Source organism: Pseudoalteromonas phenolica (assembly GCF_005876835.1).
Taxonomy (GTDB): Bacteria; Pseudomonadota; Gammaproteobacteria; order Enterobacterales; family Alteromonadaceae; genus Pseudoalteromonas; species Pseudoalteromonas phenolica_B.
Genome location: NZ_PPSW01000008.1, coordinates 1 through 57671, shown reverse-complemented (window position 1 = coordinate 57671; position 57671 = coordinate 1). Strand labels below are relative to the sequence as shown.

Genomic DNA, 57671 nt, shown 5'->3' with positions numbered 1-57671 from the left:
TTTGATTGCGTAAGCGCGGATCTCTTTGAACTTCTGATCGCTCAAGCTCGCGAAGAATGCCAAGCTGTTGCTACTATCATCAACAAAGTTATACAGCGGGTAACGCTGCTTTAAAAAGCGCTCTGCCGCATCTTTGTCATCATCATTACGCATGATCACTTGTACGCGTTCAGAACCCGAGACACGGCGAATTGAACGATAACGAAGTTTCTCACCACGTAAGTCACTCTTGAAATCTTGTTCCATGGTTTCTAGCGCATTGTCTAACGCTGTTACCATGTCGACTTCCATTGTGAAGTGAACACCACCACTTAAATCTAGGCCTAGCTTCATTGGGTTACCACCAATACCTTTCAACCAATCAGGTTGTGCAGGGCTCATATTAATTGCAGAAATGTAGTCGTCAGATAGGCTGTCACGCAAAATATCTTGCGCTTTTAACTGCTCTTCAACATTCGTAAAACGTACCAATACTTGATCGTTTTCTAATGCTGAAGATTTAACTGTGATGTTGTTCTCTTTTAGAGTCTCATTTACTTTGTCTAGCACGCTTAGATCAGCGCTGGCACCTTTAGTACCAGAAACCTGTATGGCCGGATCTCGGCCATACAGGTTTGGTGTGGCATATAAAATACCAATCGCTAATACAGCCAGAACAAGTAAATATTTCCACATTGGATACTTGTTTAACACAGGCTTTACCTTTTTATTTTTGTTTTTAGATTACAGCGATTTCATTGTGCCTTTAGGCAACACAGCTGATACTGCTGATTTTTGTACTGTAACTTCAGTTTGGTCATTTAAAGCAATAACAACAAAGTCTTTGTCATCAGCAACTTTAGTGATTTTACCTACTAGACCGCCTTGCGTTAGTACTTCGTCACCTTTACCTAAAGCGCCCATTAGGTCTTTGTGCTCTTTTACACGTTTAGCTTGTGGACGGTAGATTAAGAAATAAAATACCAAACCAAACACACCTAACATGATAAGCATTTCCATGCCACCGCCAGCAGGTGCAGGCGCTGCAGCACTTGCATGCGCAGTCGAGATAAATAAACTCATAACACTTCCTCTTATATTTTAAATTTATATTATTCTGTTTCAGCTAATGGCGGCACTGGTAGGCCACGTTTAGCATAAAAATCTTCTACGAATTCGTCTAGCTTGCCTTCGGCAATCGCATTTCTTAGGCCTTCCATTACACGTTGATAGAAACGTAAGTTATGGATGGTATTTAAACGTGCACCTAAGATTTCATTACACTTATCTAAATGGTGTAAATAAGCACGTGAGTAGTTCTTACAAGTATGACAATCACACTCAGGGTCTAATGGACCTGTATCTGTTTTGTGAACTGCGTTACGGATTTTAATAACACCCGTACTGATAAACAAGTGACCGTTACGCGCGTTACGCGTTGGCATTACACAGTCAAACATATCGATACCACGACGCACCGCTTCAACTAAGTCTTCAGGTTTACCAACACCCATTAAATAGCGCGGCTTGTCTTCTGGCATTTTGTAAGCACAGTGATCAAGGATGTTGATCATGTCTTCTTTTGGCTCACCCACTGATAAACCGCCGAGTGCATAACCATCGAAGCCAATTTCTTCTAGGCCTTTTTGTGATTCTGCACGAAGCTCAGGATACATACCACCTTGAATAATACCGAATAACGCTGAAGGGTTATCACCATGGCCTTCTTTTGAGCGTTTTGCCCAACGTAGTGAAAGCTCCATTGAATCACGGGCTTCTTTTTCTGTTGCAGGGTAAGGCGTACATTCGTCAAAGATCATGACGATGTCTGAACCTAAATCACGCTGTACTTGCATCGCTTTCTCTGGCGATAACATGATTTTTTCACCATTTACTGGTGACTTGAACATCACGCCCTCTTCAGAAATTTTACGCATTGCGCCTAAGCTGAATACCTGGAAACCACCTGAATCAGTCAGGATTGGCTTATCCCAGTTCATAAAATCATGCAAATCGCCATGTTGTTTGATGATTTCAGTACCAGGACGAAGCATTAGGTGAAACGTATTACCTAAGCAGATATGTGCACCTGTGTCTTTTAATTCATCAGGCGTCATGCCTTTAACAGTACCGTACGTACCTACAGGCATAAATGCAGGGGTTTCGACCACACCGCGGTCAAAAATCAAACGGCCGCGACGGGCTTTGCCATCAGTGCGATCTAATTCAAATTTCATAGCTACCTCAAAAGTCGGAAAAACAGTCCAACACTCGTTCTATAAACGCCATCGCGTTTATTTTTAGAGCTGATTTTAACCGCCCGATTCTACCTTGTTTGCAAAGTGAATTCTAATGATTGGGGCGAAAACTAAGAAATTAAAGATGACTGAGATAAGAGATAAGAATTAAGAGTTAAGAAGAAACGCTTAAAACAACAAGGCCCTGGTTTCAGGGCCTTCATAGAATGGTGCTAGCTAGAAAATTCTAGCCGCTATTTATCTTGCTTGGTGATAAACATGGCATCGCCATAGCTGAAGAAGCGATATTGCTCATTCACTGCCGTTTTATAGGCATTGATAATATGATCTTGGCCTGCAAACGCACTCACTAACATGATCAAAGTAGACTCAGGTAAGTGGAAGTTAGTGATCATGGCATCGACTACCTGGAATTCATAACCTGGGTAGATGAAAATGTCTGTATCGCCATAAAGTGACTGTAATTCACCTTCGCTCGCTTTCGCCGCAGACTCTAGTGAACGAACAGATGTCGTACCTACCGCAATCACTCGACCGCCATTGGCTTTGGTTTTCTTGATGGCATCAACTACTTCTTGAGACACTTCAATGTACTCAGAATGCATCACATGTTCATCAACTGAATCTGCACGTACAGGTTGGAAAGTGCCCGCACCTACATGCAAAGTAATGAACTGTGTTTCGATGCCTTTTTCTTTGATCTTTTCGAGCAATGTTTCATCAAAGTGTAAACCCGCTGTCGGCGCCGCCACTGCACCTGGCTTTTCGTTGTATACGGTTTGATAACGCGCTTTATCTTCTTCCGTATCTGGACGGTCAATATAAGGCGGTAAAGGCATATGGCCAATGTCATCTAAGATGTTTAACACCGTTTGCTCACCTTTAAACTCAAGCTCAAACAACTCACCATGACGTGCGACCATAGTCGCTTCTGCTTTACCTTCTAGAATCAGTGTTGCACCTTCTTTTGGTGACTTGCTTGAACGAACATGGGCAAGCACTCTATGCTCATCTACAACACGTTCAACCAACACTTCAACTTTGCCACCAGTGCTTTTTTGGCCATACATACGGGCTGGGATCACTTTGGTATTGTTGAAGATCATTAAATCGTTCGGATTTAAGAAATCAATGAGATCTTTGAAGATTTTGTGACCTAACTCGCCCGTATTCCCATCGAGAGTCAGTAGTCGGCTCGCAGTACGATCTGCCATAGGATGACGAGCGATTAACTCATCAGGAAGTTCAAAACTAAAGTCAGCAACGCGCATGACAACACCTCAAGTTATAAAACAGCGGCCAAGTTTAGTGTTCCTATAACACTTAATCAAGTGCTTGTAAGTGCACAAAAATAGCATTAACCTAGGTCTTTGAAGCAATGTTTTTAGAAACAGCTAATTACCGACATTTTTAAAAATAATAATTAAAATAAAAACATACTCGGTAAAGCAAAGGTATCGTAGACGATGACAACAAATCGATTGAGGTTAATATAAGTATGGCAAGGCAACTTTCATTGCTCATAGTCAATGCCAGCGAGTCCGAACGCGCAACCATTTCACTTACCCTCAATAAACTAGAAGTGTTTGAAATCATCGAATGTGAAGATAGCCAAGCTGCGTTGCATCTATTAAAACAACGAGCCGTTGATCTCATTATCACAGGGCTCGATGTTGGAAAAATTGATGGCTGGCGCTTTGCACGTATGGTGCGCTCAGGATTATTAGAAACCCCCAAACACTCGCCCATCGTGCTCACTCCGCCTATTTATTGCGAACGCATTGCTGAAACTACCGCCAGAAGTTATAGCATTGATGCCGTTTTACCTTTTGAGAAACACGAGCAACTTCCAGAATTATTAGCCAATGTGTTATCAACACAATTGGAAAAAAGCAGTCGCCTTGATTTGTTATTATTCGAGCCTGATCATACTCAAGCAGAAGAAATCTGCGAGCAACTAGAGTTCAGTTTTGCATGTACAGTTGTTAACACTCTACAAGATGCACAAGCGCTATTCTTACAAAACCAATACGCAATTGTGTTGATTAACACCTCTGGTACAACCTACTCTGAAAGTAAGCAATTAATCGCGGCAATTTTAGAGCATAAGCCAAATCAGTCTGTTGTGACTATCATCGACAGTAAAGACGTTAATGATGCCGAACAGCTACTCCTTATGGGTGTGACTGACTTTGTCAGAGCGCCGTACAACTTGCCAATTTTAAACAAAGTCTGTGATCATGCTGCGCGCCGTGAAGATTTTATGGTGAGTTATGCAGAGTTTGCAGACAAAGTATCACAACTCAGTCAAAGCGAACGTCGCTACAAAGATTTATTCTCTGCACACCAGCGTATTCTATTGCATTTAAATACCGTGGTCATGGAGTTAGACACCGAAGCTAAAATTCGCTTTATTAACCCAGCTTGGGAAGCTCTCTCAGGATTCGGTATTAAAGCCAGTTTAGGGGTCTCGTTAAAAGCGTTCATCCATGAAGATGATCAGCACACCCTGAATAAACAGCTCGCCAAAGTCAAAACTGGTGCGCAACGTTACGCTCAGCTTGAATTACAGCTCACTCAAAAAAATGGCGCGTCTATTTGGGTTGAATGTCGCTTTCAGCTCATTAAAAACACCACTTCTGATGTTACGATTACGGCAACGATAGATAACATTCACGAACGTAAACAGGCTGAATTGCAATTACGTCATTTAGCCCTGCATGACACATTAACCGGACTGCACAACCGCTACTATTTCGACCAGCAGTTGCAAAGTCTCTGTAAAACAATGAGTGAAGACTCACTCTCTGAACATGCACTTCTATATATTGACCTCGATCACTTTAAAATTATTAATGACTCTAAAGGGCACCAGCAAGGTGACATCATTCTTAAAGAGGTTGCTCAGCTATTTGGCCACAACATTGGCGATGAACACCTGATCTTCCGTATTGGTGGTGATGAGTTCGCCGTGATTTTAAAAGAAGTCAGTTTACTTGATGCACATATTATTGCCGAAAGTATCTGTATGGCCATAGATAAGCATGAGTTTCATTCTGAAGAAAATAGCTATTCCATTAGCTGCTCAATCGGTTTAACTCAGATCACGGCTTCAAACCATGATGCCAATGAGTCATTAAAACAGGCAGATATTGCACTCTATATTGCTAAGAGCTTAGGTCGTAATTTAGTGCATTGTTATAACAAAGATGATGCCGAAAATAATACCTTGCAAGGCGGATTAGAATGGGGTCATGCTGTACGCCAAGCACTACAAAACGAACAAGTCGAACTGCACTATCAACCGATTTGGTCTTTTAAACATGCGCATATAGCGTACTTTGAAACCTTGCTGCGTTTAAAAATAAACGATGAACTAATTTACCCAAATCAGTTTATTCCTGCTTTAGAGTTACTTAACGATACCTTCCTAATGGATCAATGTGTGGTAAAACATGCAATTAAGGCACTCTCTGAGCATACTGAGTTAAGCCAGGTTGCAATTAACCTATCTGCCCACTCATTTTTAGATGAAAGGTTATTACCCCATATTCAAGATTGCTTAGTGCAATATCAAGTCAATCCAAGTCGAGTGATATTTGAAATCACAGAATCGGCGAGTATCAATAACTTGTCAGCGACTCAGGCGATGATCAAGAAACTGAATCAACTGGGCTGCCATTTCTCGATTGATGACTTTGGCACAGGCTTTAGCACCTTTAGTTATTTAAAGCAGCTCCCAGCCCAACATGTAAAAATTGATGGATCGTTTGTTCGTGACATGCTCAATGATCCCATTGATCTTGCTTTGGTGAAGGCGGTGAACGATATTAGTCATTCATTAGACAAGCACTCTGTTGCTGAATATGTTGAAAGCAAAGACATTTTTGATGCTTTAAAAGAGATTGGCATAGATTACGGGCAGGGATATTTTATTGCTAAGCCCATGCCGATCAATCTACTCAAAAAAGAAATTACAACTATTTTCCCAGAGAAAACAGTTGCGTAACAATTTAATACAGAACTGAACTTTTACTTAACGATTTCTCATCTATAATAAAACCTATGTGAAAAACGATGTCAGCTAATTATTAAGATTTCAACTTTTTAGCACGACATCACAAGGATTGATAAATATCACAATAGGAAAGTTAAGGAGGTCGTTATGCTGCTATTAGTATCTTTTTTGCTGATCTTACACTGCATCATTGCATATCAATGTTACTTAAGTACACAGAAGAAAGGGTATCCTACCTTTGTGTTCACTCTACTTAGTTTGATCCCTTATTTTAATCTGGTTGTTTGGGTGTATTTACTGTTTTTGCCAAACCTCAACGAGCAAACACACATGCACCAATCAAGTAATTAACTTATGATATATAAGAAAAAGAGGGCTAACCGCCCTCTTTTAGTATATCTTTTTGACGCCACTAGAATTGATATTGTGTTGCGCTTTTCGCCAATTTATCTGCGTTAATATCCCCTTTAACACATGACTCTATATCCGATTTTTTAAATACCAAAATATGCTTTTCTTGCTGGTATGAAGGGGTAAACTTGAAGCTCACATGCTCACTGCCTTTAACACTGCGTAAGCCATTACCATAATCACATAAGCTATTTGCCAAACTCACCGTCACAGTCGTTTTAAGCAACGCTTGTTGCGCCTGCTGCTGAGCTTGACGCTGTGCTCTATCTTGCTTCAGTTTTTCTTTAAGTTGTACTTTACTCTCAGTCAATTTAACTTTTTCAGCTTCTAATTTTGCGATTTCTTTAGCAACTTCTTTATGATGCTCAAGTAGTTCTTGGTTTTTCTCTTCTTGACGTCTTAACATGTAATCCAGTTCATGCTTTTCTCGCTCTAATTCATGTAACTCGCGTCGCGTTTCGCGCTCTTGCTCTGCCACTTCACGTATTTGCTCCGCGCCTTGACGCACCGCTTCTAAGGCTACTTGATACGCCTCTTTGGAAACATCTGCAATATTGTCACCGAGCACTGACATTTGCATTTCTAACGCTGAAAAATCTGGTGACTGGATCTCTGTAAGGCCATGTATATCTTGCATATCCCCAATATGCTTACGCCAATCAAACAGACTTTTACTTCGTAAACTCACATCAAAAATAAGCCCTTGATCTGCCAAGTAGTAGCCTTCGACATTCTGCACTTGCCCCTTGGTATCATGCCTTAATGCCGTGCTTACAACTCGCTGAAAAATGGTTACTTCTCGCTGTAATTTAGCAATATCTTGATCTGTTTTCGCTGCTGTTGAAAATGTTGCACTTAGCACTGCAACTGATAATAAAGAGAGTAAAGTTTTCATTATTGACCTCCATTATGCGCAACCGTTTGCAATGGCGCATGTTCCACTTGCTCTGCAAGTTCATTGAGTTGTAAACGTAGAATCGCTTGATCTTGGGCTCTTTGTGTTTGCAAAAATGCCAGTAAGTCATCGAGTGCCACTTGACGTTCTGCACGATTTGTCAGTAATACTTGATTGGTTAGATCAGCTTGTAAATTCTGACTTGTTTGCATCTGGGCTAAAATTTTTTGCATGGTATCTTGTTGTTTTGCTATTTGAGTTTGTTGTGCCACAAGACCTTGCTCTAGTGTTTGGTTTTGTTGCCACAGTTGCACAGATAGAAGGCTCAAAAAGCCAACACAAGCCGCCATGCCCCACTGCATCCAATGTCCTTGAAAACGACTGACTTGTTTAAGCTGTGGCATCACTATGTTCGTATCAGACGGAACCTCTTGCTCTTCATAGTTACTGACCATGCTCTGCCAAGACTGAGCGTTTTCAAACAACGGCTTAGTTTCTGGATCTGCTAATAATTGAGCTTGCTGTACTTCTGTAAGCTGCTCACCATCAAGCCACTTTTCAAGTAGTTCATGGGGGGTCGTTTCATGATTCGACACGGATCACCTCCAATGGCGCTTTCATTTTTCCAAGCGCACTATATAAACGGGATTTAACGGTATTTGGCGAAATAGCCAGCTGCTCAGCGATTTCTTCAAAGGTGAAATGCTGAAAAAACTTCAGTTCAACAATTTGTCGCTGCTCGAACGGCAAAGCCTGTAGCGCAGCATGAATATGTTGATTATCACTTTGTAATTGAATTGGGCAACTGGGTGTATGAGCAGCTTCAGAGACTTCTTCAAGTGGGCTGGACTGCCTTTGCTTACGAAAGAAGTCCATACAACGCGCTTGGGTCACCGAAAATAACCAAGTCTTAAATTGACTCTGGCCATGAAAGTTATGCAAAGAGCGATAGACACTCATAAAGGCTTCTTGCATTAAATCAAGTGCATCATGGCTATTACCAGTCAGGCGAAGGCAGTGGTTATACACCTGCTGTTCATGCTGCTTGATAAGCTTCAGCCAAGCAGCCTGGTCGCCTTGTTTGGCTTTTTTTATGAGTTTGTCTTGGCTTTGAAAAAACACCTTTAAACCCTAATTAATAATCTCTGTTTAGTTAGTCGAAAGGTGTTTTAAAAAAGTTTGCCAAAAATGAGATTTATTTTTCGCAATCACATTGCTCAGTGATGAATGGCAATAACCCCTCACTGAATAAGCGAAAATCGCGAATACGACCCGTAGTTTTACGCCAAATCAAACCAATCTCACGATACGCATCAGTACCCGACTTTCTCACTGCTAAATCTTTACCTGACAATATGCCTGCGTTGAGTGCCATTTGCGGTAAGAATGTCACACCGTGCTGATATTCCACCATGCTTAATAAGGTGTGCAAATTACTTGCTTCAAACGGATTGATACACTCATGTTTGTTAAGGTGACAAGCACTTAGGGCATGACCTGTCAGACAGTGCTCTCTTTCAAGTAAAAACACACTCTGATCTGGTAGCAAGTTGTAATCATCGATATCTTTTAGTGGGTAGCTTTTATGATAAACCAAGGAGAAACTATCTTTTGTCAGTACCTTGGTATGAAACTTTTCAGTTTGGTAAGGCAGTGCTAGCATGGCCATGTCTATCTGCCCTTGCTCAAGACGAGCCAATAATTTATCACTGGTGTCTTCAATCAAAATCAGTTCTAAATTTGGGAAGGCTTCACGACAGAATTGATATAGCGGTGCGGCAATAAAGCTAGCAATGGTAGGAATTAAGCCCAAAACTAACTTGCCTGAAAGCGGATTTTTAAAGCTCTCAGTGAACTCTTTAATGCTCATAGTATCGGCGACAATCTTCTTTGCACGCGCAACCACTTCTTCACCTAACTCGGTAAACATTAAGCTGCGGTTCTCTCGCTCAATTAATTGACTGCCTAGGGTTTCTTCAAGGGTTTGAATTGCAGTACTCAAAGTCGATTGGCCGATAAAACACGCCTGCGCGGCACGACCAAAATGTTGATGCTGATGCACTGCAATTAAATACTGGAGTTGTTTAATACTAGGTAGGTTTGTCACGGTTATCTCTAAGCAAACTCAAATTGCACTCAGTATAACGATGAAGGACTCAGAGTAAAACGGATAAGATCAATTGCTTAGATATTTAAAGTGTAGAGGATATAAAAAGACCCCAGCACCGTGATGCTGAGGTCTTTTCAAGCTAAAAGTCTGTAAGTCTAATTACACGCCGAAAGCGGTTCTTAGAATGTAGAATATAACAATAGCAAGTGCAGCACCGACTGGCAATGTAATTACCCAAGAAACCACAATATTTCTAATTACACCCATGTTCAGTGCAGCGATACCACGCGCCATACCTACACCTAATACAGCACCTACTAGCGTTTGTGTTGTAGAGATAGGTAGACCTGTACCTGATGCAATAACTACCGTTGATGCAGCTGCAAGTTCAGCAGCAAAACCTCGGCTTGGTGTTAAGTGCGTGATGCCTTCACCAATTGTTTTAATTACTTTCTTACCAAGGACTGCAAGACCCACTACGATACCGATACCACCTAGTGGTAAGATCCACCAAGCAAGTGCTGCTTTCTTAGCGATTTCACCGTTATGCTCAACAATGTTCACAACTGCCGCTAATGGACCAATCGCGTTTGCTACGTCATTTGAACCGTGTGCGAATGCCATACAACATGCCGTTAGTACCATTAGAATAGCGAATACTTTTTCAACGTTGTTGAACTGCATTTGCTTGTCTGCTTTAGGGTCCATTTTCAGACGGTTAATTGCTATCTTACCAATGAAGCCAATTACCACTGCGATACCAATTGCAAGTGCGTAACCTTCAACTGCACCTAGGTTAATACCAATGTGCTTTAGACCTTTCTTGATGGTGACAAGTGACATAACAAAGCCAGCTAAACCCATATAAATAGGCACATAACGCTTGGCATTTTGTAATGGCGAGTCTGTGTCGAAGATTAGCTTTTGCGCACTCATAAAAATTAGATATGCAATGAAGCCTGAAATGGCAGGGGTAACAATCCAGCTACCTACGATACCGGCAACTTTGCCCCATTGAATTGCTTCACTGCCCACTGCAACCAAGGCGAAACCTATAATCGCACCGATGATAGAGTGAGTCGTTGAAACCGGCCAACCCAGTAAAGACGCAAGTAGTAACCATGAACCTGCAGCAAATAGTGCAGAGATCATACCTAATACCATCAACTCAGGAATGTCAGCAAAAGGCGCTGCGTCGATGATACCTTTACGGATTGTTGATGTTACTTCACCACCTGCAAGGTATGCACCGGCGAATTCGAAGATCATCGCGATGATAATCGCTTGTTTGATGGTAAGTGCTTTCGAGCCTACTGAAGTACCCATGGCGTTTGCAACGTCATTTGCACCAATACCATATGCCATGAAGAAGCCTACTGCCGCAGCAATTAGGATCAACAGGGAACCATAGTTAGCAATGATATCCATTGATAAACCTTAAATTTTAAATACGAATAAAACGATTAACGAGCTAACATTAGCTCAAGTCGAGAACCAACACGCTCTGCAATATCTGCAAGCTCACCTACCCACTCGATGATCTTGTATAAGAACATTACATCAACAGGGTTAAGCTCACCTTCGATACTACGAAGCTCTTGGCGGATCTTGATTTGCATTTCATCCGTGTCTTGCTCAATTGAGTCTAACTTTTCAAGCATGCTTTCAACCAGAGTTACTTCACGACCACGGAATCCAGTTTCCAGTAGTTCGTCAAACTCATTGATGGCTTTAGAGGCTTGTTTAGTTGCATCGACACAACGCTCAAGATAAGCAATGAAGTCATTTTGAATAGACTGAGGGATCACCATTTCACGACCAACAACGCGACCTGCGATGTCTTTCGCTTTATTCGCAATTTTATCTTGCTGAGTGATCAACTCTAATAAATCGGTGCGCTCTACAGGCATAAATAAACCGCGAGGTAAGTGCAATCTTACTTCACGCTTTAAAACGTCTGCTTCACGTTCAAGGTTACGGATGTCAACACGAAGTGCTTCGGCTTCTTTCCATTCTGATTTGAATACATGATTAAAAAACGGTACTAAAGAACTGCTCGCTTTATGTACGATTTTAATGTGTTCTTCTATTGGCTTAATAGGAGACTTAGCAAATACTCCTAAAAACGCATTAGTAGGCATAACTGACCCTTAAATCATATTAATATGCTTTGCGGGGTGAATTTTACAGCATTAGCCGACGTTGTGAATGGATTTTTGCCCAAAAAACGGATTAAGCTGCGCTGAATCATAAAAATTCAACGCAGTCAGGTTGTTATCAACTACAGAGTTTTCGCGATATCTTCTTGAGATGTATGGCGAATATCTTTACCGTTCACAAAATAAATAACATATTCAGCGATGTTCTGACAACGGTCACCAATGCGCTCTAATGAACGTACTGACCAGATTAAATCCATAATTTTAGGAATAGAACGCGGGTCTTCCATCATGTACGTCATAATTTGACGTGTCAGCGCCTCATACTCGCGGTCAACTTTTGCGTCTTCTTTATGCACTTCAAAAGCACTTTGCGCATCCATACGGGCGAACGCATCTAGCACATCGTGCAACATCTTCGACACTTGGCGACCCATATTCTCTAAGTTCACCAATAAATCTTGCTGATCTTTAGTAAATGAATCTAGTGCAACACGTGCGATACGCTCAGCTTCATCACCAATACGCTCAAGGTCAGCAATGGTTTTAGCTATTGCAACCACTAAACGTAAGTCACTTGCAGCTGGCTGACGCTTAGCAATGATACGGGTACATTCTTCGTCAATGTTTACTTCCATGGCATTAACTTTGTAGTCGTTCTCGCTGACTTTACGTGCTTTTTCAGCATCGTTGTCGTTGATCGCATCAAGTGCTAGGTTAAGTTGCTGCTCAACTAATCCACCCATACTTAATACATGATTACGAACATTTTCTAGCTCTTCGTTAAAGCGGCCAGAGATGTGCTTATTTAAATTGTTTTCCATGATTTATTCCTCTCGCTCGCTATTAACCGTAACGACCCGTGATGTAATCTTCCGTCTTCTTCTTAGAAGGCGTTGTGAATAGCGTGTTTGTGTCAGCGTATTCGATCAGTTCACCCATATACATGAATGCAGTTTGGTCAGAAACACGTGCAGCCTGTTGCATGTTGTGCGTTACAATCACAACCGTATACTTTTCTTTCAGATCGTTGATCAGCTCTTCGATTACCAAAGTTGAAATCGGGTCAAGTGCCGATGTTGGTTCGTCTAGCAGTAATACTTCAGGTTCGATTGCAATTGAGCGGGCAATCACTAGACGCTGCTGCTGACCACCTGATAAACCAAACGCACTGTCATGAAGACGGTCTTTAACTTCGTCCCACAACGCTGCACCGCGTAATGAGCGTTCTACCACTTCGTCTAGTTTGCGCTTGTCTTTAATACCTTGTAGACGTAGGCCGTATACCACATTCTCATAAATTGATTTAGGGAATGGATTTGGTCTTTGGAATACCATACCTACGTTACGGCGAAGTGCCGCAACGTCTACGCTCTTGTCATAGATATTCTGCCCATGAAGGTTAATCTCACCTTCGATACGACAAATATCTACTAAGTCATTCATACGGTTAATACAACGTAATAATGTTGATTTACCACAACCCGATGGACCGATAAACGCTGTTACCTGACCCTTAGGGATTTTCATATTGATTTTGCTAAGCGCTTGCTTGTCACCATAGTAAAGATCTAGGTCTTTGATCTCTAGTGCGGTTTGCTCTTCGCTCAAATTAGCTAAATCTAATTTAACTTGATTTGTGTTATTCACTTCAGGAGCTACTGTAATCATTTCTAAAATACCTAGTTATATACTTTACTATTAATGTTCAAGAGAACGGAACTTTTCACGTAAATGGTTACGAATACCAATCGCGGTAATATTCAGTGCGATGATAACGCTGACCAGTAAGAATGCTGTCGCGTAAACCAGTGGACGCGCCGCTTCAACGTTCGGGCTTTGGAAACCTACATCATAGATGTGGAAACCTAAGTGCATGAACTTACGATCTAAGTGAACAAACGGGAAGTTACCATCAATCGGTAACGTCGGTGCCATTTTCACAACACCTACTAGCATAAGTGGCGCAACCTCACCCGCAGCACGTGCTACCGCTAAGATTAAACCTGTCATAATTGCCGGGCTTGCCATTGGTACAATGATGCGCCATAGCGTTTCAGCTTTTGTAGCACCCAGTGCCAATGAACCATGGCGTACTGAACTTGGAATACGTGATAAACCTTCTTCAGTCGAAACGATAACCACAGGTAGCGTTAAGATTGCTAAGGTCAATGCCGACCAAATTACACCTGGCGTACCAAATACAGGGCTTGGTGCAGCTTCTGGATAGAACAATTGGTCAATTGAACCACCTAACATATAAACGAAGAAACCAAGACCAAATACACCGTAAACAATCGAAGGTACACCTGCTAAGTTGATTACCGCGATGCGGATCATCTTAGTCACAGCGTTCTTAGCTGCATATTCGTGTAAGTAGATTGCTGCGACTACACCAAATGGCGTCACAATGACGGCCATTAACATAACCATGAAAACAGTACCGAAGATTGCAGGGAATACCCCACCTTCAGTATTCGCTTCACGCGGATCGTCTGAGATAAATTTACCTGACTGAACAAAGAAGTGACCTAGTTTTGCAAAAAAGCCCATGTCATTTGGGAACCACAAGTCTAATACCTGATAGATTGGTAAAGTTACTAGCTCACCACGCATGTCACGTACAACCACTTGGTCACGCTTCGCTTTCTTACGAAGCTCAAATAAGCGCGCTTCTAATACTTTGTATTCAGCACGAAGCTCAGCACGCTGAGACTCTAAATCTGCCAACACTTCATCCGTTAAGGCATTATCAAGTGCGTATTTCTTTTCTTTTAAACGAAGACGCTCAAGCTCATAGTTAATGTGGCCAATATCACCGTTTTGTAGATCAAGTGCTTCTTCATTTAAATCTACTGCACGCTCAACCAATTCAACTAAACGTTCTTTAGGCGCATTCGTAACTTCTTTACCGTCTTCGATTACACGCTCTACGTAGCCATAAAAATTACCGTTTTTACTACGCTCAAATACCGCCATCGCTTCAGGTTTAGTTTGAGACTGGATATCAGTTGTTAATATCCAACGGAAATCTAGGTCTACATATTCACGGTTACCTGTTTTTACCAAGATACGTTCAATATATTCATCTTGGTATGCCGATAAATCATAGCCTGCCGCTTCTAGGCGAGATTTAGGCACCATTTCACGGTCATAAATCTCACCAATCACTGTTTGCTTAGGCACTGAGCCTTCAAGCTTTAACTCAACCACTTCTGATGGCCAGAAGAAGCTTAGACCTTTCCACGCGATCATCGCTAATAAACCGATAACCGAGATTAAACTGATGCTAACTGCACCACCTGTCATCCAGATCCAAGGAGATCCTGACTTAAACCATTGCTTTACCATGTCATGAAACTCCGATAATTACATTGAGCTGTATTTTTCACGTAGACGCTGACGAACAAATTCAGCGAGCGTGTTAAATACAAAGGTAAAAATAAACAACACAAATGCAGCAAGGAATAGAATACGATAGTGCGAACTACCCACTTCTGATTCAGGCATTTCAACTGCGATGTTTGCCGCTAAAGTACGCATACCTTGGAAGATACTCCAGTCCATGATTGGCGTATTACCCGTTGCCATCAGTACAATCATGGTTTCACCTACCGCGCGGCCTAAGCCCATCATGACCGCAGAGAAGATACCCGGACTAGCCGTTAGAAGCACAACATAAACAAGGGTTTGCCACTGCGTCGCACCGAGCGCTAATGAACCATTTGATAAGTGCTTAGGCACACTGAATACCGCATCTTCTGCGATTGAGAAAATAGTCGGAATAACCGCAAAGCCCATCGCAATACCAACAACCAGTGAGTTACGTTGGTCAAACGTTAAACCTAGCTCATTCGTTAAATATTGACGTACATTGCCATCAAATACCCACAGTTCGATTTGACCGCTGATTGCGAATGACAACCAACCGATAAATAACACTACAGGAATGAGTAAAATTGAATGCCAACCGTCTGGAATTAAATGACGAATACTCGCTGGCAGTTTAGTCCAACCAAATGCGGTCGCGATCACCGCCACTGGCAGTAAAGTCACAAGTGCAATCACTGCTGGAAGATGCGTTTCGATTAAAGGCGCTAACCAAAGACCCGCTAAGAAACCAAGGATAACTGTTGGTAATGCTTCCATAATTTCAACGGTTGGCTTAACTACGCGACGCAATTCACTCGACATGAAGTAAGCTGTATAAATCGCAGCTGAAATGGCAATCGGTACAGCAAATAGCATGGCATACATCGCCGCTTTAATCGTACCAAATGAAATTGGCACTAAAGAGAACTTAGATTCAAAGTCATCAGACGCTGACGTTGACTGCCAAGTATATGCAGGCTCAGGATAGCCTTCGTACCATACTTCATTCCAAAGTGCTGACCAAGTTACCTCAGGATGCTCGTTGTGCACTTCAAATACAGAAAGCGTGTTGTTCGATAAAGACAAAACCGCATTTGATCGAGGTGATACTGCAAAGGTATCAATTGCTTGCTCACTGATTTTGCCACGCCATAATTCAGCTTCACTCGTTGTGTAGTAAACGCCTAAGTCACCTGATGATGTCGTCGTGAAGAAAGTACGACGGTAGTACTCTGTGTAAATGTCTAACTTATTTGTCTTTTCAGTTTCAAATGCGCGGATTTTGGCAAATTGACGGCCATTATCTTCCGTGTTTACTTCAAACCACTGAGACACTTCACCATTGTCGTTTGCCAGCATCAAAGAGTTTGCACCAGCGAGTAATGTCGCGCTCACTAGGTTTGCATTTTCTTCATTGGCTGCTAGCACTTGGAACTGCTCAACTTCAGCAGGATCACGCGTGTCAAAGATATAAACTTTGTTCGCACTTCGAACAAATACACGACTCGTATCAGGTGAAATCAGTAACTCATTTACTCGGCCATCAATGTCTAGCTCAGTGCGCTCAATTAGCCACTCAACTTCACCAGTAAACATGTTTTCTTCAGGTGTGAATGCTGCAAATACCACACGTTTGTCTTCAGTAACGGCAACTGCTGCTGCTTTATCTTCATAATAACTAAAGGCAAACTTAGCAATCGCCTGCTCTTGCTCATCTACCAATAATTGCTCACCATCTAATGGATAACCAATACGCGGGGTGATTAAGCGTTCATTACCTGGGAAGGTCACTAAGAAGCTCGGTTTAACTAGCTTAATTGCACCGTTATCTAAACCGTATGCATATAAGCCCAAAAACGGCGCGCTTTTCGCGAATGTCGTGATATTTCCATCAAGTTCAACATCTAGGCTTTTCATTAATTGCCCTGAGCTGTCGCCTTTTATACGGTAAAAATCGACACTCCCAGAATCTTCTAATAGATAAGCAATCTCTGTTTGCTCTTCAACACCAATACCAACATAGTTTTTCTCTGAAGATAAACTCACATCTGTGCGTTTCTCTACTTTTGCTGACTCTAAGATTGGCTCTACGACATATAGTAGATAGAAGAAGATCAACAGCAATGCCACAAGTACCATTACCCCGCCTGCGGTAATACTGTATTGTGCAAAGCGATCTTTAAATAAACGGCGCTTGTCCGTTTTAAAAGATTTTTGCTGTGCTGAGATAGACATTAAAACACCTTATTATCTTTGAATTGTGCGCATTATATTTCATCAAGATGACAGTATTGTTACATAAAAAGGACTTTAAGCGCTGTAAGTATGAACTTTTTTTAACACTTAAAAGTCATAAAAAAGTAGCGATAATCATGTTTTACCTCAAGGATATAAACCGATTTTCTGGACAAGCCTTAAAACTTAACTAATCTTAAACTGCGTAGCATTTAACACTGTAAGGATACGTTTAGAAAATGCTCGCTCGTTTCCACTTCACCACACGGTGATTAAAATAATAAGAGACATTGATATGAAGCAGTTAGTTTTAACAATAATAGGTAAGGACCGGCCGGGTCTCGTTGATGAAATCTCAGCAACCATCCTAGAACACCATGGTAACTGGATGACCAGTAACCTTAGCCATTTAGCTGGCCAATTTGCAGGTATTATTCAAGTTGGCATAGCAGAGGAGCATCTACAAGAAATACAATCAGCATTAAATGCATTACCTGGCTTAGAAGTACACATTGAGTCTGGTGATACTGACGTTGCAGATCAGGCACCTGAAACACTTAATCTAGTGATTACAGGCAATGACAGACCGGGGATTGTCAAAGAGCTTTCAAGTGTTATCCGCCATAAGGGCGCAAACATTACCCACTTAAATTCTCGCCAACGCAGCGCACCAAATTGGGGGGTGCCAATTTTCAGTGCATTTGCCACGGTCACTTTACCTGCGGGCATGCACAAAGATAATGTGATTGAGGCACTTGAATCGATCACCAGCGATCTAGTCGTTGATATCGAAAGTGAATAAAAATTAAATTTTATGACAGGCTGAGGAATAAGCCTGTCATATAAGTGTCACAAAAACCCCATATATTTTGTTGTTGTACCTTTGATTACCCATGGATAGATCATGCATTCTGTACCACACACCTCTACGACTATTAGTTACTTTGCCAAAGAATTAAGCTGGCTTTCGTTCAATGAACGCGTACTTCAAGAAGCCAAAGATCAAAATAACCCACTTATCGAGCGACTGCGTTTTTTAGGTATTTTCTCAAATAATCTAGATGAATTTTTTAGGGTGAGAGTAGCTGATTTAAAAAGAAAAATCTTATTAAACAGTCTATCCGACGCCCACTTTGACGCAGACGAAGAACTATTAAACCAAGTTAACAAAAAGGTCTTGTCACTCGGTAAGAAATTCAATCAGATCCACCACCAACTGTTAGCGGATCTAGACAAACAAAACATCCATATCCAACAGCCTGCCGATTTGTCTGGCTTTCACAAAGACTGGTTAGAAGACTTTTTCAAAGACCAAGTTTTGCAGCATATGTCGCCTATGCTACTCACTGAATCTAATGATTACTCAAGCAACATCAATGATGCGATGACTTATCTTTTTATCCATATGCAAGGCGAAAAGTCACAATACGCATTATTAGAAATCCCTACTGACAGGCTAGACCGTTTTGTCATTTTGCCTTCTGAAAAAAGCCGTCGTCATAAAACCATTGTCATGCTTGATGATGTAGTCGAATTTTATTTGGCAGAGGTTTTTAAAAGCTTTGTGAAATTTGACAGTATTGAAGGCTATTCAATCAAAATGACCCGTGATGCTGAGTACAATTTAGATAATGAGATTGAAGAAGGCTTACTCGATAAAATGTCGAAAGGCCTGAAGCAGCGCCTTTATGCTGAGCCGGTACGTATGGTCTATGACCAAGCGATGCCTGACGAGATGCTAAAGGTACTAAAAAAGCGTCTTGGCGCAAGCCAACAAGATGCACTCATCCCAGGTGGTCGTTATCGTAATTTTAGAGATTTTATTTCTTTTCCTAATGTTGGCCGTAAGCACTTAGAAAATAAGCCGTTGAAACCGCTCACTAGTAGCGCTTTTGCAAAACATGACAGTGTCTTTAAGGCCATCTCAGAGCAGGATATTTTACTTTATTACCCTTACCATACGTTCAACCATATGCTCGAGTATGTAAGACAAGCTGCCTATGACCCTAAGGTCACTCAAATTAAAATTAATATTTACCGTGTCGCCTCCCGCTCAAGACTAGTTTCGTCGTTAATTAATGCAGCCAAAAACGGTAAGAAAGTCACCGTCATGGTCGAACTAAAAGCGCGCTTTGATGAACAAAACAATATTGAATGGGCTAAGTTGCTCAGCGAAGCGGGTATTAAGGTACTGGTTGGTTTGCCAGCACTAAAAGTGCACAGTAAGCTCTGCGTAATTCACCGAAAAGAAAAGGGGAAGATTGTAAAATATGCCCACATCGGTACGGGTAACTTCCACGAAAAGACAGCGCGAATTTACACTGACTTCAGCCTATTCACCAAGCACAACGAAATCTGTGATGAATGTGATGAAGTCTTCAGATTCATCGAAACCAGTTATCGCCCATTTACTTTTAAGCACCTACAAATTTCACCATTAAATGCCCGAGAGCGTATTTGTGAGGGCATAGAGAATGAAATTTTAGCCGCTCAGAATGGTAAATTTGCACAAATCACCATAAAAGTGAATAATCTAGTCGACAAACAGCTCATTGATTTGCTCTACAGTGCTGCTCGACAGGGTGTAAAAATTCGTATCATTGTTCGTGGCATGTGTGCACTAGTCCCCGGATTACCGAAATTTAGCGATAACATCTCAGTTATCAGTATCGTTGATCGTTTTTTAGAACACCCTCGGGTAATGGTGTTCGAAAACCAAGGCGATCAGCAGGTTTATATTTCTTCAGCTGACTGGATGACGAGAAATTTAGATCACCGTGTTGAGGCCGGTGTGCCTATTTACGATCAGCACTTAAAGCAACTAATAATCAATATTTTAGAGCTACAATTTAAAGATTGCTGTAAAGCAAGAGTCATAGATGTCGAACAACAAAATAAGTACGTTGCCCGCGGTAACCGTAAGAAAGTACGTTCACAAATTGCCATCTATGATCTCTTGAGTAAATGGGAACACAATTATGCACAACACACCTGAGCCTGCGAATTTTGCAGCGCTCGATTTAGGCTCTAATAGCTTTCATTTAGTCATCGCCCGTAAAGTTGAGGGCAGACTACAAATTCTTCATAAAGAAAAGCATCGCGTGCATTTAGCTGCTGGTCTTAATGAAGAATTTGAACTCTCAGAAGAGGCCATTGAACGTGCTATGTTGGCTTTTAAGCAACTGGCACAAACTCTACAGGGGTTTGACCCTGCCAATGTCGAAGTTGTCGCGACTTACACGCTTAGAAACATTAAAAATCTAAAGCACTTTTTGCAACAAGCTCAAGTTCACTTCCCTTTTAATATCAATGTGATATCCGGGCAGGAAGAAGCGCGTTTAATTTACCAAGGCGTTGCAAACTATGTGCATGGGAAAGATAACCGCTTAGTCATTGATATTGGTGGCGGTAGTACTGAACTCGTCATAGGTCAACACTTTGAAGCCTTACAACTAACAAGTCGTGACATTGGCTGTGCCAATATAACCAAAGCCTGTTTTAGCTCAGGCAAGCTCAGTAAAGGCACGTTTAAAAAAGCCGAAATAGCCGCACGACAAGCTCTTGAGCCCATCTCTCCCCGCTATCGAAAAACCGGTTGGAAACAAAGTTACGGTACATCAGGTACAATCAAAGCCTTAATCGGTATTGCACAAGCTCAGTTCGACTGTGAATACTTAACACTGCCTATTTTAGAAGACATCAAAGCACTGTTCATTGCCCAAGGCAGTATTGAGCAGCTTGATATTAAGGGGTTAAACCCTGAACGCCATACCAATATCGCTGGCGGTTTAAGCATAGTCATTGCCGCCTTTAAAGAGTTGAAACTAGAGCGCTTAGAATATTGTGATTACGCGCTACGAGAAGGCGTTTTACATGAAATGCTGAACTATGATGAGTTTGACTTAAGGGTGCGCACTATCATCGCGCTCGGTCAGCACTACAACATAGACACCGCCCATGCAGATAACGTATTTGATACCGTTAAACATTTATTTTCACAGTGCAAAAAAGCCTGGGGGTTGAAGCAAAAAGACCTTCTACAGCTCCAGTGGGCAGCACAATTACATGAAGTAGGTTTATCAATTAACTCATCTGGCATTCAAAAACACAGTGCGTATATAGTGATGAACTCGGCCCTACCTGGGTTCACGCAGCAACAACAGAGTGTATTAAGTGCTTTGATCCGTTTTCATCGTAAAAAGATCAAACTTCCAGAGCTCGAACACTTTAATATTCTATGTTCAGATACTTTTGCTAAACTTTTAACGCTATTCAGGCTGGCCGTATTAGTTAATAGGACTCGGCAATTAACCGATTTGTCTCGCCCTACTTTGTCTGTAGAAGACAATAAATGCACAGTGCTTTTTGATGCACAATTACCTGAAGAACAAGCTTTGCTTTGCGCAGATCTCGAGCAAGAACAACTTTATCTTGACTCGATTGAGATTGAGCTTGCATTTGTCGTCGGTGAGCCAGCATAAAGCTGTAGCTTAAACATTAAAAAGGCTGCATATGCAGCCTTTTTAATAAGAATTTGATTAGGAAATCATACTTTTTGAACTGACACCACAGCGAAAATATCATCAGCATATTCGCGGCTTTGTGCAACTAAATCATAAATATTGCTAATGGGTGTTGCTGGTCTTACGGCTGCTAATACAGCTTCAGCTTCTTGCCAGTTATTTTGCTCTACGGCAATCGCTACTTTTAATGCCCCACCAAGTAAACCCTTGTAATTAAGCAGTGCACCACTTAAATTACTATCGAGTGAGAATTCAGAAATGATGGTGCTTAGCTCCATATCAAGCACAGCGCCTAAAATCGACATAAGTCCGATCAGATACCCCTGCTCTGCCATTTCTTCACCGCCGGGCGCTAGAAACAATGCCATAAAGCGAGCACGCATTAAACCATATTTGGTCAATTCAGCTGGCTTATCAACCCCCAGCTCACTGAGTGCTAAAACCCGAACAAATTGCCTTAGGGCATCTTCACCCAGGTAAACAACCGCCTGAGAAATCGTCTTCATCTCTAACTTTTCTATACCTGAGCGAGCATTCACCAACTTCAACACCCTAGCCGTTAGGCTCAAGTCTTTAGAGATTTTCTTCTCAATATCTTTAAAACATAGATTCGGCTGTGCCGTTGATTTTAATAAATCAAACACCACCAGCTTAGAAGGCTCAACATTACCGTGCGTCAACATTTCTGGCTTAGCAAAAAAGTAGCCCTGAAAATAATCGACACCGGTACTTTTCAAATATTCAAATTCTTCGTAGGTTTCAATTCGCTCAACCACAATTTTCATTTTTGGATATAAACGCTTTAACTTCTTAACCATCATAGTGGTTTTAAGAATTGGCTGTTCAAGCTCCAATTTAATGTAAGACATATGAGGCAAAAGCGGCTCCCATCGAGCGTCGGCATCATAATCGTCCAGCGCAAAGCGGTAATGCTGTTTTCGCAGCAGTTTCACTGTTTCAAGCAACTGCTGAATATTCTGCGAACGCTCAACAATTTCAAGCACTAAGTTGTCAGGTTTTAATAGCCGTGGGATCTCTTGCAATAACGAGGTATCAGAAAGGTTAATAAACGCACAATGATTGGCAACCAGTTTTTCTTTGCCAACCAAAATAAGTGAATTAAAAAACATTCGCCCAGTAGCCTGCTCGTCACTTACCCCGACAGGGAAAGCATTATTTTGCGAATCTCGATAAAGCAATTCATAAGCAAATATTTGCTTTGTCGAATCTAAAATGGCCTGCCTAGCAATGTACTGAGTCGCGGGTTTTGTCATAGATAGTGTAAACCTGATAATTTAATTCTAGCTCTAAAACTCTGAGAATTAATTAGAAATTCTGTCGCATTTTTTAAGGTTACGCCAGCACCAGAAGATGAGCAAACAAAAATACCTTTATTAGGATCATAATAATTTATTCCAATCCCTTTTACCTAATAAATTTTGACCGTTTTAAAAACGGATTTCATGTCTTAATGCCAAAAGGCGACCTGTACTAACTCTAAAACAGCAACTTACGTAAATATGTTTTAAGTTGATCAATTTATTCTTTTTCTTAGGCTTCATACACAGAGCAAAAAGCCCTCATAAGAGGGCGTGTTTTAGTTTACTCTGCTGCAATAAAGTTCATAACCTAATTAGTCGTTATAACGAAATATACAAATTTACCAGCGAATTGTGCCAAAGCAATCAGGCAAGCCTAGCTGTCAGCTATTTTAAACTTAAATCGAATATTCAACGCCAGGCCCGGCGACATACGCTCTACACTCACTTCACCTTGCTGGGCATTGATCAGTTCTTTAACCAAAGCCAAACCAATTCCCGTGCCTTGGGTAGCCCGTGTTAATTCATTGCCGCCACGATAAAACAACTCAAACAGCTTTTCTTGCTGCTCTTCACTAATACCAAAACCATAATCACGTATTTGCAACTGAATAGACTCTGGTTGCTGCTTAGAATAATGAAAATTGAAATCGATTTTTTGTCTCTCAACATCATTGATCTTGGCTTGATCAAAAAACTTCACTGCGTTATCGGTGATGTTGATCACCACCTGTGCAAAGGCATCCATGTCAACCCATAGCAATGCACTGTCTGGATGCTCAAAAGGCTGGTTAATATTGAGAGCAAAGTCGTTTTTCACCAATAACGACGAGACTTTTGATTGGATAACGTCATTCAATATGCTCAATTTTACCCAGTTCGGCTCAACATTATGTGCAGGCTGACTAAGCTTTGAGAGCTGCAAAATATTATCAATGAGGCGAGACAACCGCTCACTCTCGCTAAATATGAACTCATAGTAATCGCTGCGATGTTGCTCAGATAGAATTTGCCCAGACTTTAGCATTTCTGAATACATGCGAATGGATGTGAGTGGGGTTTTTAATTCATGACTCACCGACGAGACAAAATTCAAACGTTGCTCGGCTAACTTTAACTGACGTTTGCCCAAAGCATAAAAACCATAGCAACCAAGTGCAATAGTTAGCAATAAGACCCCCATTAACCCTAAGCCATACAAAGCAAGGCTACTGGTACCAAATGCTTTCGTTGAAAATGAAATACAATAAGATGGAAACGGCCAGTGCAATTTGCTTTCTTTCAGGTGAACTTGCATCAACTTTGCCGGTAACGACGCTTGTAGCTGTACGTCCATATCCCCATTTTTTAGCATCTTAGAAACAATAAACGCATCCTCGGCATGACCTTTCTTGTCACTAATAGTCAATCCGAGAAATGCATTGGGACGCTTATTGGTCATGACTTCCATGATAAGCCCGAGTAAATAGCGCTGCTTATCTAAAACATAGCCCTGCATTTTTACTTCATCGCTGACTGTCACCACGCGATAAAAAATAAAGTAATCTGCGACATCTTCAATCACTTCATATTTTTCGGGTTGTACGATAAAGCCATTATTAATCAAAGTTTTTATCTGCCCTGAACGCATCACCACATCATATAAACCGCGCGCCATTTTGAGGCTGTCTTTCTGCGCTTCTTTTTCCGAGAAAACATCATCCGCTTCAATCACATCTGGCCACATAGGGCTATTAAAACGCCCTTGTGCATCTATCTGAAAGAACCCCACTAAACCTTCATAACGCTGAAAACTTTCTGGATCAGCAAGCGGAGATACTTGTCGTGTGACCTTTTTGGTTTCTGGATTGTAAGCATATTGGTAGTAATCGAACTCTGTGGGAGAAACCGAGTTAGTGATAATCGCCTGTTTAAATAGACGTTTATTAATGATGTCGCTGAGCTTGGTCGCATGTTTCTGATATTTAGCAATTTGCTCTTGCTCGAACTGCTGAAACACAAACACACACACTAAAGACACAGGAATAAACAGCAGCAAGAAAAAGCTCAGCGTGAAAATTCTTAGCCTTTTTAAACGCTGTTGATAATTGAGCAAAGGTGAAGGTTTTAAGAATGCTTTCATCAAGAAGCCTGCCCGAATAATTGATACCCTTCGCCACGCAGGGTCACTAGGTATTTTGGCGCTTTAGGATCAGGTTCAATTTTCTTGCGTAACTTGGCAATATGAATATCAACCGTTCGGGTATCTATGTGGTCGGTTGACTTATACCCCCACACTTCTCTTAACAGCTCACAGCGAGAAACTGGTGCTTTTTGCTGGCTCAGATAGTTTAAGATCTCCACTTCCCGGCGGGTATAGCGCACCGTTTGATTAAATGACTGGCCTGTTAAACTCTGGGTGCAGATCTCCACTTGATCGCAAATGGTTAGTTTACTGTCTTCGGGGCTCCACCCTGAACGACGTACCAAGGCTTTAACCCTTAATACCAGCTCAGACGTCGAAAATGGTTTAGCCAAATAATCATCAGCCCCCAAAGTCAGACCATTGATGATATCTTCTTCACTGTTTTTAGCAGTCAGCATCAAAATCGCTTGGCTTTGCGAGTGTTGGCGTAGCGCATTACAGATCTCAAAACCATTCATACTCGGCAGCATCACATCTAAAATCACACAGTGATAATGGCCTTGCAACGCAGCTTCTAACCCTTGCTTGCCATCCATTTCACTGTCGACCTCAAAACCATGGAAAATAAATAAGTCAGTCAAGCCGCGTAAAATACTGGCTTCGTCTTCCACGATTAACAATTTAGGTTTGATGCTCATAGTTTGATACTCCTTTTTACACACGCGTTACCCTACCCCAGACCTTACATTTTCTTAAGTAAACTTTTGTAAAAAAATCCTACTCAGAGTTTTACTTTTTGTGCCTATTTTACCTTTTCCCGCTTTCTTAATATGAGCTCAAACGCCATTGAGGGAAATATCATGAAACGCCTTTTCACATCTCGTCTTTTAAAATTAAGTGCGGTTGCAACTGCATTGACTTTGTTTTTTAACAGCCAAGCAAGCTGTGCCAATGATGATGTAAGCAACAATACAGCCGCTAACATTGATACTTACGACGAGAGTTTCTTCACGCCATTTTCACCACAAAACCTGCGCGATATCTTAGAAAAAATTCCAGGAGCCAATAACCTGCTGTTGGCCATGAATAATAACAATGAAACCCGAGGCTTTGGCTCGTCAGGCGAGCAAATCTTAATTAATCGACAACGCGTATCGGGTAAAGGTAACAGCATTAAAAGTGAATTAGACAATATTCAGGCTAAAGATGTTGACTATATTGAGCTGATCAGAGGGTCGGTATCGGGTCTTGATGTGCAAAGTAATGGTTTAATCATCAATGTCATGCTTAAAGATGACATCAGCACCGCGGTACTATGGAATATAGGGGTTACGAAAACAGACTCTATGCAAGGTAAAACATTAGGCTCTTTAGTACTAAGTGGGGGTGAAGGCGATTTAACCTATCGCTTTGGTTTTGAAAGAAAGCTCTACCCTACAAAAATAAAAATCAATGAGCTGTTTAGCTCTGCTGACAATGAGCCGACAAAACACTACAAGCGCGTGCGTAAAAATTGGTTCCGCGAAGACATATTCAGCAATAAGCTAAGTTACAAGCACTCCAACAACACCTCTATGACGCTGAACAGCATGTATAAAAAAATCTATCTGGATAGCGACTTTGGCTCGACCTACATTCAACTTGCAGATAACACCACAACGGCGGATAACCTGACATTTGATTGGGGCCTAAGAGAATGGGAAATTGGCGGAGATATCAGTCATAAAATTAACGACAAAAACAGCTTAAAGCTACTATTTATCGAAAACCGCAGTAAAGCCAACGATCAACTTTGGCAAACCATTATCAATGACGATGACAGCACTACGGCGGGATATCAACTCCCTCGACTTTACAGAGAATCAGAAAGCGTCGTTAGAGGCAGTTGGAAATACACACTCAACCAGCAGCATAGCTTCGATTCTGGCGTTGAGTTAGCTATTAATAAACTCGATGAGAACCTTCAATTTATTGACAACCAAGATGATGTTTATCATTCGACTGAACTTAATGACATCAAAGAAACCCGCTATGAAGGCTTTAGTCACTATAACTATTCAATATCACAAGCAACGAACTTACAGGCCTCTTTGGTTTACGAGTATTCAAAACTGGATGTCGCTACTGATTTTAGCTTGCAAACCGATACCTTTGAGCAAGCAAATAGTGGCTCAACCCGTTCATTTAATTACTTAAAACCACGTATTAACTTGCGCCATGATTTAAGTGACGCCATTCAATTACGTACCAATTTAGAGCGAACGGTGAGCCAATTAAGATTAAATGATTTTGTGCCTCGCTTTAACCGAGAAGAACAGCGATTAGAAGAAACCAACCCTAACTTACGCCCAGAAGTCAGAGACGAGCTCTCTGTAAGTTTTGAGCGACAATGGCAAGCAACCTCAGGTAGTCTGACTCTGACGCCGTATTACCATAAGATCACCGATCTCATTGTTGAGATCCCACTAGTGAGCTATTCAGGTGAAGGTAATGTTGATAACGCGAAAGAATATGGTGTGAAACTTGAAACTGATTTTGGCCTCGACCCTATTGGCCTAAAAAATACTATGGTCAGTGCCAGCTACACTTGGCGAGACAGTAATATGCGTGACCCATTTACAGGTCAAGACAACAAAATAGCGAGACTTAGCGATAACGAATGGCAAGTTAAAATCAACCAAACCAATCTATTTAACAAAGTAGATTGGAGCATGACACTCTTTGATAAAAGCGCTTCACCATTTACACGATACGACTACACCAGCACACTGGATGATAAACTCAAAGTCAGAATGGAGTTAGATTATAAGTTATCATCTGACTTGAAGTTAACGCTTAAAGGTGACCGTTTGCTAAGCCGTAAAACCAGAAACCTCAGAACTCGACACACCGGCTTATTTACTGAAAATGGCATTTCACAGTACGAAGATCGTCGTTTTGAACGATCACCACGTTTTACATTACTACTAAGCGGTCAGTTCTAACGGTCCCTTTCGTCTCAAAGAAGGCACGCTGTTAACTTCGTGCCTTTTGAAACCTACTAGGTATCTTTTATCTTTTATCTTTTATCTTTTATCTTTAAAAAAAGAAGAGAGTAAAGTTATTCTAAAATCCACTTTGAGTGCTGTTTATCTGCACTGCCTGTCGAAGTTAATTGTGGACGATGCTTATCTTGGTTATACCAAAAATACTGCTGCCAATAGGTATTTTTAATATTCCATACGCCCCCTTGATAAACAAACTCGTACTCCGCTTGTTTTGGCGAGTTCCATAATTTGCCATACCCTGATGAAGACCCACTATAACTAAAAAACAATGCAGGTGCTTGGCGACTTCGTAAATAGTAACGCCCCTCACTTGCTGGTACTTTTAACCACTCTACAGGGTTATTCAGTGCTGTGGTTAAGCGCTCATTATTATTTAAAGCAGATACCGACAGCGCCTTACCATCTACAGCAGACTTGATCACAACCGCTTCGCCACTGTCAGCTTGCTGCTTAGTAGGTTGCCAGTCGTTTGGTGGTGTTTGCCAAGTAAGTGACTTCCAGCGCCAGTTATATGGCATTCCCATATAATCATCGTACAGATCTGCGTATCCGGGTTCTGCTTCAATGTTATATAAGCACTGACGACGTTCAGCATCTAATTGCGCAACACGCTCAGTTTGATTGGTTGTGCCTACATTTAATTCACCCATACAGGCCTCAAGTGTTTTGCCTGTTCCAGTTTCACCCGGAGCGAGTACATAGGTATGGTCTCTATGCTGTTGATTGTCATACCATGCAAGCATAGCTTGTTCATCAAACGACAACCAATTGTCTACCAAGGTTTGCGCTTCTTGCCTTGCATAGGCTTCACGTGCACTTTTGTCTACAGCCATTGTACGAATAAATGCCGCCCATAAGTCTTTACTTGCCTCTAATGCCACCAGCGCAACGGGCTTCATATTACTTGCAGAATAAGAATCCCAACCAGAGTCAAGGCGGGTATTTTCTTGCCAGATCACGTCGCCACTGCTGAAGTCGAGTACATCTTTGGTGTCATGTGTGTGCTGCTCAGCACCTTCTGAGCATAAATAGGCTTTTACTTGCCATACTTTTTCGTAGTTATCCGCTGGTAAACGTACTGTATGCTCAGGGCTAAATGAGTCTTGGAATAAATGTACAGCTCGACCAAACAAGAAATAGTTATGATCCACTTCGGTTTTAGCTGAATAGCCTCCGCCATCCCATACTTGAATACGTTTTTGCTCAGCCATTGCGGCATTAACAAAGTGTTCAATAAAGCGCTTTTGACCGCGGTAAGCGGCATCTACACCACCTTGACCACCTATGTCATCATAACGGCGCATAAAGTGATCTTGTTGAAGATCGGCAGGCTCTTGCGAAATCGCACTAAAGCAGTTTGGTCCAGTCGGATCCGTACTGGCATTCGCCACATTAAACCCAGCAATGTCCACCCAACGCTCGCCCACAATGGCTGCATAGATATCGTCATACTTAGGCTGGTAACTCGAATTGTTATTACTTTTGGCTTGTATGCGCTGTACTTCATCATACGCCGCAGTTAAGTCAGTGCGCTTCGCCAACCCTTGCTGCCAGTGATATCGAGGATCGTTAGGATCAGTTTGAATGATGTGCTCTTGGTCTAGTAACTCCAGTGCCGCGGTACGTGTGAGCCATTCGTGACCCATTGGCATGATGCCACCGCCACCTAATTGCGTAAATGCACTTGCTGACGTCGCACCTAGCAGTGCAAGACCAATACTCAGTTTTTTGATATTCATAATTTTCCTTATAAAACAGGCTTAATAAGCTTTTTATACCAACCCTCTTAATTAAGCGTTCTATTTTGAGGCAAGAAAAACTTGTCGGTAACGAGGCGAAAATTTTGCTATTTAGTTGTTCTAAATAAGAAATTTTCAACGAAGTTAGCGTCAGTTTTAGTCCCTAAAAATGATTGAGTATTCTTGAGGATTGGTATTACAGCTCATTTCCTTAAGCCAATAAAAAATCACGCGCATAGTAGAGCTAAAACTTTAAAGTTACAACCATGTTAATAAAAGTTTAAAGGGAATAAGTGGAGTTTTTGATAACAGCCCTAAGCGATTGGGGAGCTCAGGGCTAGGAAAAAGTAACTTGGTTACTGGCAATTCGCGTTCGGGAAGTTACTGACGTGAGTCGCAATATGATCGGCGTAACTGTTATTTAAAATCGGCGTTGTGCCGTAATGACCCGCATCTTTACCTATGGTAAAGCTTTGAGAGGCACTCAACCCAGATTTGATAAATGCTTCGGCATCCGTTTTTGCATTGCCATAAGCACGCACAATTTTAATGCCGTTCGCTTCCAACTGATTAATCTGCTCTGTTTTGTACTCTGCTGTACGGAACAAGCTGGTTTCATTGCTCAGCGATGTGCGCAGATAACCTTGAGGCAAACCCATCCAAGATAACCATTTGCGCGTACCTTTGGCATACCAATAAACTCGCGCTGTCAGATAAATAGGCTGATAACCTAAATCCAAATAGCTACGTGCTAAGGTGTAAGCCTCGTCCTTTGCGTCGGCAAAATCTATCCCTGTGTAATCACCAATTTGCTCGGCGTCAGACTCTGTTAATGTGCCGTCAATATCGAATAATACCGCTTCTGTATTTGGCTCTACGACCATTAAGAAACCTTCTGTGCCTGTGCCATCAGCTGGAACGCCCGCGTAAATACGGTATTGGCCTGCAGACATGCCTGGTAAAGATAAAGTCGCTTTGCCATCGCTGTTTGTGGTCGCTGTCGATACATATTGCCACTGTGCATCATTCTGACCACGAATATAAAACTTCACTGTTTCAAACTCTAAGTCTTTATGCGCCACACTGCCGTAATCAAACTTAGCTGTTACTGTAGCAGGCTTGCCCACAGCAACAATTTCATCGTGGATCATATGAAAGCTTGGTAACCAAGTAATAAAACGATTTGACCAGTTTTTATATTTGCCGGTTTCAAAGCTGGGCGCTTCAAAGCGCTGCTCCATCAAATGTGGTTGCGGGCACTGTGGTAGTGCAAAAGCCGAGGTTGCGCTCAGCAGTAGCGGGGCAAAAAGCCATTTATTATTGTTCATATTCTTTCCTTAAGTAAAAACATCAATTACTTAGAATAGAATAAAAACTCAAGGTTACAAAAATGTTAAATATAAAATAAAAACTTAATCCATATAAACAAGGCCGCGTACTTTTCAAGTACACGGCCTTTTATGTGTGCGTATGAAAATGAATTAGGTGTTGCGCGATTTAGCCACTATTTCGACTTCTTCAGGCACTAAGAACACCCCTGAAATCGCTTTAAGATTGGCTTGCTTCCCTTCAGGTAGACTAAATTCAAACTTATGCGCTAACTGAGCAAACAAGGTATGAATGATGTACTTACCAAAATGTTCACCCAAACAGCGGCGCTGACCTAAACCAAATGGGAAAGCTTTACCCAGTTGTTTTTTGCTCAACTCGCCATCTTCATCTAAAAAGCGCTCAGGCATAAATTCATGCGGGTTTTCCCACAACGTTTCATCACGGGTAATACTGTAATTGTTGATCACCAATGGCGTGCCTTCGGTAAGAAAATAACCGTCTAATAGCGTATCTTTGCTGGTTGCATAGTTGGCCGCTGGCATAGATGTAATTGAACAATGACGTAATACCTCACTGATAAACGCCTGTGTATAAGGCAGATCCGCTTTGTGCTTATTCAATGGCACCGCGTTTTTACCCACCACTTCATCGAGTTCTTTTTGTACACGCTGCTGCTGTTTTGGAAAAGCGGCCAAGTATAACAACGCCCAGCGCATCGCAAATGCACCAACACCGCCACCAGCTCCCGCGACTTGAGTCAGTGAACCGATGACAATTTCTTTTTCATCAATGTTTAAGGCAGCTTTCGTTTGCTCATCAACACTGTCATTTGCAGCAAACAAATAATCACATAAATCACGATACTCGCCCGGTTTATAATCGGCTTTACGACGCTCAACATTGAATGATACGTATTGATCAAGGGCGTTCAAGTTACCGCTAAACTTTTCAATCGCATCACCATACTGAGCGTAATATTTCTCTTGCAGCTCAGTAGGCATCAACTCGTAACGCGTGCTGTTAATAAAGCCATTTGGTAACCAACTTAAGCTTTTCTCGTCAAACAGGCCTTTTTCAAACTCACCAAAGCGATCATCAAACATGACCTTATGTAAAAAGCTAGCAAGCTTAATTGACACTTCGCGATTCGGGTCAAATGGCTTGCCCTCATCGGCTTGCCATACCGCTGCGATATCCTCAATTTCAGTGGTCATCCATTGCTCAATGTTATCCCAGCGCGTAGCAAAATATTCGCGCATGGCATAGGCAAATACTTTACGGTGCACCTGCCAAGGCTCGCCAGCTTCTAACTCTAAAAAGTGCTTTTGTGGTGCCACTTGCAGAATTTTATAGTCGGCTCGTACATTAAACACATCATTCTGTGTGACCAATGCTTCTTTGATGTATTGATAGCCGTTTAATACCACCAAATTGCCCTTGGCTGTTTCAACCGAGTAGATATCTCCGTACTTCTTTGATAGGGACTCGATAATTAGGTGGTATTCCTCACCCCAAAAAAACAGCTGCCCGTCTTCGCTGTAAAATGGGATGTGAGGAATACTCGGAGTCAGTTTATTAATGTCTAAATTGATTTGTGGTTGCGCCACGACGCTGTCTGTATTTTTCATTGCTCAAATTCCGCTGACTAAAGTTGGCGTTGCAGTGGTCGCTGCACTCGCTGTGAATTGCTCTGATTGCAGATACCAAACGAAAGGAAACTTTTCGGTGATCCGGAAGATCTTTTTGCCCTGAGAGAACACCAAATAGGTGCGATACAACACCAGATCATGGCTTGAAATCGCAAAGTGAGGTGCTAGCTCATTGGCATATTCAAATCCCCATGACAGCAAGGTTTTATAGGTTTCAACCTGAAACTTTTCCCAAGCTTTGCCGATGGGGATCTGAGAATGAGTCAGGGCACGAGAAAAATTCACGTTCATGTTACCGTGATAAACCAAGGAGTCGGCGTATAGGTAAGGCAAGCCTGAGGTCTCGCCTTGCAATAAAATAACCCGCCTTTGGCAATGTGTTTCAGCTTGTTGTTCACTCGAAGTTGTGGCGATCGTGTCGCTATCAACATCGGCTTCAAACAGTTTATTCACCACCAACTTTTCATCGACAATACTTTCGATTAATTGGGTTACTGTGCCATCTGTGCCTAAGATAATTTTTTGCAAATGGCTTAAACGACTTAAGTTAAAGCGATGTGGCTGCAACGTATCATCTAAATTACACAAGCACTCATCGGTTAGTCGGATCATAACGTTTTCCCGTCCCTGAGCAGCTATTTACTAAGCTCACGTAAGCCATCAAGGCGCAGACGTGAGAGTAGTTTTTGGGTGATCAAAGCCAATTCAAAATGAATGATGCGTGGCCAAGAACTGATATTTGGAAAGCCTAATAAAAACGAGCGCGCTGTATGCGTCATTTTATTTGGACCATCTAAACGGTATTGCGCTGCAAACTGTGGGTTATGTAATAGCTTTACGCGCAACAATGGATCTTTAAACAAGCTTGGGATCTCTGGCATGCAGCCTACTAGCTTTGCCATAGAATCCATGTAATGGCAGTAGTTCACCAAAGACGCCACATGTGGGGTGATCTTGTACTCGGTCTGCCAGTGCTCGGTATCGTATTTAATGATGTCGACCATTTCTGATAACGGCGGTAATAATTTCTCGCCACTGGCCAGTTGTGATAAGTAACGACATTGCATTTCAGCAATAACTGGAATGCCCCCTTGTTGCGGACGAACAAAACCGATAAACGACAGTGAGTCACCCATTTCAGGAATAAACATTTGTTTATACAAGTCACGCATATTGCTGATGCTGACATCTAAAAATGGGAAGCTCAGTTGATAGCCTGTGCAAAATACTACGGCATCAATTTCTTCACGCGTGCCATCTTGAAACACCACGGCGTTTTTCTCAAAACGTACAATACCACCAATATTAGGCACTACTTTGCCATCGGCGATTGGCCTGAATAGTCGCTCATTTTTAGTGACGGCCTGATGGTGAGAAGGGCCAGATTTTTTCAGCCACTCACCTCTGATCCGCACATGATCGTTACGGCTATTCACATACTTATTGAAAATGCCTTTCGTGATCCCACCATGATAACGATGTGGTAATTTGTTCACGATGCGTGATGTTAACCAGCTGGTATCTATTGTGAAGTAAGGATCTTCTTGGAACGCCATATAGCGCGGTGCCACCGCTGGGTAACGGCGCAGCGATAAGATACATTTGCTCGCAATTTCTGAAATCTCAGAAGTAATGTCGGCACTACTTTCACCCAAACCGACACATAACACGCGTTTACCCGCATATTTGTGCTTATCGCGGTAATCATTCGAGTGCTCAATTTCGCCCTCGAACATGTCTAAACCAGCAAGCTCAGGCAGTTTTGGCTTTTGGAAATGACCCGAGCAAACGGCAATCATGTCAAAGGTGTCAGTTTGTTCAGCCATGCCATGTTTTGTGGTGACCTGCCATTTACCCGCTTGCTTTTCTACCTTTCGTACTTCGTGATCGTAATGAATGTATTGACCTAATTCGAAGCGGGCAAGATATTCGCCTAAGTAGTTAACGTATTCTTTTTTAGACCAGAACTTCAGCTTTTGCTGACTCGGCACATAATCTGAATACGCCATAAAATAATTAGAAATGGTTAGGTGCAAATCTTCATAGATTTTTTTATCGGCAAATACACCACCAAAGCTTTCTGCTTTTTCAAAACAGACGACCTCATGGCCCCCGTCTGTAAGCTGTTTGATGGCGGCAATGCCTGATAAACCAGCACCGATGACTGCGATTTTTTTTCTCATTTTTCATTCCTTGTTTAACTAGGAGGTGTTTACAGGAGTAAACGTGTTACGCCTCGCTCATCGTGATCTGGGTGTTATTTTCAGATCCCGATTGAGCAGACAACCCAGATAAGCATTGACGCGATAATTTTCCGTTGCGATTACGAGGCAGTGCATCGTGCACTATCACCTGCTCTGGCAACATGTATTTAGGTAAACGTTTGGCACAGTGAATTTTTAGGGTTAATAAAGAAGGCGCATCACCCTCTACGGCAATATGCGCATGGAGTGTTTTTTGGCTGCTGAGCTCAACTAAACACTCTTTCACTGCTGGGTGCTGGTAAATAGCGCGTTCAACTTCACCAAGATGAACTCGATAACCATTCACTTTCATCATATGATCTTGGCGACCGACATACATCAACTCTCCCAGCTCATTGAAATAGCCGATATCACCTGTGTTATAAGCTTCTGATTGCAGATCTGCACGCCCCCAATAACCGCTGAAAACAGTCGGGCCAATTACAGTAACAAACCCTTGCTCGCCCACAGGCAGTGCTTTGCCTTGTTCATCACAAATTGATAGCAAAGCATTGCTGGCTGGGTAACCTATAGGCAGCTTGTCTGGTACTACCCTAGGAACTTTGTAGTAACTACAGACATTGGTTTCGGTCGGGCCATAAAAGTTGTAAAGCTCGGCATCGGGAAACGCTTCACGAAGTTGTTTAAGCGGTTTAATCGCAAAAGCTTCACCGGCAAAAATAATGGCTCTAAGTTGCTGGCAACGCTCTGCAAAGTCCGCCTCAGCTTCTAGCATCATCACCAATGCGGTCGGCACTGAATACCAAATACTGATCTGCTTTTGGGCGACAAATGACACTAATTTTTGTGCCACATAGCTGTCGATTTCAGATACCAAATGAACACTTGCGCCTGATAACAAAGCCACATAAATATCCAGCACTGATAAATCAAAATGCCAAGGGGCATGATTGGCAAAGCGATCTTGCACTGTTGCATTGAGTTTATTCGCGGACCATTCAATAAAGGCAAGGGCATTTTCATGACTGATTTTGACGCCTTTTGGAACGCCAGTTGAGCCAGATGTGTACAGCATATACGCCAAATCTGTGCCTTTACCCTGTTTTGGTAAGTTGAGCTGACTTGGTTGCTGAGCAGAAATATGCTGCCACGTGTGTACATGTAATACAGAGCTAATTAGCGCATCTTCGTCTAATACCACAAAGTCGCATAAAGCATTATCACCGCGCTGATATTGACTAAACTTAGCTTTATTGGTGATCAATACCTTCATGTCGCAGTCTTGACGAATAATATCCACACGCACTTTCGGATTCATTGGATCGATTGGTACATAAACGGCATTGAGTTTACTCACCGCCAACATGCCAGCCAAAGCTCGACATGACTTATCACACCAAAGCCCAACTCTATCCCCCGCTTTAACACCGATTTTTTGCAACAGCACTGCAATTTGAGTCGCCCTGAGTTGTAGTTCACCATAACTATACGACTCTGTGCTATCGCTCACTGCCAGAGCTTGTTCACCTGCGCGCACTAAGCCTTGGGTTAATACTTGATTGAGCAATTTCATAGTAGGCCCAACCTATTGCAGATGAGTTCTCGTTGAATATCAGATGTACCTGAGAACAACACCGAACCAAGGGCATCACGAATGCTGCTATCTACGCCGCTTTCTTGTAAGTAACCGGCCGCGCCATGAATACGAATGGCGTCAATACCTGATTGCACAAACGCTTCGCTGATAGCTAATTTACTTGATGCCACTGCTTTGGTGTTATCAACATCTTGCGACTTTTGCCAAGCCGCGAAATACAGTAGTAAGCGCGCACTTTGTAAACGTACTTCCATATCGGCAATACGATGTGACACAGCCTGAAATTTACTGATGGTTTTATCGCCCTGCTTACGGGTATTAGCAAACTCAATGCAGCGCTTTAAATCGTTCTGCATCACACCTACGAACAAGGCAAATAGACAACAGCGTTCCCAATCCATGGAAGCAGCAAAAATACGCGCCCCCTGCCCTTCACTGCCCAGTACATAGTCCTTATGCACTTTTACCTCATCAAAAAAAACTTGGTTTAGCTGCGCCGAATCAAGCCCTAACTTTTTGTAGCTTTTTCCTACTTCAATGCCAGGTAAATCAGCAGGCACAACAAAGGCTGTTTGTCCTAAGTAGCCAAACTTTGGGTTAGTGGTCGCATAGAGAACAAAGTAGTCGGCCACACTGCCATTAGTCACATAAGACTTGGCACCATTGATGATGTAGTAATCACCCTCTCTGGTTGCCTTGGTCGTTAATTTGCCAATATCTGACCCTGCTTCAGCTTCAGAAATGGCATTCGCCGCAATTTTCTCACCACTGGTCAGTGCTGGTAATAATTCATGTTTAAGTGTTTCACTGCCATGTTCATAAATCGGCATAACGCAAGCAAAGGTGTGTGCAGCACCGGCAAATAAAATGCCGGTATCTGCACAACCTTGACCAAGACCCTCTAAAATTTTAACTGTGGTTAAAATGTCAAAACCACTGCCACAAGGCGAGTAGCGGCTATCTACGGGTAAACCGTAGTAGCCAAACTCACCCAGTGATTGCCAAGCTTCCATTGGAAACTCGCCTGCAGAGATCTTCGAAAAGTCGAGATCTCGTGCAAAGCTCAAGGCGTGCTCATGTAATGCGAGCTGATCCTCATTCCACGCAAAGTTCATGCTCTATCCTCAACCAGCCATTTGTTTGCGGTCGTATTCTTCAATGGCATTTCTAAAGATGGTCGGGGCTTTCCATCCTTCACAATCGAAGCAACAGCCACCTAATAGACGGATGACTTCATCGCGTAAATCAGGGTTTTGCATTTGATAACCAAAGAAAATTGGGTAGATCCAGAAGTAACGAATAAGATCTGCAGCAATTTGCTGACCGCCATTACTCCAATCGCGGTATTCATAGAAAGGCGTTTTCCAATCGTTACCATCGATAGCACGTTTAATAGCATCGGCAGCTTTAATGCCCTCTTTCATGGCGAATGACACACCATAAGAGAAAATTGGATCTAAGAATCGATGCGCGTCACCGATACACAACCAACCATCACCTACAAACGGCTCAATACGGTAAGAGAAGTCTGCCATAGATTGCGATTCACCTACGCGCTCTGCGTTTTTGAAACGGCGTCTGATCTCAGGGCTGATATGCTCCATACCCCATTCGATGGCATCATCTGGGTTTTTACATTCTTTGTAGTACAAGTCTTTCGGGATGACTATTCCTAGACTGTCTGTATCAGGTGAGATTGGAATGATCCACGACCAGTGATACTGCTTTGAATATAAAATGGTGGTATTCGTTGAGAAAGGCGGCAAGTCACGCTCAACATTTTTATAATGTGCAAAAGAAGCGATCTGCTGTGAAAAGAACTCAATTTCACGTTTACCGGCAATGCCCTTGCGCGATAAAAAGGTATTTTGACCACTGGCATCTACCAGTACCTTTGAGCGTACTTGATGCTCAACGCCATCGGCTTTATAAATCGCACCAACCACTTTTTCTTCATGCTTGATCACGTCTTTAACTAAGCCTTGCTGATATTCAACGCCATGTTCTAGGGCTCTTCGCTTTAGCATGTTGTCAAAGTCGCTACGACGTACCTGCCAAGTCGGCGCTAAGATAGGAATAAAGAACTCATTCTTTGATAGCGAACCTATCACGTTCACACCGGGTTTATCTGGGAAACCTGCCGCATTCATTTCATCCGCCAAACCGAGATCGCGAATGATCTGCCCTGCGTTACCAGTCAGTGATTCGCCAATGTGAAAGCGCGGAAACTCATCTTTTTCAATACATAAAACCGATAAGCCTTTTTTGCGACACTCTATGCCGCATAAGCTGCCTGCAGGGCCACTGCCAATAATAACAACGTCGTAACTTTTAAACTGATCCATTACATTGCTTCCCTATTTAAGAAATCTTCCACTACCCAAACAAACTCTTCTGGGCGTTCAGAAGCCGAGAAGTGACCACAGCGAGAAAGGCGAGTAACACTGGCGTTATCAAGTAGCTCAGCGGCTTTTTCACTCCATTCTGGTGGAATAATTTGATCGTGATTACCTGCCACAAATAAAGTGGGCACCATTACCCCATCAAAGGTTTTCGCAATAGATTGACGCGCATAATCATCTAAGAAGCTGTGATAGGCAGGACGAGACAGAACATCATCAAGTAATGACTCTAAGGCTGGCGTCATCTTTGGTGGGTGGTAATAAGCGGCTGCCAAGAATTGCTCTGGGTTTGACGACATTTTCTTTAAATCACCCCACCAGTTTTCGACGTCTTCAACTAAACCAAAGCCACTACAAACCAGGGCTTTTACTTTCTCAGGGAAACGACGTGCAATCTCGGTTGCGATCATGCTGCCTGCTGAGTTCGCCACCAGCACCCACTCTTGCTCTTCAAGCGTTGCAAGGTATTGCAGTGTAAACTCAACATGATCAACATAAGATGGCGCTTCATTGGCACTTTGGCTCAAACCAAAACCCGCTAAATCAAGCGCCACGGCATTGTGACGACCTTGTACTGAACGCAGTGTTGAAGACCAAGATGTTGAAGGGTTGCCAAGTGCAGGGAGTAAAATCCATAAAGGACCATCGCCTTTAACTCGTAATACATGCTGCTTAAAGCCTTCACCTGCATCCACCAGCTCACTTTGAATGCCATAGCTTTCCTGTAGCTTAACTAGTCGCTCTAGCTCAGATACCGATTGCTCAGTCTGCATTTCATCTTTTGCGCTTAAGGTGTTAATAAGCGCTGCAAGTGTTTCTATATTCTCAAAATACACAGGGGTAATATCGTGCTCAGGGATCTTCGCACCGTAACGCTGATCTACATGCGCAAGTAATCTCACCATCGATAGTGAGTTTAAAATACCTAGCTCTAAAAGCGGTGTGTGCTGATCTAAATCAGGTGCCGCACCTTCAAGTAATTCATTGTTTATAAAGTCGATTAGTTCTTCAATCATGCTAGTTTCCTGTCTAGTCTTTGCAAATCCTTCAACCACGACCTATTTGCTTTGAATAGTAAGCGATGCCGCGAATGTTCGGGTTCAGTTTGAATCTATTAAAAACCTTACAGGGAATGTTGATATAGCCATATAGCCCCTGTGGACTATGGCCTTGGTCCGTTGGGACTATAGGAATGTTCTACGCTTAGCTATACCTTGATGGCTCGCTATCACAGTTAGGAAGACTGCAATGCAGCAAACTAAAAACCACTTAGTCAGCCCGGTTAGTCGCGCTGATATTCCTGAGTTAGAGCCCATTTTGCAGGGCATTGAGAACAATCTGGGGTTTATTCCAAACGGCATTTTGACCATGGCTAAAAACCCTATGCTAGCTAAAGCATTTGGGCAGTTGTTTGGATGCTTAAGCCAATTTGAACACATCAGCACAGAACTAAAATGGGCGATTGCCACCATTAGCTCTAATGCTGCGGGGTGCCAATATTGTCAGGGGCATTTCTCGCATATCGCTAGTCGCGTGAATGTGAATCGTGCCAAGGTGTTGGCCGCATTTGAATTTGAAACCAGCATTTTATATGACGATGCTGAACGCGCAGCACTTCGCTTTGCATTTGCAGCCAGCACCTCGCCTGCTCACCTAGAAAAACACCATTATGACGACTTAGGTAAGCACTTTAGTGAAGCAGCGGTCATTGAGATCTCTGCTGTTATCGCCATTTGTGGCTTTTTAAATCGCTGGAATACCACTATGGACAGTCAACTAGAGGCCGATCCAGCGGCTATCTTGGCTGAAATTAATCAACTTAGTCGTTTTTCGATGTAGGAGCTGTTATGCCTGATATTACTTTTATTGATTTTAGCGGCAATGAAACCACCATAGATGTGCCAGCAGGGACTTCTTTAATGCAAGCCGCGATGGAAAACATGATCGATGGCATTGAAGCTGAGTGTGGAGGTTCAGGCAGTTGCGCAACCTGTCATTGTTATTTAACAGACGACTGGCAAGGCAAAGTAAGCGAACCAAATAATAGTGAAGCAGATATGCTAGAAATGGTCTCTGAGCCGACGGAGTTAAGTCGTCTAAGTTGCCAGGTTTTAGTGTCTGATGAACACCATGGCTTGCAAGTGAGATTACCAGAATCTCAATACTAGCCCTGGATAATCTGAGCTTTAGCCACAAAATTAAGGGATAACATCATGGCAAGATGCATCATCATTGGCGGTGGACATGCTGGCGCGCAAGCGTGTATTAGCTTAAGGAAAGAAGGCTGGACTGACGAAATTGTTTTGATCAGTGATGAACACAGCTTGCCCTATCATCGCCCTCCGCTTTCTAAAAATTATTTATTAGGTCAGGTAGATGAAAAAGGCCTATTAATAAGACCTGAGCAAGCCTACCAAAAAGATAACATCACCCTAAAATTACGCACTCGAGTGGCAAGAATAGAGCCCGCTTTACAAAGTGTGGTACTGCAAAATGGTGAGCGCCTAAGCTATGAACACTTGCTACTGTGCACGGGCAGTCGGGCGCGTAAAATCACTTGTTCAGGCAGTAAATTAAATAATGTTTTTTATATAAAAACCCTGAAAGACATTGAACAATTAGCTGCACAATTAAACACAGATAAACAGCGTATTGTGATGGTTGGAGGCGGCTACATTGGTTTAGAAACCGCTGCTGTACTCAATAAAATGGGCCATCAAATAACACTACTAGAGCAAGCGCCGAGATTGCTTGCTCGCGTTACCGCCCCGTTTATTTCTGAGTTTTATCAGCAGCTTCACCAACAACATGGCGTAGAAATACATACCAACACACAAGTTTTAGCATTCACCGGTGAGCAAACCGTGACTGGGGTGCGTTGTAAAACACTTACCCAATTAGACGCTCCTGAGCAGTATTTTAATGCCGATTTAGTCATTGTTGGTATTGGCGCCGAAATTAACACTGAGCTTGCTGAACAAGCTGGATTACTGGTGGAGCAAAATGGCATTGTGGTCAATGAACTATGCCAAACCACAGATAAAAATATTTATGCTGCAGGCGATTGCACCATAGGTATTGAGCATCACAGTGGTATCGCAACACGTATTGAATCTGTGCCAAATGCGTTAGCACAAGCAAAAACCGCAGCCGCGACGATTTGTGGTAAACATCAAGCGGTGACGTCAGTGCCTTGGTTTTGGTCTGATCAATACGACTGTAAAATTCAGATCGCAGGCTTAAATCATGGCTATGACAACACTGTATTACGTCAACATTCATCAAACAGTTTTTCATTGTGGTATTTAAAGCAAGGCCGAATCATCGCAGCAGATTGCATTAACACGGCTAAAGATTTTATGGCCGCAAAAAAGATCATAGATAAAAAAATCTCTCTGCCTATCGACATGATAGGCAATACCGATATTGATTTGATAAAACAGCTATCAGGTCGCTCCCAAGCTACTTAATTTTTCACAGCTTTTAAAGCAACATTTTACCCAGCTAATTAAGCCTAGTGTTTGAGCCCGTCAGGGCTCTTTTTTTCTCAGCTAAAAAAGCCACAGCGGTTTGCCTCGCTGTGGCCTTTAAATTTTGTGACTCGGTTTAAATTGATTTTACAACTGTGTTAACTTTTACTTTACCACCTAACTCGCGCTCGTTAACCGCATCGCCTGAGTCTATACCATGATGACTGTGATAAGGTTTTGCCACTCCAAAGTCTTCTAAAATGCTGTACAAGCAAGGTAACACCAGCAGTACCAAACAGGTTGAGGCCAAAATACCAAACACAATACTGGTCGCCAGCGGAATTAAGATCTGCGCCTGCAAACTAGTTTCGAACAATAATGGCGTCATACCCGCTATTGTGGTCACTGATGTTAACACCACCGCACGAAAACGGTCGTGACTTGCTTGAGCGGCAGCATCATGTACTGACAAACCCTCTTTGACACTACGCTTCACAAATTGCACTAACAAAATTGAATCATTAACAACAATACCTGCCAACGAAATAAAGCCCATTAGCGAGGGCATCGAGAAGTTAATACCCATAATAAAGTGACCTAAAATAACGCCTATCATGGCAAACGGAATAGACACCATGACAATTAAAGGCTCGATATAACTTTGGAATTGCAAAGCCAACAGCAAGAAAATACCTATCATGCCGAGTAACATAGCGCGGCGCATAGACGACTGGGTGATCCCCGCATTTTTGACTTCACCTTCAATACTGTAAGTCATGTCGGGAAAGCGTGAATTGAGCTCAGACAACCAGCGTTTTTCGACATCTTTGACCACCGCAGAGGCGGTATTAAGCTCACTGTCGATATCAGCGAATACAGAAACCGTCGGCATATTATTCACGCGGTTGATCACCGCAAGCCCTCGGGTTTGCTCGATATTAACTAACGCAGCTAATGGAATGGCAACTTGGCTTTTTGGATGAATAATCAGAAAGTTATCAAAATCACTGTATTCGTCCATACTTTGCTCTGCCAGTTTTACCGTCACTTCGTAGTTTTCGAGCCCAACATGCATGTCAGATAATTTGCTGCCTTGAAATGCGGGCCTAAGTTGCTGGGCAATGTCAGCAGAGGTAATGCCCGTCACTAATGCATCCGGTTTAAGCGTCAAGGTAAACTCAGGTTTGCCCGGCCTCAAATCGTCGGTAATATTTTGCACTCCAGGATAACCCTTTAACCAGTTTTTTAGCTCATAGGCTGCCCGACTCAACTGCTCTATGTCGTCAGACTGCAAACGAATATCGACGGCTCTGCCCTGCGGTCCCAATTTAGGCTCTTTGAACGATAAGCTCAGCGCCTCTGGTACATCACCTAATTCTTTGCGCCACAGATCCGAAAAAGCCTGCAAATGGGTATTGCGCTGCTCGGCACTGAGTAAATCCACAGAAATATAGGCCAAGTTGGCTCCTTGATCTTGGTAGTCTGGGTTTTGCCCATACACCACCGTGCTGGCAATCACCAACTCGCCATCTTCTTGTTCACTGAGTTTTGCATTGGTCCGCGCCAAAGCTTGCTCAATCTTTTGCATGCTTTGCTGAGTTTTAACCAACGGCGTGCCGTTTGGCATTAACAGGCGTGCTTGCAATACATCGCCATCAATATCAGGGAACGCGGTAAATTTCAGCACGCCAGAAATCAACATACTCAGAGACAATAAAAAGGTGGCGATCACCGCTCCAAATACCAAGTATCGATAGCGGATCAACACATGGTTCAAATGCAATATCTGCTGATTCCAATGGGTAAACTTAGTTTCAAACCGAGCGCGAATTACACCAACACATTGTGCCCATTTTCCGTCTTTGCTTTTACTTTGTAGGGCGTGACTTAAGTGGTTCGGCAAAATAAAGAAGGCTTCAATCAAAGAAACAGTGATAACAGAAATAAGCACAATGGGGATCACTTTTAAGATCTGCCCTAAATTACCCTCAATAAAGATCAAGCCAACAAAAATACATAACGTCGTGACAAAAGAAGAACACACCCCGGGCAAGACGACTTTAGTGCCTTGAAGTACGGCATCTTGTACTTTTAAGCCTTTTTCAATATGCGATCCAATAGACTCGGCGATCACGATGGCATCGTCCATTAAGATCCCAAGCGCCAATAACAGCGCCACCATAGAGAGCATATTGATTGAGATCCCTAAGTGCATCATTAGAAAGAAACTCGCTAAAAATGACACAGGTAGACCCATCACCACCCAAAACGCATATTTAAAAGAGAAAAACAGCCACATTACAAAAAATACCAACAACAAACCTTGCCACGCATTGGCGAGCAACAGGTTGATCCTGTCTTTAACCAAACTGGTGTTGTCGTTGGTCAAGGTTAAATGCACCCCACTTGGCAAACTGGTTTGTAACTTTTCCAGCACCGCTTCGGTGGCATGTAACACTCGCAAGCTATCTTCATTGGTGTTCTTTTTAATGGTGATAATGGCCGCTGGTACACCGTTAAAAAAGATCTGCTTTTCATCGCGTTCAAACGTATCGCTCACTTGCCCTAAATCGGCGATGCGCACGTGATTACCTTGTGTGCCTGTGCTCACTACTACATCTGCCAACTGCTCCGCAGAGCGACGTTCGTCTTTAATACGAATTTGCGTGTCGGCTTCTGAAGTTTCGAGCACACCGAGTGGTAACTCGACATTCTGCGCAGTTAAACGCTGACTCAAGGTTTGTAAACTCATGCCGTATTGTTGCAGCGCATCTTGTGATGCTGTCACACGCAGTTGATGTTTCGAAAAGTCGTTGATTTCAACAATCGGAATGTCAGGATGGCGCAGTAAAGTCACTTTAACTTGCTCAGCTAAGGCTTTTAACTCAACGCGCGATAAACCGTTATCTGCTACATTTTGTGCCGCATGGGTGGTGACTGCGACACTCACCACATCTTGTGTACGTCCTCGTTCATTTATGGTCCATTGCTCAACCTGAGCAGGAAAATCATCTATGGTGTCGATGGCATTTCTAACGTCAGTTCTGAACTGTTCAAAGTCACCTTGTTCAAACATTTTAACCGTCATCTGGCCAACATTTTGTCTTGCCACACAATGTTTTTCTTCTAAAAAGCTGATCCCATCTAAGGCACTTTCTAGACTTAAACAGATCTTTTGTTCAACGTTTTCAGCACTGGCTCCGGGGTAAGGCACTACGATATCGAGCTGGTACTGGTTGATTTTAGGTAAAGTTTCACGGTGAATTTGCGGTAAGCTGACTAAGCCAATCACGATGAACAGTAACATCAAGATATTGGCTGCTGTGGGGTGTGAAGCAAAAAAGCGGATCATTATTACAGCTCCTTCACTGATGTCACCGCCAATACGGCATTTTCTGGCACTAACTGTAATTTACTGCCTGCGATCACAGGAAACAGATCTGTGGTGATCAGTTTCGCACCGACTAACTTTTCATCTTGAAATAAGAAATAATTTTGCTGCTTCAGCGCACCACGCGTATCAAGCTTTTGTAATGTGTTTTGTGCATCGGCTAGAAGCGCGTAGCGACCTTTTACTACCGCTCTCGGCACTGCAATGAAGTTTTGTTCTGTGGCTACTAATGTTACTTTTGCGCGCATACCAGCCAATAGGGGTGGCTTGTTTGCCAGCTCGATATTTTTATAACTATCGTCAATGGTGACAACCACCCCAACAGTTTGGCTTTGCGGGTCTATTTCATCACTCATGCGAGCAATTTTAGCCTGCCAGCGCATATCTTCATGGCCCAATAACTCTACCTGAGCTTGCAAACCTTGTTCGTCAAAATAGGCGGCCATACCTTGGGCTGATACCGTTGTAATATTAGGCGGACGTTGAAAGAACCCCGTAAATTGATGAAAACTGTTAAAGGTGAATTGGGCATTTATTTGTACTTGCGCCACATCGCTGGCGCTGAATAATGACATGCCCATGGTGACCCATTGCGATTGCTCAATATTCACTTTATGAATACGCCCCGTAAATGGCAGGCGAACTTGTGTACGCTCAATCGCAAGCTGTGCTTGATTCACATCGGCTTGGGCTTTATTAACTCCCGCCTGTAGAGCTTTGATCTCTAACGGCAACAAGCTTTTGGTATTTTCATTACGTTGCAAGTCTTGCTGTTGCAATAACACTTGTTGCTGGGCTCTATCTAGCTCATTTTGAGACACACTTTTTTGCTGTAGTAAACGTGCTAAACGCTCATATTCACTTTGCGCTATTTTGAGCTTGTTGTGGCTAAGTTTAATGTCGAGCGCATTATTTAATTGTGCGGTCTTCTTGGCTGCAAGTTCGACCTCTGCTGCCGCTAAGTTGGCATTGGCTTTCGCCAGTTGGAGTTGGTAATCACTGTCATCTATCGATAGTAATAAAGAGTCTTGCTCAAATAGCTCGCCTTTTTTTAATGCTGGATGTACATAGGTAATTTTACCCGACACCTCAGCAATACTATTAAATTGAATATTGGGCTCTACGCGTCCAAAGCCCACTATTTCTGGCTTTATTGCTCGCTGATTGAGCAACTGATAATGCGCTAATTGACCGTCATCTGTCGCTGGCTGATGCTGCATTGACGCATTTAATTTAACTATGATGACAACTAATAGAACGCCAATCGCCACTGCGATAGGCAAGTTCCTTCTTGCACTAAAATTCCACCTCATGAGTTTGTTGCTCCTTTAAGCCAAAAATAAACTGTAGATATAATTCCTTTACACGCTGTTCGCTTTGTATATCGGCGTCTTCGATTTGCCAAGCTTGCTGACGTAGTGTTTTAAAAATGTAAGGTGATACCAATTGTGTCATCAGTGAAAAAGCCGCCAACTTGGCTTTTTTATGATCATCAATGCCAACTTCTTGTTTGATTAACTCAGGTAAAAATTGCGACACACGCTCTGGAAACGCACTCATAAAAGCCTGCGCTAATGGTGTGGTTTTATTTAGAATTTCTTCCGCTAATAAATGCACAAATCCAGGGTTCGTTTGCAAGATTTGATTGAACTGACGCATAAAGTGATAAACAGGGCGTGTCTGTGCATGCAAATCACCAAATTGAGAAAACTGTTCATCGGCCAAGGCTTGGATAAGCTCTACGAATAAACCTTCTTTGCTATCGAAGTAATATTTGATCATCGCTGAGTTTACTTTTGCCTCGGCAGCTATCTCTCGAATAGTGATCTGACTATACGACTTTACGTTGAGTAAATGCTGTGCAGCGATAACCAGCTTAGCCTTTTGCTCCGCTTTTTTGGTTTCGCAAACAGGCCTTCCTCGAGTAACTTTTGTTGTCATTTTATTCTCTTTATATTTAATTAACCAACTGGTTAATTAAATATAAAGTTCATTATTTAGTCAACTAAAGTTTATTTTTTTATTTATAGAATAGATACTTATGCTAACTCTCTTGATTGCGAGTGCCAGTTGAAGATTGCTTTTACTGCTGCCATAGTTCATAGCCTGTAAAGAAGACTTCTAGGCTGATTAACAACAGTAAAAAACTGACTAATTGGCCAACTTTCACTTTTGAACACACATAAGCCCCGAGTGGTGCGCCAACAACAACAATAGGAATTGCGGCCAATAGATATTGTTCTATGTCAGGCGTAATTGCATTGAGATGCCAAGCATTTACGGCGCTGCCCACTAATGAAGTAAATGCCATCACCACCACGGAGGTTGCGGTGGCTTTTTTAATGTCGGCTTGGTAGGCAATGATCAGCAAAGCAAATAATGCAATATCAGAACCTGACCCCACTAAACCGCTAGCAATACCGCCAACAAATCCAACTAATAAAAATCGTCCTAGGCTAGGCTTTATATGCTCAGCACTGGGCTGATGATGTGCTTTTCGCCACCAGCGCAGTACCATGGTAATAGCGAAACACAAGAGTAGAAAACTGAATATCGATTTAACCAATAATCTCGGCGCGAAAGGGGCCACATACAACAAACTGATTGCCACGCCTAAAGCTGACATAGGCAATGCCATGAAAACGATGTTGGTATAAATAGGAATGCGACGACAAAAAATGGTGATTGCTGCTGCAGTCATACCAAAGCTCTGTATAGCCAGAGAAAACACTTTAGCAGTAGCGGGATCTATAGCTAAAACCTTGGTCATCACAGGAAATGCAACCGCTCCCCCACCTAAAGCTGTGCCACCAGCCACAAAAGAGCCTAATGCCATCGTTAATGCGACCTCAAATTCATGAGCTATTTGCAACAATGAGTTCGAGAGGCCTTGTAACCAAATCAATGCAGCATAAATTAGCACAGTAAAATAAAATGGCCATGACGATGGTCGCCGTAATCTTTCAATCATATTACACCTTGATCCCTTTCAATCTCCTGTTAAGTCTAACAATGCCTGTTTACACTTCGTATAGTCTGATAGGACCATCTATCACTCATGTTGAAAAATCAGAGATCTTGAGTCACCTGTCATTACCTCGCTCAGATTCATTATTAGATTACATAAACATTACTTACATCCGTCCATACGGCCCTATTTTGCTCGTTTCCCAGCCAGTTTTATGACAATTACTCGATATCAGCGATTTATTTTTTTTCATTCACAATTTCTTCACTTTTAATTGCTATCAATTCCGCATCCATGCTTTAATTAATCGCGCGATTAATTAAATATGAATTTAGTTACTGCACTGTCTGCAGAATTAATATGAATAAATTCATTACCTTGACATCGTATTTTAAGGAGAATGCACATGTTTTTGGGTTGTACTGAAGAGCTATCTAGTATTTTAAAGGCCATAGAGCTGTTAAAAACATCTATAAAGGACCGTTCTTTTGATCTCACTATTTTTGAAGAGGTTATGTTTTTTGCTGAAAAAGAAGCGCTATACATCGCATTAATTGATAAGTCGAACCTATCAGTTAAAACTGATTATTCAATCGAGTACTCACCTAACCAACAACAACAACTGCTAAAAACCATTAATTGCACTAAATTAAACAATATTAATTTATTAAAAAGCTATGCAAAAGCAAGAAACCCATTATCTGATATCGCGACCTATGATTTAGATAACCAAGACTCTGGATTTGTGACCTTGGTGGCCTTTAATAACAAACGCTCAAACACATCGGCCCCAGCCTCTTATTTAATTGAACTCGTTTTACCTTATCTACATAAAGCACAGCTCTTTAGGTATGAGTCTATGAGAGCTTATAACTCACCTATCCACTTACTTACAGGGCGTGAGAAAGAAGTGTTAGATTGGATATCATCAGGCAAAACCAATGGAGAGATTGGTATGATCTTAGGGATCAGCCAATATACGGTTAAGAACCATGTCGCGAAGATTTTAGAAAAATTAAATGCGCCTAATCGTTCTGCAGCCATGGCATTGAATAATGAGATAAATATTACTTAATCACTTTTTACCTATTGCAGGTAAATACTAAAGTGTTCATTATGTAGACGCTTTAAGCAAAATTTTTACAATTAGCATTTCAACAAATGCTATTACATAAGGAAATTGTTATGAAACTTAATTTACATAAAAAACATTTAAAACAGCTAAGTGCAGAGGCTCAAATCAGTCTTGAGAATACCCCTCATATTGCAGGCGGTTGGGGTGAAACACGTCGTAATTGTTTAGTAACCGTCAATGAGTGCAGAATAACAGACTTGATGTGCCCTACTTTTCTTAAAGAATGTTTAACAGAAGTAGAATGCCGCTAAGTTAAAGTAACTCAATTTAGAGGGGGATTCCCCTCTAAATTAGACTGTTTAGCAAGCTTGCCCGCATGCCCAACCACAGCTCCACGCATACTGGAAGTTGTAGCCCCCTAGCCAACCAGTCACATCGGTGACTTCACCAATAAAATACAAGCCTTTTTGCTTTTTCGATTCAAATGTCTTTGAGCTTAACTCATCGGTGTCTACACCACCCAAGGTCACCTCTGCTGTTCTGTAGCCTTCTGTGCCGTTAGGTTTGATCTGCCACTGGTGAATGTATTTTGCAATTTCATCAATTTCAGTGTGTGTTAATTGATTCAATGCTTTATCTGGAATAGCTTGTTCGTTGATCAGCACTTCAATGAAGCGCTTTGGCAAAATGTTAGACAAAGTATTCTTTAAAGACTTATTGCCTTGCTCTTTACGCCATTGATGAATAGCTTCATCTAATTGAAGGTCAGGCAATAAGTTAATCGTCACCGCTTGCCCTGCTCGCCAAAACGATGAGATTTGTAAAATAGCTGGCCCTGATAAACCGCGGTGCGTAAATAAAATATTTTCCCTAAATTCAGTGCCGCATTCACTCGAGACCAAACATGGAATACTCACCCCTGATAAACCATCAAAACGTGTTTTATCATGATCATGTAAAGTGAAAGGCACCAGTGCCGCCACTGTCGGCAACACCTTTAAATTAAATTGCTCTGCGATTTTATAGCCAATCGGCGTAGCGCCCAATTTCGGCATAGTTAAGCCACCAGCGGCTACAACCAGCGACTCACAGGTAAAGACACTCTCAGAGGTAGCTACCTGATAACCGCCTTCTGCTAACTCAGAGACGCTTAATACTTCATTTCTGAGGTGTAATTCAACGCCCGCCCATTCACATTCTGTCATGAGAATATCAACGATATCTTGTGCGCTATTGTCGCAAAATAACTGGCCTAGCGTTTTATGATGGTAAGCAAGCCCATGACGGTCAACAAGTTCTATAAAATCATGTTGTGTATAGCGGCTTAAACAAGACTTAACGAAATGCGGATTACCACACAAATAATTTACAGGGCTTGCACCCTCGTTGGTAAAGTTGCAACGTCCACCGCCGCTGATCAATATTTTACGGCCCGGTTTTTTGCCCATATCAACAACTGCAACACGTCTGCCTCGATAGCCAGCCTGAGCTGCACACATTAAACCTGCAGCACCTGCACCAATAATCACCACGTCGTATTGCAACATATTTTTCTCTGTTTAGCCGAAATCGGGGAGGATTATACCTTGATGGTGGGTCTTTTGTGCAAACAAGCATAAAATTAACATAAAATCACCAACCATTTACATATGTTTACATTGCTAGTTAAAACTCTAAAATTTCATTTAACCTTAAAAAAACCTTAATAATCAACGCTTTTTAAATTTAAAAGACGTTTATCCATCTGTATATAACCATTGCACATACATTAATAACCAAACTTACACTTCCAAAAAATTAACTTTTATTTTACTTTTCTTTCTCGCCGCAGTTTGGCGAACAAAAACAACAAGTGACTATTGGGAAACTATTATGACAATAAAAACACCATTTAAATTAGGCGCACTTAGCCTAGCAATGGCCTCTGCGATGGTAGCAGGCTCAGTTTCAGCTTTACCTTTTCAAGACCAAGTAATTACACCTTCTGTTAACCAAACAGCGGCAAAACTAAAAAGCCAGTCAACGCTTGGCACTCAGTTCATCATCAAATATAAAGACAACATGCAACAGCAAATGATGATGTCAGCAGAGTTTGGAGATCTTTCTCCAGCAATGATGAATCAGCGCGCTCAGTCTTTTGTTAAGAACTTTAAAAGTAAAAAAGCAAAAGTAACACCTCAGTACGTTCGTGCAATGGCGTTAAGCAACCACCACGTAATGCGTGTTAACAAAAAACTATCAGCGCTTGAAGCAAACGAATTAATGCAAGAAATTGCAGCATCTGGCAATGTTGAGTACATCGAAATTGACCAAATGTTAAAACCAACTGCGACTCCAAATGATCCTCAGTACTCTGATCAGTGGCACTATTTTGAAAATACAGCGGGCATTAACGCACCTGCGGCATGGGATAGCGCAACCGGTGCTGGCGTTGTAGTTGCTGTACTTGATACAGGTTACCGCCCTCACGCAGATCTAAACGCTAACCTACTACCTGGTTATGACATGATCTCAAACACACTCGTTGCTAATGATGGTGGTGGTCGTGATTCAGACGCGAGCGATCCAGGTGATGCGATTTCTGCAAACGAGTGTGGATACACTCACGGTGCACAAGGTTCAAGCTGGCACGGTACACACGTTGCGGGTACGGTTGCGGCTGTAGCAAACAACGGCGAAGGGGTTGTTGGTGTTGCTTATGACTCAAAAGTTGTGCCTGTACGTGTACTTGGTAAATGTGGTGGTTTAACGTCTGATATCGCTGACGGTATTATCTGGGCTGCAGGTGGTTCAGTGTCTGGCGTTCCTGCAAACCCTAACCCTGCTGACGTAATCAACATGAGTTTAGGTGGCAGTGGTGCGTGTAGTTCAACAACGCAAAACGCAATTAACCAAGCACGTGCAAATGGTGCGGTAGTTGTTATTGCTGCAGGTAACGACAACGATAACTCAGCAAACTACAACCCAGGTAACTGTTCTGGCGTAGTGAACGTTGCTGCGGTAGGCCGTAACGGTGGTCGTGCTTACTACTCAAACTATGGTTCAAACATTGACGTAGCAGCACCTGGTGGCGCACAAAGCTTTGCAAATGACCCTGAAGGTGTTTTATCTACTTACAACTCAGGTTCAACAACACCAAGCTCTGACAGCTATGCATATTCTCAAGGTACATCAATGGCAGCGCCTCATGTTGCAGGTGTAGCAGCACTAATCAAGCAAGCTAAGCCTTCAGCGACGCCTGATGAGATTGAAACAATACTTAAAAATACGACTAAGAGCTTCGGTGCGACTTGTAACAACTGTGGTACAGGTATTATCGATGCAGCTGCAGCAGTTGCTGAAGCTTCAGGCGGTGTAGTTGAGCCTCCTGTAGGTGACAATGTTCTAGCTGATGGCGTTGCTAAAACTGGCCTTAGCGGTTCGCAAGGCGGCCAAGACTTCTACACAATGGAAGTACCAGCAAACACAAGCAAAGTAACATTCACTATGAGCAGTGGCACAGGTGATGCTGACCTTTATGTTAAAGCAGGTAGCAAGCCGACTACATCGTCATACGACTGTCGCCCTTATAAAGGCGGTAACAACGAAGTATGTACCATCGATAACCCAGCAGCAGGGACTTACCACGTAATGCTTCAAGGTTACTCTGCGTACACAGGCGTAAGCTTACAAGGTGATTTAACTGCTGGTTCTGTAGGTCCTCAACCAGGTGGTATCACTGAAACGAACCTTTCAGCAAGTCGCAGCAACTGGGTACGCAAAACTGTTGAAATCCCTGCGGGCATGACAAGCTTCACAGTGACTGTGTCTGGTGGTTCGGGTGATGCTGACCTATATGTTAGACAAGGCAGCCTACCAACGACTTCAACTTACGATTGTCGCCCGTACAAAAACGGCAATGCTGAAACTTGTACGTTCACAAACCCACAGGCTGGTACTTGGCACATTGGTTTACGTGCTTACAGCACTTTCTCTGGTGTGACACTAGACGCACAATATAAGTAATTTCTACCCTACTTATTAGGTCTCTTATAACAAAGCCGAGCTCAGCTCGGCTTTTTTGTCGCCATTAACGATGACAAAACTACAGATTGAGTACTCCATTGCAGCTGATAAAATTGCTCATTTCACCTTGCGCAAAAATAACCTTGCTTCGCAACGTGTATTTTGCACGAAAATGACGACCTACATAAGATTAAAATACTTCGGTAGCAGCGATTTTATATCGCGTTCTGTTTTGGAAAAGGTTGTGCTTTAGCGCAACAAGGTTTTTAATTTGTCGCCATTAACGATGACAAAACTACAGATTGAGTACTCCGTAGTTGCTGATAAGATTACTCATTTCACCTTGCGCAAAAATAACCTTGCTTCGCAACGTGTATTTTGCACGAAAATGACGGCCTACATATGATTAAAACACTTCGGTAGCAGCGATTTTATATCGCGTTATGTTTTGGAAAAGATTGTGCTTTAGTGCAAGATTAAGCCCTACCGCCTATAGGTTGTGCTTTAGCGCAACAAGGTTTTTAATTTGTCGCCATGAACGATGATAAAACTACAGATTGAGTACTCCATTGCAGCTGTTAAAATTGCTCATTTCACCTTACTTCGCGCACTGTAAATGAAAAGCTCTGGTTGCTGTGTTGTTTTACATCCATGTAGCTACGCCCACCGGGTATCCATACCTTCACCTCCTCGTGCTGCGAAACTTCGTTTCGGTCTTTATAAGAGTTGAGTTGTAATACTTCCATGTAGCTTGAGAATATCTTGGCACTTTTTAAAACGGCTTAATTCACCTTGCGCAAAAATAACCTTGCTTCGCAACGTGTATTTTGCACGATAAATCGGTTTACCGAATTAAAGACTCTTCACAAATTTTGTGAAATCAGGACCTAAAGTTTCATCACGCATTGCATATTCAACAATGGCTTTTAGGTATCCCATTTTATCACCACAATCGTGTACTCGACCGCTCATATGGAATGCTTCTACGGTCTCTTGTTCCATTAGCATATCGATTGCATCAGTTAGTTGAATTTCACCGCCTGCGCCAATTGGGGTTTTCTTCAGTAATGGCCAAATGTTTTTAGACAACACATAACGGCCCACAACAGCTAGGTTTGATGGTGCATCTTCAAGCGCAGGCTTTTCTACCATAGTTTTAATTGGCGCACTTTCACCAGCACTAAGCTCAGCACCATTAATATCAGCAATGCCGTACTTGCTCACATCTACTTGAGCTACTGGCTCAAGCATGATCTGGCTAGCACTTGACGCTTTAAAGCGAGCTATCATCGCTGCCAAGTTTTCTGAACTTTGATCTGCAGTGTACTCATCTAAAATTACATCAGGTAATACCACAACAAAATCGTCTTCACCTACGATTGGACGCGCGCACATAATCGCATGACCTAATCCTCTAGCTTCACCCTGACGTACATGCATAATGGTTACGTCTTCTGGGCAAATACCACGAACTTCATCTAAAAGCTTACGCTTTACACGCTTTTCTAATGTAGCTTCAAGTTCAAAACTTGTATCAAAGTGGTTTTCGATGGCATTTTTAGAAGAGTGTGTGACTAACACTATCTCTTTGATACCCGCAGCAACACACTCTTTCACAATGTATTGAATAAGAGGCTTATCAACTAAAGGTAGCATTTCTTTAGGAATGGCTTTCGTCATAGGGAGCATGCGAGTACCAAGGCCCGCTACTGGGATAACTGCTTTCATAATTCGTCCAATTTATTATTTATCGCCATATTCTTTGGCATTTTCGTTATTTTAACGGCCTTTCGAGTCGAATAACAACCCGTAAAGTACTATTAAAAGCTTTACTCTGGGATCTGTATTTCTGTTTTTAGTAATAAAAGAGCTAACTTATTTCTAAGTGCTTGTTTTGCTGATTTATCACCATGTACAAGCTTGATCACACAAGGAGAGCTTTTCATTTTTGTTGCAAACCTAACTAAGCCAGCCTGATCTGCGTGTGCCGAATAACCGCTTATAGTATGAATAGTCGCATTGATATCGATACGCTGGTTATTAATAAACACATAACCGCCTCGTGGGCCATAGTGTTGAATGTCTCGACCTAACGTACCTGTTGCTTGATAACCCACAAATAACACATCGGCGCTTGAGTCAGGCAGAAATGCCTCAAGGTAATTCACTATGCGCCCGCCATTACACATACCGCCAGCAGCGATCACAATCGCAGGTTTGTTTCGTGTTTTTAGATAATTCACCACTGCAACATGCTCTTTATGATCGCCGATTGTGACGACACTAGAAAAGTCTAAAGGGTGTCGGCCTTGTTTTACACGGCGTTTTGCCTCGGCATCCCACAGGTCTTTAAATTCAAGATAAAATTCAGTGAAATTGGCCGCCATAGGTGAATCGATAATGACCTCAATACTCTGCCAGACTGACTTTTTAGGTGAGTTATGAATAATTTGTTCTAACTCATAGAGTAGCTCTTGAGTTCGACCAATACTGAATGCAGGTATAAGTACAACACCATTATCACTGACCGCCTTTTCAATCACTTGTTTTAGCTTTTTAGTACGCTGCTTACGGCCATCATGGTTTTTATCACCATAAGTCGATTCAAGCACTAGCACATCGGCTTTATAAGGAGGTTTTGGCGTAGGTAAAAGAGGCGTATAAGGCGCACCTAAGTCACCTGAAAAAACGACTCGCTTAGCGCCTTGATTTTGATTCTTGTATTGACTCTGACTTTGCACTATATCGATTTCAACATATGCAGAACCCAATATATGACCTGCACGCTGAAATCGTAATTTTGTAGATGTTTGACAGGGTAGCTTAAGTTCATGCCATTGATTAAAAGCCACTGGTATAACTAGACGAGCAAGTAATTTAAGGCAGGCATCAATCAGCTTTTGATCTCGCGTTACACCAACCTTAAGCGCATCTTCAATCACAAGAGGCAATAGCTTCGCAGAAGCAGGTGAACAATAAATCGGCTTTTTAAAACCCGCTGCTAACAAGTAAGGAATACGTCCAACATGATCAATATGACAATGCGTGACAATAAGTGCTGATACGGTATTTACATCGAACTCAATATTGAGAGAGTCGCGTGTATCTTCACCTTGAAATAAACCGCAGTCTATTAAAACACTCGATTGCTCGCTTATCACAAGTTCATGACAAGACCCCGTTACACCCTGTGTTGCACCATGATGTTTAATGATGATATCGCCACTTCCGTTTGGCATATATTGTTCCTTTATCGTTTTGATGAAGTTTATTGATAAAACAATAACTAAACTATCTGGCTAGGTAAACTAATACCTAAAAAACAACAGATTGTGTACTCCATTGCAATTGCTAAAATTGCTCATTCCACCTTGCGCAAAAGTAACCT

General features: G+C 42.2%; 45 protein-coding genes (1 of these 45 running past the window's edge). 12 read left to right on the top strand and 33 right to left on the bottom strand.

Annotation, left to right across the window (positions count from 1 at the left end):
* The 4 genes from secD to queA all read right to left on the bottom strand — a co-directional run.
* A protein-coding gene (gene secD / locus C1E24_RS06100; protein WP_138479730.1) for a protein translocase subunit SecD crosses the window boundary here: on the bottom strand, nucleotides 1-693 show its 5' end (the start). It extends 1167 nt beyond the left edge of the window; only the first 693 of its 1860 coding nucleotides appear in the window; the start codon lies at nucleotides 691-693; the stop codon falls past the left edge of the window.
* A gap of 30 nt (nucleotides 694-723) precedes the next feature.
* Complete coding sequence (gene yajC / locus C1E24_RS06095) at nucleotides 724-1062, bottom strand: preprotein translocase subunit YajC (protein WP_058028783.1); 339 nt, start codon at nucleotides 1060-1062, stop codon at nucleotides 724-726.
* 29 nt (nucleotides 1063-1091) lie between these two features.
* Nucleotides 1092-2216 carry a tRNA guanosine(34) transglycosylase Tgt gene (gene tgt, locus C1E24_RS06090; RefSeq protein WP_058028782.1) on the bottom strand — a complete coding sequence of 375 codons (1125 nt, stop codon included), beginning with the start codon at nucleotides 2214-2216 and terminating at the stop codon, nucleotides 1092-1094.
* A gap of 254 nt (nucleotides 2217-2470) precedes the next feature.
* Nucleotides 2471-3508, bottom strand: coding sequence for a tRNA preQ1(34) S-adenosylmethionine ribosyltransferase-isomerase QueA (queA, locus tag C1E24_RS06085; protein ID WP_138479728.1), 1038 nt, complete (start codon nucleotides 3506-3508; stop codon nucleotides 2471-2473).
* A gap of 227 nt (nucleotides 3509-3735) precedes the next feature.
* On the opposite strand from queA, the gene C1E24_RS06080 reads away from it, so the two are divergent.
* On the top strand, nucleotides 3736-6246 hold the full coding sequence (locus C1E24_RS06080) for an EAL domain-containing protein (RefSeq protein WP_138479726.1): 2511 nt from the start codon (nucleotides 3736-3738) through the stop codon (nucleotides 6244-6246).
* 156 nt (nucleotides 6247-6402) lie between these two features.
* Nucleotides 6403-6606, top strand: coding sequence for a hypothetical protein (locus C1E24_RS06075; RefSeq protein ID WP_138479724.1), 204 nt, complete (start codon nucleotides 6403-6405; stop codon nucleotides 6604-6606).
* Between the two features lie 61 nt (nucleotides 6607-6667).
* Here C1E24_RS06075 and C1E24_RS06070 read toward each other — a convergent pair whose 3' ends face one another.
* From C1E24_RS06070 to C1E24_RS06025, 10 genes are all read right to left on the bottom strand, one after another.
* Complete coding sequence (locus tag C1E24_RS06070) at nucleotides 6668-7561, bottom strand: hypothetical protein (RefSeq protein WP_138479722.1); 894 nt, start codon at nucleotides 7559-7561, stop codon at nucleotides 6668-6670.
* Nucleotides 7561-8157 (bottom strand): hypothetical protein, encoded by a 597-nt coding sequence (locus tag C1E24_RS06065; protein WP_138479720.1) that lies wholly within the window; start codon nucleotides 8155-8157, stop codon nucleotides 7561-7563. Before C1E24_RS06065 ends, C1E24_RS06070 begins: the two co-directional genes overlap by 1 nt.
* Nucleotides 8144-8683 carry an RNA polymerase sigma factor gene (locus C1E24_RS06060; protein WP_138479718.1) on the bottom strand — a complete coding sequence of 180 codons (540 nt, stop codon included), beginning with the start codon at nucleotides 8681-8683 and terminating at the stop codon, nucleotides 8144-8146. Before C1E24_RS06060 ends, C1E24_RS06065 begins: the two co-directional genes overlap by 14 nt.
* A 73-nt stretch (nucleotides 8684-8756) precedes the next feature.
* Nucleotides 8757-9668: a hydrogen peroxide-inducible genes activator gene (locus C1E24_RS06055; RefSeq protein ID WP_138479716.1), complete on the bottom strand. Its 912-nt coding sequence runs from the start codon at nucleotides 9666-9668 to the stop codon at nucleotides 8757-8759.
* A 162-nt stretch (nucleotides 9669-9830) separates the two neighbouring features.
* Nucleotides 9831-11099, bottom strand: coding sequence for an inorganic phosphate transporter (locus C1E24_RS06050; RefSeq protein WP_138479714.1), 1269 nt, complete (start codon nucleotides 11097-11099; stop codon nucleotides 9831-9833).
* Between the two features lie 35 nt (nucleotides 11100-11134).
* On the bottom strand, nucleotides 11135-11812 hold the full coding sequence (locus C1E24_RS06045) for a TIGR00153 family protein (RefSeq protein WP_138479712.1): 678 nt from the start codon (nucleotides 11810-11812) through the stop codon (nucleotides 11135-11137).
* A gap of 140 nt (nucleotides 11813-11952) precedes the next feature.
* Complete coding sequence (gene phoU / locus C1E24_RS06040) at nucleotides 11953-12654, bottom strand: phosphate signaling complex protein PhoU (RefSeq protein ID WP_138479710.1); 702 nt, start codon at nucleotides 12652-12654, stop codon at nucleotides 11953-11955.
* A gap of 22 nt (nucleotides 12655-12676) precedes the next feature.
* Nucleotides 12677-13501, bottom strand: a complete 825-nt coding sequence (gene pstB, locus C1E24_RS06035; RefSeq protein ID WP_058028771.1) for a phosphate ABC transporter ATP-binding protein PstB — start codon at nucleotides 13499-13501, stop codon at nucleotides 12677-12679.
* A 30-nt stretch (nucleotides 13502-13531) separates the two neighbouring features.
* Entirely contained in the window at nucleotides 13532-15181 is a 1650-nt protein-coding gene (pstA, locus tag C1E24_RS06030; protein ID WP_138479709.1) for a phosphate ABC transporter permease PstA, read from the bottom strand.
* 18 nt (nucleotides 15182-15199) lie between these two features.
* On the bottom strand, nucleotides 15200-17437 hold the full coding sequence (locus C1E24_RS06025) for an ABC transporter permease subunit (protein WP_138479707.1): 2238 nt from the start codon (nucleotides 17435-17437) through the stop codon (nucleotides 15200-15202).
* Nucleotides 17438-17732: 295 nt separating this feature from the next.
* On the opposite strand from C1E24_RS06025, the gene C1E24_RS06020 reads away from it, so the two are divergent.
* The 3 genes from C1E24_RS06020 to C1E24_RS06010 all read left to right on the top strand — a co-directional run bounded on the left by C1E24_RS06020 (nucleotide 17733) and on the right by C1E24_RS06010 (nucleotide 21918).
* Nucleotides 17733-18239 (top strand): glycine cleavage system protein R, encoded by a 507-nt coding sequence (locus tag C1E24_RS06020; protein ID WP_138479705.1) that lies wholly within the window; start codon nucleotides 17733-17735, stop codon nucleotides 18237-18239.
* Nucleotides 18240-18341: 102 nt separating this feature from the next.
* Nucleotides 18342-20432 (top strand): polyphosphate kinase 1, encoded by a 2091-nt coding sequence (ppk1, locus tag C1E24_RS06015; RefSeq protein ID WP_138479703.1) that lies wholly within the window; start codon nucleotides 18342-18344, stop codon nucleotides 20430-20432.
* Nucleotides 20416-21918 carry an exopolyphosphatase gene (locus C1E24_RS06010; RefSeq protein WP_138479701.1) on the top strand — a complete coding sequence of 501 codons (1503 nt, stop codon included), beginning with the start codon at nucleotides 20416-20418 and terminating at the stop codon, nucleotides 21916-21918. Before ppk1 ends, C1E24_RS06010 begins: the two co-directional genes overlap by 17 nt.
* A gap of 65 nt (nucleotides 21919-21983) precedes the next feature.
* Here the strand turns inward: C1E24_RS06010 and C1E24_RS06005 are convergent, their stop codons facing one another.
* From C1E24_RS06005 to C1E24_RS05995, 3 genes are all read right to left on the bottom strand, one after another.
* On the bottom strand, nucleotides 21984-23234 hold the full coding sequence (locus tag C1E24_RS06005; protein ID WP_138479699.1) for an EAL and HDOD domain-containing protein: 1251 nt from the start codon (nucleotides 23232-23234) through the stop codon (nucleotides 21984-21986).
* 421 nt (nucleotides 23235-23655) lie between these two features.
* Nucleotides 23656-25401: a sensor histidine kinase gene (locus C1E24_RS06000; protein WP_138479697.1), complete on the bottom strand. Its 1746-nt coding sequence runs from the start codon at nucleotides 25399-25401 to the stop codon at nucleotides 23656-23658.
* The gene (locus C1E24_RS05995; protein WP_130254570.1) at nucleotides 25401-26102 is read right to left on the bottom strand and encodes a response regulator transcription factor; all 702 of its coding nucleotides are present in this window, start codon (nucleotides 26100-26102) and stop codon (nucleotides 25401-25403) included. The genes C1E24_RS06000 and C1E24_RS05995 overlap by 1 nt, the downstream gene beginning before the upstream one ends.
* Before the next feature lie 162 nt (nucleotides 26103-26264).
* Here C1E24_RS05995 and C1E24_RS05990 point away from each other — a divergent pair, with 162 nt between their 5' ends.
* On the top strand, nucleotides 26265-28388 hold the full coding sequence (locus tag C1E24_RS05990; RefSeq protein ID WP_138479695.1) for a TonB-dependent receptor plug domain-containing protein: 2124 nt from the start codon (nucleotides 26265-26267) through the stop codon (nucleotides 28386-28388).
* 116 nt (nucleotides 28389-28504) lie between these two features.
* Here C1E24_RS05990 and C1E24_RS05985 read toward each other — a convergent pair whose 3' ends face one another.
* From C1E24_RS05985 to C1E24_RS05945, 9 genes are all read right to left on the bottom strand, one after another.
* On the bottom strand, nucleotides 28505-30190 hold the full coding sequence (locus C1E24_RS05985) for a hemolysin D (RefSeq protein WP_138479693.1): 1686 nt from the start codon (nucleotides 30188-30190) through the stop codon (nucleotides 28505-28507).
* 356 nt (nucleotides 30191-30546) lie between these two features.
* Nucleotides 30547-31518: an LNS2 domain-containing protein gene (locus C1E24_RS05980; protein WP_138479691.1), complete on the bottom strand. Its 972-nt coding sequence runs from the start codon at nucleotides 31516-31518 to the stop codon at nucleotides 30547-30549.
* 153 nt (nucleotides 31519-31671) lie between these two features.
* A complete protein-coding gene (locus tag C1E24_RS05975) occupies nucleotides 31672-33150 on the bottom strand; it encodes a cytochrome P450 (RefSeq protein WP_138479689.1) in 1479 nt (492 codons plus the stop codon).
* Between the two features lie 3 nt (nucleotides 33151-33153).
* Nucleotides 33154-33783 (bottom strand): chorismate--pyruvate lyase family protein, encoded by a 630-nt coding sequence (locus C1E24_RS05970; RefSeq protein WP_138479687.1) that lies wholly within the window; start codon nucleotides 33781-33783, stop codon nucleotides 33154-33156.
* A gap of 23 nt (nucleotides 33784-33806) precedes the next feature.
* Nucleotides 33807-35354, bottom strand: a complete 1548-nt coding sequence (locus C1E24_RS05965; RefSeq protein ID WP_138479686.1) for an NAD(P)-binding domain-containing protein — start codon at nucleotides 35352-35354, stop codon at nucleotides 33807-33809.
* 46 nt (nucleotides 35355-35400) lie between these two features.
* Nucleotides 35401-36948, bottom strand: coding sequence for an amino acid adenylation domain-containing protein (locus C1E24_RS05960; RefSeq protein WP_138479684.1), 1548 nt, complete (start codon nucleotides 36946-36948; stop codon nucleotides 35401-35403).
* Nucleotides 36945-38087 (bottom strand): acyl-CoA dehydrogenase family protein, encoded by a 1143-nt coding sequence (locus tag C1E24_RS05955; RefSeq protein ID WP_138479682.1) that lies wholly within the window; start codon nucleotides 38085-38087, stop codon nucleotides 36945-36947. The genes C1E24_RS05960 and C1E24_RS05955 overlap by 4 nt, the downstream gene beginning before the upstream one ends.
* 9 nt (nucleotides 38088-38096) lie before the next feature.
* Complete coding sequence (locus C1E24_RS05950; RefSeq protein WP_058028750.1) at nucleotides 38097-39317, bottom strand: NAD(P)/FAD-dependent oxidoreductase; 1221 nt, start codon at nucleotides 39315-39317, stop codon at nucleotides 38097-38099.
* The gene (locus C1E24_RS05945) at nucleotides 39317-40390 is read right to left on the bottom strand and encodes an alpha/beta fold hydrolase (protein WP_138479680.1); all 1074 of its coding nucleotides are present in this window, start codon (nucleotides 40388-40390) and stop codon (nucleotides 39317-39319) included. The genes C1E24_RS05950 and C1E24_RS05945 overlap by 1 nt, the downstream gene beginning before the upstream one ends.
* A 232-nt stretch (nucleotides 40391-40622) precedes the next feature.
* Here C1E24_RS05945 and C1E24_RS05940 point away from each other — a divergent pair, with 232 nt between their 5' ends.
* From C1E24_RS05940 to C1E24_RS05930, 3 genes are read left to right on the top strand one after another with little or no spacing between them, the layout of a single operon-like run.
* Nucleotides 40623-41213, top strand: a complete 591-nt coding sequence (locus C1E24_RS05940; protein ID WP_138479678.1) for a carboxymuconolactone decarboxylase family protein — start codon at nucleotides 40623-40625, stop codon at nucleotides 41211-41213.
* 8 nt (nucleotides 41214-41221) lie between these two features.
* Nucleotides 41222-41542 (top strand): 2Fe-2S iron-sulfur cluster-binding protein, encoded by a 321-nt coding sequence (locus tag C1E24_RS05935; RefSeq protein ID WP_138479676.1) that lies wholly within the window; start codon nucleotides 41222-41224, stop codon nucleotides 41540-41542.
* Nucleotides 41543-41587: 45 nt separating this feature from the next.
* The gene (locus tag C1E24_RS05930) at nucleotides 41588-42844 is read left to right on the top strand and encodes an NAD(P)/FAD-dependent oxidoreductase (RefSeq protein WP_138479674.1); all 1257 of its coding nucleotides are present in this window, start codon (nucleotides 41588-41590) and stop codon (nucleotides 42842-42844) included.
* A 136-nt stretch (nucleotides 42845-42980) separates the two neighbouring features.
* Here C1E24_RS05930 and C1E24_RS05925 read toward each other — a convergent pair whose 3' ends face one another.
* From C1E24_RS05925 to C1E24_RS05910, 4 genes are all read right to left on the bottom strand, one after another.
* Entirely contained in the window at nucleotides 42981-46196 is a 3216-nt protein-coding gene (locus tag C1E24_RS05925; RefSeq protein WP_138479672.1) for an efflux RND transporter permease subunit, read from the bottom strand.
* A 2-nt stretch (nucleotides 46197-46198) separates the two neighbouring features.
* Entirely contained in the window at nucleotides 46199-47548 is a 1350-nt protein-coding gene (locus C1E24_RS05920) for an efflux RND transporter periplasmic adaptor subunit (protein ID WP_138479670.1), read from the bottom strand.
* On the bottom strand, nucleotides 47532-48176 hold the full coding sequence (locus C1E24_RS05915) for a TetR/AcrR family transcriptional regulator (protein ID WP_138479668.1): 645 nt from the start codon (nucleotides 48174-48176) through the stop codon (nucleotides 47532-47534). Before C1E24_RS05915 ends, C1E24_RS05920 begins: the two co-directional genes overlap by 17 nt.
* A 142-nt stretch (nucleotides 48177-48318) precedes the next feature.
* A complete protein-coding gene (locus C1E24_RS05910) occupies nucleotides 48319-49206 on the bottom strand; it encodes a sulfite exporter TauE/SafE family protein (protein ID WP_138479666.1) in 888 nt (295 codons plus the stop codon).
* A 403-nt stretch (nucleotides 49207-49609) separates the two neighbouring features.
* Here C1E24_RS05910 and C1E24_RS05905 point away from each other — a divergent pair, with 403 nt between their 5' ends.
* Together C1E24_RS05905 and C1E24_RS05900 are read left to right on the top strand one after the other, a co-directional pair.
* Nucleotides 49610-50278 (top strand): response regulator transcription factor, encoded by a 669-nt coding sequence (locus tag C1E24_RS05905; RefSeq protein WP_206078124.1) that lies wholly within the window; start codon nucleotides 49610-49612, stop codon nucleotides 50276-50278.
* Nucleotides 50279-50388: 110 nt separating this feature from the next.
* Nucleotides 50389-50589 (top strand): hypothetical protein, encoded by a 201-nt coding sequence (locus C1E24_RS05900; protein WP_138479662.1) that lies wholly within the window; start codon nucleotides 50389-50391, stop codon nucleotides 50587-50589.
* Between the two features lie 48 nt (nucleotides 50590-50637).
* On the opposite strand, the gene C1E24_RS05895 is transcribed toward C1E24_RS05900, so the two are convergent.
* Nucleotides 50638-51825: an NAD(P)/FAD-dependent oxidoreductase gene (locus C1E24_RS05895; RefSeq protein WP_138479660.1), complete on the bottom strand. Its 1188-nt coding sequence runs from the start codon at nucleotides 51823-51825 to the stop codon at nucleotides 50638-50640.
* Nucleotides 51826-52150: 325 nt separating this feature from the next.
* Between C1E24_RS05895 and C1E24_RS05890 the strand changes: the two genes are divergently transcribed.
* The gene (locus C1E24_RS05890) at nucleotides 52151-54283 is read left to right on the top strand and encodes a S8 family peptidase (RefSeq protein ID WP_138479658.1); all 2133 of its coding nucleotides are present in this window, start codon (nucleotides 52151-52153) and stop codon (nucleotides 54281-54283) included.
* Nucleotides 54284-55135: 852 nt separating this feature from the next.
* Here the strand turns inward: C1E24_RS05890 and galU are convergent.
* Nucleotides 55136-56011, bottom strand: a complete 876-nt coding sequence (gene galU, locus C1E24_RS05885) for a UTP--glucose-1-phosphate uridylyltransferase GalU (RefSeq protein ID WP_138479656.1) — start codon at nucleotides 56009-56011, stop codon at nucleotides 55136-55138.
* A 101-nt stretch (nucleotides 56012-56112) separates the two neighbouring features.
* Nucleotides 56113-57501 (bottom strand): MBL fold metallo-hydrolase RNA specificity domain-containing protein, encoded by a 1389-nt coding sequence (locus tag C1E24_RS05880; RefSeq protein ID WP_138480011.1) that lies wholly within the window; start codon nucleotides 57499-57501, stop codon nucleotides 56113-56115.
* Nucleotides 57502-57671: the final 170 nt, after the last annotated feature.

What these genes read in the sequence shown, in the direction of transcription:
- yajC (WP_058028783.1), bottom strand. Translation starts at nt 1,062, where the DNA reads ATGAGTTTATTTATCTCGACTGCGCATGCAAGTGCTGCAGCGCCTGCA.
- tgt (WP_058028782.1), bottom strand. Translation starts at nt 2,216, where the DNA reads ATGAAATTTGAATTAGATCGCACTGATGGCAAAGCCCGTCGCGGCCGT.
- queA (WP_138479728.1), bottom strand. Translation starts at nt 3,508, where the DNA reads ATGCGCGTTGCTGACTTTAGTTTTGAACTTCCTGATGAGTTAATCGCT.
- C1E24_RS06080 (WP_138479726.1), top strand. Translation starts at nt 3,736, where the DNA reads ATGGCAAGGCAACTTTCATTGCTCATAGTCAATGCCAGCGAGTCCGAA.
- C1E24_RS06075 (WP_138479724.1), top strand. Translation starts at nt 6,403, where the DNA reads ATGCTGCTATTAGTATCTTTTTTGCTGATCTTACACTGCATCATTGCA.
- C1E24_RS06070 (WP_138479722.1), bottom strand. Translation starts at nt 7,561, where the DNA reads ATGAAAACTTTACTCTCTTTATTATCAGTTGCAGTGCTAAGTGCAACA.
- C1E24_RS06050 (WP_138479714.1), bottom strand. Translation starts at nt 11,099, where the DNA reads ATGGATATCATTGCTAACTATGGTTCCCTGTTGATCCTAATTGCTGCG.
- C1E24_RS06045 (WP_138479712.1), bottom strand. Translation starts at nt 11,812, where the DNA reads ATGCCTACTAATGCGTTTTTAGGAGTATTTGCTAAGTCTCCTATTAAG.
- phoU (WP_138479710.1), bottom strand. Translation starts at nt 12,654, where the DNA reads ATGGAAAACAATTTAAATAAGCACATCTCTGGCCGCTTTAACGAAGAG.
- pstB (WP_058028771.1), bottom strand. Translation starts at nt 13,501, where the DNA reads ATGATTACAGTAGCTCCTGAAGTGAATAACACAAATCAAGTTAAATTA.
- pstA (WP_138479709.1), bottom strand. Translation starts at nt 15,181, where the DNA reads ATGGTAAAGCAATGGTTTAAGTCAGGATCTCCTTGGATCTGGATGACA.
- C1E24_RS06025 (WP_138479707.1), bottom strand. Translation starts at nt 17,437, where the DNA reads ATGTCTATCTCAGCACAGCAAAAATCTTTTAAAACGGACAAGCGCCGT.
- C1E24_RS06020 (WP_138479705.1), top strand. Translation starts at nt 17,733, where the DNA reads ATGAAGCAGTTAGTTTTAACAATAATAGGTAAGGACCGGCCGGGTCTC.
- ppk1 (WP_138479703.1), top strand. Translation starts at nt 18,342, where the DNA reads ATGCATTCTGTACCACACACCTCTACGACTATTAGTTACTTTGCCAAA.
- C1E24_RS06010 (WP_138479701.1), top strand. Translation starts at nt 20,416, where the DNA reads ATGCACAACACACCTGAGCCTGCGAATTTTGCAGCGCTCGATTTAGGC.
- C1E24_RS06005 (WP_138479699.1), bottom strand. Translation starts at nt 23,234, where the DNA reads ATGACAAAACCCGCGACTCAGTACATTGCTAGGCAGGCCATTTTAGAT.
- C1E24_RS06000 (WP_138479697.1), bottom strand. Translation starts at nt 25,401, where the DNA reads ATGAAAGCATTCTTAAAACCTTCACCTTTGCTCAATTATCAACAGCGT.
- C1E24_RS05995 (WP_130254570.1), bottom strand. Translation starts at nt 26,102, where the DNA reads ATGAGCATCAAACCTAAATTGTTAATCGTGGAAGACGAAGCCAGTATT.
- C1E24_RS05990 (WP_138479695.1), top strand. Translation starts at nt 26,265, where the DNA reads ATGAAACGCCTTTTCACATCTCGTCTTTTAAAATTAAGTGCGGTTGCA.
- C1E24_RS05985 (WP_138479693.1), bottom strand. Translation starts at nt 30,190, where the DNA reads ATGAATATCAAAAAACTGAGTATTGGTCTTGCACTGCTAGGTGCGACG.
- C1E24_RS05980 (WP_138479691.1), bottom strand. Translation starts at nt 31,518, where the DNA reads ATGAACAATAATAAATGGCTTTTTGCCCCGCTACTGCTGAGCGCAACC.
- C1E24_RS05975 (WP_138479689.1), bottom strand. Translation starts at nt 33,150, where the DNA reads ATGAAAAATACAGACAGCGTCGTGGCGCAACCACAAATCAATTTAGAC.
- C1E24_RS05970 (WP_138479687.1), bottom strand. Translation starts at nt 33,783, where the DNA reads ATGATCCGACTAACCGATGAGTGCTTGTGTAATTTAGATGATACGTTG.
- C1E24_RS05965 (WP_138479686.1), bottom strand. Translation starts at nt 35,354, where the DNA reads ATGAGAAAAAAAATCGCAGTCATCGGTGCTGGTTTATCAGGCATTGCC.
- C1E24_RS05960 (WP_138479684.1), bottom strand. Translation starts at nt 36,948, where the DNA reads ATGAAATTGCTCAATCAAGTATTAACCCAAGGCTTAGTGCGCGCAGGT.
- C1E24_RS05955 (WP_138479682.1), bottom strand. Translation starts at nt 38,087, where the DNA reads ATGAACTTTGCGTGGAATGAGGATCAGCTCGCATTACATGAGCACGCC.
- C1E24_RS05950 (WP_058028750.1), bottom strand. Translation starts at nt 39,317, where the DNA reads ATGGATCAGTTTAAAAGTTACGACGTTGTTATTATTGGCAGTGGCCCT.
- C1E24_RS05945 (WP_138479680.1), bottom strand. Translation starts at nt 40,390, where the DNA reads ATGATTGAAGAACTAATCGACTTTATAAACAATGAATTACTTGAAGGT.
- C1E24_RS05940 (WP_138479678.1), top strand. Translation starts at nt 40,623, where the DNA reads ATGCAGCAAACTAAAAACCACTTAGTCAGCCCGGTTAGTCGCGCTGAT.
- C1E24_RS05935 (WP_138479676.1), top strand. Translation starts at nt 41,222, where the DNA reads ATGCCTGATATTACTTTTATTGATTTTAGCGGCAATGAAACCACCATA.
- C1E24_RS05930 (WP_138479674.1), top strand. Translation starts at nt 41,588, where the DNA reads ATGGCAAGATGCATCATCATTGGCGGTGGACATGCTGGCGCGCAAGCG.
- C1E24_RS05925 (WP_138479672.1), bottom strand. Translation starts at nt 46,196, where the DNA reads ATGATCCGCTTTTTTGCTTCACACCCCACAGCAGCCAATATCTTGATG.
- C1E24_RS05920 (WP_138479670.1), bottom strand. Translation starts at nt 47,548, where the DNA reads ATGAGGTGGAATTTTAGTGCAAGAAGGAACTTGCCTATCGCAGTGGCG.
- C1E24_RS05915 (WP_138479668.1), bottom strand. Translation starts at nt 48,176, where the DNA reads ATGACAACAAAAGTTACTCGAGGAAGGCCTGTTTGCGAAACCAAAAAA.
- C1E24_RS05910 (WP_138479666.1), bottom strand. Translation starts at nt 49,206, where the DNA reads ATGATTGAAAGATTACGGCGACCATCGTCATGGCCATTTTATTTTACT.
- C1E24_RS05905 (WP_206078124.1), top strand. Translation starts at nt 49,610, where the DNA reads ATGTTTTTGGGTTGTACTGAAGAGCTATCTAGTATTTTAAAGGCCATA.
- C1E24_RS05900 (WP_138479662.1), top strand. Translation starts at nt 50,389, where the DNA reads ATGAAACTTAATTTACATAAAAAACATTTAAAACAGCTAAGTGCAGAG.
- C1E24_RS05895 (WP_138479660.1), bottom strand. Translation starts at nt 51,825, where the DNA reads ATGTTGCAATACGACGTGGTGATTATTGGTGCAGGTGCTGCAGGTTTA.
- C1E24_RS05890 (WP_138479658.1), top strand. Translation starts at nt 52,151, where the DNA reads ATGACAATAAAAACACCATTTAAATTAGGCGCACTTAGCCTAGCAATG.
- galU (WP_138479656.1), bottom strand. Translation starts at nt 56,011, where the DNA reads ATGAAAGCAGTTATCCCAGTAGCGGGCCTTGGTACTCGCATGCTCCCT.